This window comes from Nostoc spongiaeforme FACHB-130, from assembly GCF_014698475.1.
GTDB lineage: Bacteria > Cyanobacteriota > Cyanobacteriia > Cyanobacteriales > Nostocaceae > Nostoc_B > Nostoc_B spongiaeforme.
The window spans coordinates 1-57,671 of sequence record NZ_JACJTB010000026.1 but is presented as its reverse complement, the minus strand read 5'-3'; the positions used below and the strand labels follow the sequence as shown (position 1 = coordinate 57,671).

Genomic DNA, 57,671 nt, shown 5'->3' with positions numbered 1-57,671 from the left:
AAAATTTTAGCGGCTGATATTTAAAAGCACAAAATTAATTTGAAAAATATGCCAATAGTCATAATTTAAATATGTCTATGGTCATAAATAAATCATGAATTATTTTGGGTTAATATTTTTAGTTTGGGGCTGGGGTGATATTGAAGATGGGCGTGGTGTCAGATGATTGCGTAAAAACAATAAAGGAATACTCAGTAAACCTAAAATCATCACCACTGCGGTGAGTATCCACACAGGTAAACGATTGGGTTGATAATCTCCCCGTTCAATTTGCCAGAAAACCTGATTATATCGCCACGCGGCTAGAGCGATCGCACTTACTCCCACAATTACTAAAGCAACTCCTAAATTCTCCGAGTTAAATAAAGGATGAACCACGGGTTCTTGTTGGGTAATTGCTGTATTTAATTGGCGTAAAAATAGACCAAACCTGGCAATAGCAAAACCAAAACCAATTAAAGCAATAGAAGTTCTCAACCAAGCTAAAAAAGTTCGTTCATTGGCTTGATGTTCTCTCTGGCGGTCTATTTTATTCATGAGTAATTTTACGATGTGTTCATTACTTATGGTAGTTTTATTCACTACAAAATGAGTTATAATAACAATTATTTTTAGGTAAGTTAACTGTATTTTCTATTTAATGAGCATAAGTACAGATTTGGTTATTTAGGTAACTGTGATGATGAGTATTCCACTTGTAGACCAGCCCAAGAAAGAACAACTAGTAACTCTGAAAGATGTTTCATGGGAGCAATTCAAGGGAATTGAAACACAGCTAAAGGACAATCATCATGTTCGACTGTCTTATTTGTCAGGAATATTAGAAATTATGTCGCCAGTTGGAGAAGAACATGAGTTCGTAAAAAGTACTCTGAGTTTATTACTAGAAGCTTATATGAGAGAGAAAAACATCCGGTTTTATAAGCGGGGTGGCTATACTTTAGAAGAACCGGGATATGCTTCTGGTACACCAGATGAATCTTACAGCATTGGTGTTAAAAGAGAAGTTCCTGACATTGTGATTGAAGTTGTTGTTACCAGTGGCAGTATTAATAGAAAAGATTTATACAAACCGAAGAATATACCAGAAGTTTGGTTCTGGAAATCTCATCAAATCCAAATATTTTCTCTAACCGAAAGTGGTGAGTATGTAGAAGTCAACCGGAGTCGGTTTTTCCCAGATTTAGATCCAGTAATTTTGCTGCGGTATATCGCCAGTTCTGACCAGTATGATGCGGTACAGGAATTTATTCAAGCTATCCGTGAATGATATTGTCTCACACTCTCCGCGCCTCTGCGTGAGACAATATCATAAAATTATATGATGTAGCTGCGATCGCCCCGACCAACGCCACCAGATTGCCAAAGTTGGTTTTGCAGTAAAATCACGATGAATAGCGTAACGCAACCAACAAAATTTTAAACAAACTCCTGGTTCATAAGTTAACAGCCAAGTTTGTTCATACCTGACTAAATCACCTATCCAAGCAGGTGCTAAATTTTCATTTTGCGCCACCTTCATCATAAAGTTAGCAAAAGCGATCGCATCATCCCGATGTTTTTTAATTCCCGTGGGTAAATAAGTCTCTGCATATCGCCAAAACAAGGTATTAAAATTTTTGCCCAACACCTTAGCAGTTCTGGGTAACAGTTCCCGTATTTCGCCTAACCGCTTCCACTTGAGAGAATTGGCAAATATATTGACTTCCTGTGATGAAACTTCCGCTAACTTTTGTACTTCATCATCACTCAAACCAAACTCCACACCCACCGCTTGCGGGTTGGCAAAAAAACGCCCTCGAAATTCAGTATTGGTGTAAAGCTGGGCTAAAACTTGCTGGGTTTGTGCTAACCCCATCTTTGATAACTCCTAATAAGCTGTCAACTCTCAAACTCTCTTACCTTCGTGTCCTTTGCGTCCTTTGCGGTTCGTTTTTTCTATTCCCCACACCCACCCCAGCAACTTGGTATGAGAATCTTTCGTGCTGTCTGCAATTCTTGGACTATTTCTGTAAACGGAGGTAAATTTTCATCCCGTTCTAACACTATCCCTTTAACAGGAATGCGGGCTACAACTTCCGCCATTATTTGCCAAACTTCCGGCGGTGTGGACTGGGAATGACTATCAATTAATACACCATCGTGCCAATGTCCGCCGACGAAATGCAACTGCACAACACGTTCCCACGGTAAATCATTGAGAAAATCTTGGACATCATAACCATAATTCACTGCATTGGTATGTAAATTCGTCACATCCAACAGCAACCCACAGTCAGCACGTTCTACCACTTCCGCCAAAAACTGCGCTTCGGTCATCTCTGCACCAGGAAGTTTTACCATATAAGTAATATTTTCCAGAATTAACGGCACATCAACAAAGCGTCGCACCTCGGCAATATTGCGACAGAGTATATCTACCGCCTCTTTGGTGTAAGGTAAGGGTGACAAATGCCCAATATCCACACCGCCAGCTTTGGTAAAACAAATATGCTCACTCCACCAAGGCGGGTTAACTTGTTGAATTAAGGTTGCAAGTTTGCGTAAATAATCTGTATCTAAACCTTCCGCACTACCCAGCGACAAATTAATGGCGTGGGGAACTATTGGGAAATGTGCAGCCAGTATTTCTAATTCTTGTTGTTTTTGTACTGGTGCATCAAGATAATGTTCTGCCACAATTTCCAGAAAGTCTACTTGTGGACGGTTAAGAAACAAATCACTTTTGAATGGTTCTCGAAAACCCAACCCGACACCCAAACTAGGAAGTTGAGATAGCATCATTTTTTAGTCTCCACCGCCACATCCACCACAACCACCGCCGCAGGAACCACTACAACCCCCACTACAGCCACCGCCACCACAGCCACCAGAACTACTATTTTGCCTATTGGCGGTATTTATCACAGGTACAAAAATATTTTGAAATCTGTCGTAACGACTTCCGGCGAGTAATTCAAAACCATAAAGTGCGACAGCCAATTTGTATTCTAATTCCGATGGAATGCCAATTTCTACTTTTTGTTTTAACTGGGCGAAGGTTGCTTCAGGGATATCAGCTTGAATTTTTTGTTTTAATTGTCCAAATGTAGCTTCGAGTTGTTTGAGGTAATTTTTCCCCAGCGTGCTAAGACGAGATATTTGAGAGAGACTATGGAGAAAATAAACCGAAAATATTCCCACAATGATGAGATAAGCGACATTATGGGAGTCATCTAATAATGCTACTACCAATTTAAAGCCACCTAACATCAGAATGATAGAAATCCCGATAAAGCTAACTAACTCTTTTCGGACTTGCATTTGTTCAGAAGTTAGTAGTTGTTTACTTTGTAATTGTTGTTGATAAACTGTGCAGTGTGGCTGTAATTGTCTGGCTAATAACCACCCAGATATTCTTGGTGTTGTTGATGTCGCAAACCAATCAAATGCCTCACGTTGTATGGTTGTTAGCAGAGATATATCAGGATGATTTTCTGCTTGTTGGATAGAGTCTTCTGTGATTTGTAAATAACCGCGCTGTGACAAGTCCATCATTGCTACCTTTGCTACTCCCATTTCTTCAGAACGCAAGTAAGCAATTTCGTAAGGATCTGGTTCAGCAGGAATGAGGGGTAAAGGTTGATTTCTTGTAGGATCTTGCATAAACCAGCGACCAACTAACGCTGTAATTATGACAATAGCACCATAAAACCTCAGAAAATCAACGTTATTCATGTCTGTGATGATTTTTGCGATCGCCAACACTACACACATTACCAGTGAGATAATCAGTAACTTGAGTATGAGCGATTTTATAACTGTGCTGGGTACAGGTTTAGTTAACATTCTCTCTACCCACCACAACCGCCACCGCAACCACCACCACAAGAACTCCCGCAAGAACTCCCGCAAGAACTCCCGCTACTACAAGAACTACCGCAGGAACTCCCACTACTACATGAACTACTAGACGAACTACTGCGGCTACTTGTTGTAGAATAAGCTGGTGGAAAGAACGCTTTATAGTAAGCATCGTAGGTAGTTCCAGCCAAAGACTCAACACCAAACAGTGCTAATACCAGTAAGTTGTTGTTGACAATAGAAGTTTCGCGCAGTTTGTTGAAGGTGGTTTGCAGTTGTTGCAGATACCTTTTTCCCAAATGGCTGAGAAACTTGTGCTGACTCACATACCACAGCAGATAAATAATGGACGACACACCCATAATTATCAAAAAACCAACGTTATAGCGTCCCTTACCCAAAGCTATCAGCAGCTTATAGCCACCCAAGCCAAAAATTAGCATCGCGCCAACTAAGCCGATTTTAATATTCCATTCTTGCCACTTCGCACTATACAACAATTGTTCATCATGCAACTTTTCTTGATAAGTATTGCAGAATGACTGTACACACTGAGTCGCTAACCACAAAGATGTTTTAGCCGTAGCAGGTTCAGACAACTTCTCAAAAACTTGCCGTTCGACTGGTTGTAAATTTGATATGTCAGGATGATCAGATGCTTTACTAATAGTCTGCCCACTGACTTGCAAATAACCCTGCTGAATCAAGTTGAATAATATTAAATGAGCAACTCCGGTTGCTTGAGAACGCAAGTAAGCGATTTTGTAAGGATCTGGTTCAGCCGGAATTAGCGGTAAAGGCTGATTTTTTGTTGGATCTTGGACTAAACGTTCACATAATAACAAAGTTGCGATGATAACAACACCATACAATAGCAGAAAGTTCGGCCCATACATATCTGCAACGAAGTTGTGCAGTAATGTATCCATTACTTTTACTCCTTGTTAGGAAATGCCTAAAGTTAGGAACAATTAATTGTCAAAATCTTGGTAGCGGTTGTTTAATTCATCTCGCTTTTTCAACTCTGGAATGTATTATATCACACTCAGTTTTAGCCACCACCACCGCAGCCACCGCAGCCGCCACCACCGCCACCACCGCCACCACCACCACAACCACCACCGCCACAACCACCACCGCCACCGCTACTTCCTCCGTTATCATGGCTGGTGACTAATGGCGCGAAAATTTTTGCAAAATCTGTGTAGGAAGTTCCATGTAAGATTTCTACACCAAAAATGGCTACAGGCAACAACATATTCAAATCTGTTTCATTTCTGTCATCGGATATGGTGCGAATGATTTTGTTTTTAAGTTGTATAAAACTTTGCTGAAGTTGTTTTATATACCTTTCTCCCAGTTGAGTTCGTCTGGATGGACAAGAGAGCAGTATAAAAATAATCCAATAAATTAGACCTATAATAATGAGAAAGAAAACATTGTTATATCCTTTAAGCAATGCTATTGAAAGCTTATAACCACCCAATCCCAAAATAATACAACTTCCCAAAACACTGATTTTCTTTGCTAAGTCTCTGGCGGTTTTGGGTAGTAAAAGTTGCTCATTTAGTAGCGATTCTTCGTAAGTTTCACACCAGTATTTGTGGATAATTGTGTTTGAAATTGTGTAACTGAGTGTTTGACTAGCTAATTTTGGAAACACAAAATAGTCAAATACTTGGCGCTCTATGAGTGATAAATTACCTGGATAAGAATATGTAGTTGATTGCTCTATGGTATCTTGATTAATTTGTAAATAACCATCCTGAAGCAAATTCAATATTACCAAGCGTATGACCTCACTTTCTCCACCACGTAAATATGCAATTTTATAAGGATCAGGATTGGTAGGAATTGATGGTAAAGGTAATTGTGCTGTTGCGTCAAACTTTAAATTATAGTAACTTGCCAATAAAGTTACACTAATAATGCCAGCATAAAACACCAAAAAGTGCGGCCCATACATATTCGCAATGGGGTTACTCAATAGGTTAGGAACGGTCACTATCAGCAACATCGCTATAATTGCCAGTAATAACTTATCCATTGCTAAAATTCAACTCCTGATACTTTCAGAATTGAGTCTATTCAGCAACCGCTACAATTCCCGATAACATTTTTACGGAAAACTTAGAAAAATTTAATTTTTACTCGCCACTTTTAATTCTCAATTTTGTTCCACATCTTTTACAAAAAGCCGCATCTAAATCATGAAAAGCTAAACCACAACCGGAACATACTGTTTCTATCTGATTAGCATTTTTTACCAACCGCTTAATTAAATCTCCCACTTGCCACGGAATTAAGGTGACACCTGTTAAAATCATCAATACTGTCAACAACCTTCCCGCTTCGGAAATTGGTGTGACATCCCCAAACCCGACAGTCGTCATCGTGACAACAGAAAAATAAAACGCATCCAAAAATGTAGTGTAAACTTGGGGGTTTACTGGATGTTCAACTTGATAAATTAACCCCGAATAAATAAAAATAATTGCAAATAATGTAAACAATATCCGCACGAAGATTAAACTATCTTCACTGCTGACACTGGCAAACAAAAACTTTTGATCAATAAACCTAATTAATCTTAAAATCCGAAACCATCTCAGGAGGCGAATAAAGCTGATATCTACTGCGCCTAAGAAAAATGGCAATATCGCCATTAAATCTAAAATGGCATAAAAACTAAAAACATACTTCAGCTTGTTTTCAGCACTCCAGAGGCGAATTATATACTCTACTGCAAAAATTACCAAGATAGCAGTATCAATAAAATCAAGCTGCAATCTAACATTATAAGGAATATTATAAGTTTGGGCAACAAAAATTCCTGACGAAATTAGTACTAAAGCCGCAATTGTCAGATTGATAAATTTTCCAGTAGGTGTTTCCAAGTCTGTTAAGTAAAATTCAGTTTTTTCTCTACTTATTAACATATTTTTTCGACCTTTAAAACTTTTACTGAAATTTCATCTATCTGGAATATGATTGAGCATGATTTTTCATTATTAATAACCACAATGAACCAAGAATATTTTATGCGTTTAGCTCTGGAAGCTGCCAAAAAAGGTGATTGGCCTTATGGTGCGGTAATTGTCAAGGATGACGAAGTTGTTGAAGTAGCATATAATACTGTGCAAACAGATAGTGACCCATCTGCACATGCAGAAATAAATGTAATTCGCAAATTAACAACTAAACTCAAAAATCCTTCTTTAGAAGGTTACAGCATATATACGACTTGCGAACCTTGTCCGATGTGTGCAACAGCTTGTGTGTGGACAGGTATCTCAGAAATTATCTATGGTGTTTCCATTCAAGATTTAGTCTCGATTCATCAGTCACAGATTCATATTTTCTGCGAAGAAATCATAGCTAAGTCTTTTAGAAATATCAAGGTGACAAAAGGTGTTTTAAAAGATGAATGTTTGGCTTTGTTTATAGAGAATTAATTATTGTATATAGAGGCTAGGGGCTAGAGGCTAGATGAAAAACGCTGTAAACGCAGGTAAATTTTTAAATCAGCAGACTAGAAAAAACTATATAGCGTTTCTTCTTCTAGTGAAGTACAAACAAGAATAATTAACCGCAGATGGACGCAGATGGACGCAGATAAATTTTTAACTTAGCAGACTAGGAAAGGCTATAGTATCAGGTGCTAAAAGTTAATCAGACTCATTTAAATAAGCTAAAAAGGTATTAGCGATGATAGCAGCCTGGGTGCGATCGCGCAAACTCAACCGATTTAAAATATTTGTGACGTGATTTTTCACCGTCCCTTCAGAAATATATAATTCTTGGGCAATTTCGCGGTTACTCGCACCTGTCGCAATTAACTTTAAAACCTCTTTTTCTCTGGGTGTGAGTTCAGTTAAACTCGGTGGTACAGGTTCTGATGGTGTTGGAATACCATGTGGAAACTGATTTAATAGTTTCTGCACAATTCCTGGCCCCAATTGAGTATAACCTTTGTGAACGGCGCGAATTGCCACAGCTAATTCTTCTGAGGGTGTATCTTTGAGTAAATAACCCATTGCACCGTATTGTAATGCAGCTGAAACATATTCATCATTATCAAAAGTTGTCAGCACTAAAATTTTGATATTCTCATAATATTGATGAATTTCTTTAGTAGCTGCCACGCCATCCATAATGGGCATTCTAATATCCATTAATACCACATCTGGTTGTAATTTTGCTGCTAATTCCACAGCAATTTTACCATTTTCGGCTTCGCCAATAATTTCTAAATCCGCTTCCAATTTTAGTAATTCTTTTAGTCCTTGGCGGATTAAGTTTTGGTCATCTACTAATAATACTTTAATCATGACATTAAACTCAATAAAGGAATATCAACGGTAATTTGACAGCCAAAATTGGGACTAGTATGAATATTAAATTCCCCCCCTAACGCTAAAGTGCGATCGCGCATACTTTGTAAGCCAAAACCAGTAGTATTTTGCTGAATATCAAATCCTCTGCCATTATCTTGCACCATCAACCGTAAACTATTTTTATTACTAGTGAGGGCGATGATTACTTCTGTTGCTTGTGCATGTTTAGAAATATTGGTCAATGATTCTTGAATAATCCGATACAAGGCAATATTAATCTCTGTTGGCGGAGGATAATCTAAATTAATAAAACAACGTGGACTAATACCATTAGCGCGATGAAAATCTTCTAACAGTCCAGATATTGCCTGTTCTAAAGTTTTTTCTTGCAAGGGATTAGCCCGCATAGTCGAAACTGACTGGCGCACATCTTTTAAAGCTTTAGAACCTAATTCTTTGGCTCTAGCTAAAAATGTTTGAGCTTTTTCTGGGTTGGCATTCCACAATTTTAAAGCGGTTTCTAATTGTAAATTTAAAGCAGTTAAAGAATGCCCCAAAGAATCATGAATTTCCCGCGCGATGCGTGTACGTTCTTCTAGGGTGGCTTGATTCTCAATTCGCAAAGCATATTGGCGGAGTTTATCATTAGCGATCGCTAGTTTTTCTCGACTCTGCCGTTCAGCTAAAACTGTATTCATTAATAATAAAACGAAAACCAAGCTTAACCCAAATAATAATGCTGTATTGAATGTAATAAACCGAAACCGCTCTTGGGCTTGTGGCGGTAAAGCCTTGGGTAAGCGGGAATTTAAGGTAATTAAAAATAAGCCAAAAGATAAACCCGTCACAACTAAACGCCCTGATAGTTGAAAAATTAAACAACTACGGGTTACTAAAATCAGATAGATGAATGGAAACAATCGCGCCACTCGCCCACCAAACATCCCCGTAATAAATAGTAATAAAATCTCAATCGCTGTATAAATTATTTTACTGATCGGTTTACCTGTGGGGATTCTTAAACCCATAACCCCAAAAATAATCAAACAGCCAATGGTCAGTTCAGGAAATTGATTGGCGTGATTAGCAAAACGCGGCGAAGATTCAGGAAAAGTAGATGATGAAATGGCAAGAGTGAGCAATATCCATTCTAAATACAGTAAAAATCGAAAGGGATGATTGTGAATTTGAATAGTTTGATTCATAGCAATATGAGATTTAGAGCGTTACTAGAAAATGGCGAGATTATACTTAATCCCGCCTTTTGTTGTCACTTGAATTTACTAGTTATTGTTACTCAAATAGCAGAAAAATAAAGCATGACTAAAGTCATGGGTGTAAACATGACTTTCGCCTCATGTGATGAATAAGAGTAAATTCCTATGATGATGGCATCCTCAAACGGAACAGAAAACAAGGTACAAAATGAAACTCAAATCATTATCATTCATTGCTGGTGCGATCGCTCTAACTCTGACAACAACTTCCTTAGCTGTCAAAGCTCAAGCCTTCTCTCATTCTCCTCTGTTAGTAGCCCAAGCAGAAGGACAAGGCCGCTGGCAAGGTAAAAAAGGCCCTTGGGCAGAATTAGGTCTAACTGACGCGCAAAAGAGCCAAATTGAGCAAATTCAACGCAACACCCGCACTCAAATTGAAAACGTTTTCACCCCAGAACAAAAAGCAAAAATCAAAGCAGCAATGGAAGCACGCCGCGCTGAAAGACAAGCAAATCCAGGACAGCGTGTCGGCCGTCGAGGTGGTAAGGACTTTGCTGATTTGAATTTAACCGAAGCGCAAAAAACCCAAATTCGGCAAATACGTGAATCTTCTAAACAACAAATTGAAGCCGTTTTAACTCCCGAACAAAAAACCAAACTTCAGCAATTACGCCAAAACGGTAAAGAACGTCGTCAACAACGCCGTCAACCTAATACCTAATTCTGGCAATTCAGCATTTAAATTTAGAGTCACAACAATAACTAGAGAGCCAAAATCGTTTCTCTCATACCATCTACCGAGACAAGCACGACTAGTTATTTAGCCAGGGTGGGCATTATTCACCCACCCCTATCAATTTTTAATTTTAGAATTATGCAAACTGATCTTGCTTCCTCCAAATCTACGCCTCCCATCCAACAATTTTTAGACAAACTCGATCGCATTACAGAAGCACGCGGCAAAAATGTGCCACAAATTGTTTATCTAGAAAAGTTGCGATCGCTAACTGCTGACAGTTTTGGTCAAGCTTGGGTTGATTTCCTCGATGCACACAACCTCAAACCTTTCACTACAGGTATGCGCCGCAAACAACTTCATGATGGCGTTCACGTCCTCACTGGTTATGGTGCAGACCCCATAGGCGAAGCAGAAGTACAAGCATTTTTATTAGGCGCAAAATTCGGCGTATTTAATGTTCTATTAGGCTTAGGACTATTAAGAGTTATTTATAAAAATCTGGATTCTCGTCAAGAATTTACTTGGCAAAGATTATGGCAAGCATATCAGCGCGGTCGTCACTCCAACTTTGACCCAGATACTTGGCAACCTGAGTTAGTTTGGCACTTACCACTAACTGAAGTACAAGTAATATTTTCTGTTAGCAAATAAATTTTTAACTTTTGATTTTTGACTTTTGACTTACTCAGGCTTCCTTGCAGAAGATGGCGAGAGGAGAGACGTTTCATCTCCTTTCGCATTCCTTAATTTCCTTCCCGACTAATAACAAAATTGACAACCCCTTTAGGATAAAGTTAGGAGTTAATCAAACTTCTAGCTTTTTTTATATGACCAAAGAATTCGCTATTGGTAGCAAAGTCAAAGTCGTGGCGCTACCACCCTACGTCAAAACCGCCGACCCGATGCCTATGTTACGTCCCCCAGACGTGATAACTCTTGGTGAAGAAGGTATAGTCCTTGACCGCCGTCCGGGAGGTTATTGGGGTATTCGCTTTACCAGAGGTGCTTTTCTTCTCGATAGCCAATACATCGAAAGCACAGATACCCCCAGCGAATCTGAGTTAAGTGATAATAGCAACCAAGAATTGTAAACTTATGTAAAGTTGTAATTATAGTTTGCACCATGATTTCTCGGCGCAATTTTTTGAGTCTATTATTTGCCAGCTGCTTTACTCTCATTTGTTGGTTCAACTTTTCACCTGCGGCTAACGCGCTGGGTGGTAAACTACCAGCATTAAATCAACCTGCACCAGAGTTTACATTGCCGACAAATACAGGCGACGGCAAAATCTCTCTGACTGATTTGCGTGGTCAGTGGGTAGTACTGTACTTTTATCCCAAAGACTTTACCTCTGGTTGCACCATCGAAGCGCGGCGTTTTCAGCAAGACTTACCCAAATATCTGGCAAAAAATACGCAAATAATTGGCGTGAGTGCTGATGATGTCGATTCTCATGCTGAATTTTGCGATTCTGAGGGATTAAAATTTCCGCTTTTGGCTGATACAACTGGCGCAGTTAGTAAAGCCTACGGTTCTTGGATTGGTTTTGTCTCGATGCGCCACAGCTTTATTATTGACCCAGAAGGTATCTTGCGCGAGACTTTTGTCAAAGTTAATCCCTCGGTTCACAGTCAAGAAGTGTTGGCAAGATTAGAACAATTACAATCTTCAGCTTCTTAGAAGATGTGTTTCCCATAATTCACATCTTCCACGGGGGCGACTGAAGTCACTGCTACACAGACAAAACCCTTGATTTTATACGCGGTTCAACAGACATAACCTGATACCAAGTTGTAGAGACGTTGTATATAACGTCTCTACTGAGGGTGGGAGTAGGAAGACTATATTTTGAAAGCAACTTAGTACGAGTGTGTTTAGCTGCGATTCTGCATCCAGCTATTTTTAAGCAAAGGAAGAAAAGCCAAGATTTGGTGGTATATCTTGAATGCGTCCTGGGCCGATCGCTCGTAGTGCTTCTTTGAGTAAAATATCGCCAGTATACAAAGCACGTCCCACAATTGCACCTGTGACACCTAGTGCTTCTAAAGCTAATAAACTCAACAAATCAGTCACCGAACTCACACCACCAGAAGCAATTACCGGGATGGAAATCGCATTGGCGAGTTCGCGTAATGCTTCAATATTGGGGCCACTAAGAGTACCGTCACGGTGAATATCGGTGTAGATAATGGCGGCTGCACCTAATTCTTGCATTCGCACTGCGAGTTGAGTGGCTAAAACTTCCGAGGTTTCTAACCAACCACGGGTAGCTACTTTCCCATTCCGTGCATCAATACCGATGATAATTTGTTGGGGAAATTCTTGGCAGAGTTCTTGGACTAGCTGTGGTTGTTCGACGGCGACAGTTCCCAGAATTGCCCATTGTACACCCAAGTTAAACACTTGCTGCACACTAGAGCGATCGCGCAATCCCCCACCGATTTCAATGGGTACTGATATGGCTTGAGCGATCGCTTCAATCGCTTTCAAATTTACTACTTTACCTGCTTTTGCGCCATCTAAATCAACCAAGTGCAAGCGAGTTGCACCTTGATCTACCCATTGTTTAGCCACATCCACAGGATTTTCACTAAAAACTTGGGATTTTTCATAATCTCCCTGATACAGTCGCACACAACGACCTTCAAGTAAATCAATTGCTGGTATTACATCCATTTATCTTATCCTTGTTAAAAGTGCTGAGTGCTGAGTGCTGAGTGCTGAGTGCTGAGTAAAAATAATAGCCGCTAGTTCTTAGACGCTAACCTCTCTTTCACAGCTTGGCGAAAACCAATCACCAGCAAGATGTTAGATAGGGTTAAAAAGACTTCCGCACCGCCATGTAGCCAATCGACATTTGCCAAAGCTTCGCCATAATGCACTTTGGCGTAGATACCTGCGGGGATGGTAACACCGACAAATACAAGTGTGCCGTAAAATCCATACAATGCTAACCTGGGTACTTGTTGACTGCGGCTAAGAAACCACAAGAAACCCAAATAGGGAAACAAGGAAAGGGCAAACAGGGTTTCTTTTGAGATCATGGTTTTGATTTAATAGATGAGACTGCAACATTATCTGTGACATTTTTGGCAGACTTGCTGGAACGCCAAATCCATACCGCAGCTGCCCACAGTGTAAAATTACCAACTAAAGTCATGGTAGCTTGCAAAGTTACCAGCCATTCTAGAGATTCTGCATTGTCAAAATAATGCCAAGTGCAAGCACACATAGCACTCACCAAAGCTGGTAACATGGCTAGGGACAATCCCCACCAACTACGATTACCAGTGAGTTCGCCGTAAGTCCAGATTAACCAAATCGCGGCAATCCACTCAATAACGCTAGAAATGTGAATAATCCAAGTGGGAATTGATAGGGCGTGCATAAATAAGTCAAAAGTCAAAAGGAGCCAGTGCGTTGGGCGGCTCTGCCGACTTGAAGCAACTGGCGTTCAAAAGTCAAGAGTCAAAAGTTAATCTTCCTCTGATTCTTTCTTCTGTTCTTCAATCTTCCCACAAGGAAATTCCTATTTGATTGACAAGATGGCTGACATACTATGAACTGTTGAGAAAAAGTTGATAATCTAAAATCCAAATTCTGAAGATGGGAACTATGCGGGCGTTATTGTCTGGTTATTATGGCAAAGGTAACGGTGGTGATGAAGCTTTACTGGCGACGCTTTTACAAATGTTGCCATCTCATGTTACGCCTGTGGTGCTTTCTGGCAATCCCGAAGAAACGCGCGATCGCTACAATGTAGAAACTTACAACCGCATGGCTATGCTACCTGTACTGCAAGCTTTACGTTCCTGCGATGCTTTTATTTGGGGCGGTGGTAGTTTAATTCAAGATGTCACCAGCACCATTAGCCCTCTGTATTATGGGGGATTGATGACATTGGCGCAAACAATGAATTTGAAAACCATTGCTTGGGCGCAAGGTATTGGCCCTTTATTGCGTCCGCAAACGCGCTGGTTAGCCAGACGCAATTTTGCTGGTTGTACCAAAGTTAGTGTCCGCGATCGCGCCAGTGCGGCTTTATTATCAGATTGGCAAATTCCCCACATCATCGCACCTGATCCTGTTTGGGCGCTACAAGGAAAACCAGTCCCCGAACTTCAAGATTTACCTACGCCGAGAGTTGCTGTAACATTGCGATCGCACCCCCAACTCACTCCAACCCGCCTAGCTAACCTCACCAAAGCATTAGTAGATTTTCAAAAAGCCACCCAAGTATTTATTTTATTGCTGCCATTTCAAAAAAGTGAAGATTTAGGCATAGCCCAAGCCATTCAACCCCACCTTGCTGATGTTAGCCAAATATTGTGTCTGGAAGATCCACAACTTTTAAAAGGTGTATATCGTGGTGTGGAAATGGCAATTGGAATGCGGTTACACAGTTTAATTATGGCTGCGGCTGAAGGTTGTCGCTGTTTTGCCCTCAGTTATGATCCCAAAGTCAATCGTTTGATGGAAGATTTAGCCATACCTGGCTGGGATTTAGAAAATTTACCAGATGACGCAAGTATAATTAGTAAAACTTGGCTGGAATATTACGCCAATGGTGAACCACTTTTGCCCGAAAAAATCCAATCTTTAGTCGATAGAGCCTTAATGCACCGCGAATTATTGAGTGAAGCCTTGAGTTAAATTTTTGGATATTTGTTAAGGTAAAACCCAGATAAAAATTATTACAAATAAAATAGGGTTCAGCAAGGCGATCGCAGCTAAATCTATAATAGAACAATGCTATCAACTTCTCCTAATTTATTAAGACTATCCCAAGGACAACTCAACTTATTAGAACGTTGTCCTCGTCAGTTTCAGCATACATATTTAGAACAACTCAATTCTCCCGCAGATCCAGAACACGAGGAAAGACAAACTTTAGGTAGTCGGTTTCACTTGCTCATGCAGCAGCGAGAAATCGGTTTACCAATTGATAGTTTATTACAAGCCGATTCCCAACTACAAAAGTGGATGTCTGCATTTGCTAGTGCCGCACCAGACATTGTAACACCTACAATTAATAATCAAACCTTCCGCGAAAGTGAACACTACCGTACCTTACAAGTTCAAGATTATTTACTAACTGTTATCTACGATTTATTAATTGCCGATAACCAGCAAGCGCAAATTTTAGATTGGAAAACCTATCCCAAACCACCAGATAAACGCAAATTAGCTCAAAACTGGCAAACACGCCTTTATATGTACGTCTTAGCCGAAACCAGCGAATACTTGCCAGAAAATATCTCAATGACTTACTGGTTTGTTCAGTCTGAAGGTAGACCACAAAATATAAAATACACCTACGATAATAAGCAACATCAGCAAACAGCAAAAGAACTCAATCAGCTATTAAATAATCTAACTACTTGGCTAAAACTTTATCAAAAAAGTCAGCCATTCCCACAAGTTATCGAGACTAGTAAAGCCTGTAATTACTGCCAATTTGCCGTTCGTTGCCAACGTACACAATCAGTTGAAGACACAGTAACATATCCATTACTAAATATTGATAATATTCAAGAAGTCACACTTTAAATTTATGTTGTATTTTAGCGCCTTTGCGCGAAACGTATAATTCTTATTATCTAACGTATGACTACATTTGAAGAAAGCGACGCAATTTATGTCCGGGAACTAGGAATTGATGATATCGCCCCTGTATATCATTTAGGTGAAGAATTATTCACCAGCGATTTATATCCATACCTCTACCGCACTTGGGATGAATGGGAAGTAATTGGACTTTATAATACAGACCCAGAATATTGCTTAGTTGCTGAAACTAGTGGAGAACTAGCTGGATTTATTTTAGGAACAATTATAACTAAAGCATCTTGGACTTATGGTTATATTTTGTGGCTGGGAGTTAACCCAAAATATCAGCGTCAGGGAGTAGCAGACAAGCTAGTTGATAAAGTCGTTGCTCGCATGATTGAAGATGGCGCAAGATTCATGTTAGTAGATACTGACCCCACCAATGTAGCCGCAGTGAAATTTTTTAATCGCAAAGGTTTTGGCAACATTCGTCAACATATTTTCTTGTCGATGAATTTAAGTAAACACCCACATTATGGTAGGCTAATTGACTACGAGCATCAAAAAGCCGAAAGAGCAGGTTACAGGCGATCGCGTCCCACAATTCGCCCCCGAAAATCTGACGGCGTTGCGAATGAATTAGTCCTCAATCCTTTAGTAAACGAATCCCCAATTATTGAAGACCAAAAATAGAAGTCTAGAAAATGACCAATGACCAATGAAGTGGATTTTAGCACCTACTGAACAACCTCCAGATTGGTTTATTGCAGCAGTAAAGCAGTACACACCTACATCGAGTGGATTATATGCAGCACAATTATTGTGGCAAAGAGGCATTCAAGATTCTCAACAACTAGCAGCTTTTGTTAACTATCAAACTTATCAACCTGCTAGTCCTTTTGAATTTGGGGAAGAAATGCACCTAGCAGTAGCTAGATTACAACAAGCACGTAAGCTTGGTGAAAAAGTGGCGATTTGGGGAGATTTTGATGCTGATGGTATTACTTCCACTGCGGTCTTATGGGATGGCTTGGGGCAATTTTTTCAGCAACATACACAGTTAACTTATTACATTCCCAATCGTCTCAGAGAATCTCACGGACTGAATAATTCAGGAATTGAGAATTTAGCAAAACAAAATTTTAAATTAATAGTTACTTGTGATACGGGTAGCACAAATATTGATGAGATTATATATGCTAAAAAGTTAGGTATAGATGTCATTGTTACAGACCATCACACCTTACCCGCCCAACGTCCACCAGTTACAGCAATTATTAACCCCCGTTATTTACCAAGCGAACATCCGTTATTTCATCTTTCTGGGGTAGCAGTTGCTTACAAGTTGGTAGAAGCCTTTTATCAAACTCTGCCCAATGTCCCGCAAGATGCACTAGAAAACTTATTAGATTTAGTCGCAGTCGGGTTAATTGCTGACTTGGTACAACTCAAAGGAGATTGTCGGTACTTAGCACAGTTGGGAATCCAACGTTTACAAGCAGACTTTAAACAACCACCAACAGCGCGACGCAGACCAGGGGTAGGGCGATTATTAGAATTGTGCCAAAAAAGTGGCGATCGCCCCACAGATATTTCCTTTGGTTTAGGGCCGCGCATCAACGCAGTTAGCCGCATTCAAGGCGATGCGAGTTTTTGCGTAGAATTACTGACTAGCCGCGATGCCAAACACTGCAATCAATTGGCGGAAGAAACAGAACTTGCCAACACTCGCCGCAAGTCATTACAAAAAGATGTCCAAACCCAAGTAGCCCAAAAACTCACCCAATTAGATTTATCAACAACCAGCGTCATCGTCCTCGAAGATCCCCAATGGCCAGCCGGTGTCTTAGGCTTAGTCGCCGGACAAGTAGCCCAAGAAACAGGCCGCCCCACAATTTTGTTAAGCACAGAAGGGAATGAGGAATTGATGACAAACAAGGAGGATTACATCCCCACTCCCCACTCCCTACTCCCTACTCCCACCCTAGCAAGAGGTTCAGCCCGTTCCATTAATTCTGTCGATTTATATCAACTAGTCAAAGACCAAGCACATTTATTACATCGCTTTGGTGGACATCCCTACGCTGCGGGTTTGAGTTTACCAGTCGAGAATATTCCTTTATTTACCCAAGCAATTAATCAGCAGTTGCGGCAATCTTTGGGTAGTACAGAATTGATGCCTACAGTTCAGGCAGATTTAAAAGTTACCGTAGCAGACTTGGGTAAAGAATTATTCTTAGAACTAAAATTGCTAGAACCTTGCGGGATGGGAAACCCAGTTCCAAAACTCCTCATCCAGAACTGCTGGTTTGAAAACGCTTGGCATCGCAATCAGCAAGACTGGCAAGGAAAAAAAGTACAGTACATTAAAACTGATTTTGATATTCGGGATGACTCTACTAAAAATCCTTTTCCTGGCGTGTGGTGGGGGCATTATAAAGATGAATTACCTGTAGGCAAATCTGATTGCATCGTCGAATTAGATTACAACAGTTTCAAAAAACGCTATGAAATCAGATTAATCGCCGTCCGCCCTAGCAATGACTCAGAACTCAGTCAACAATATTCAACACAAATCCTTGACTGGCGCAATCTACCCACTCCCAACTCCCAACTCCCAACTCCCAACTCCCCACTTATCTTGGAACAATGCCCTACTAGCTGGGATGAAATACGCATTTGGTGGCAACGCTCTCTTTACAATCATCAACAATTAGCCCTGGCTTGGTCTAAACCTCATCTACAACCACCGCAAGAAATTTGGCAGACTCTAGTTGGCATAGCTAAATATCTGAGTCGTACACAGCAGCTAGTTACCCGCACACAACTACTAACAAAATTAGGCATAGGCGATCGCAGCTTACTACTAGGCATCAAAGCTTTGAAACATTGCGGATTTATAGCTACCAGACAAGACCGTTATTTACAAATCAGCCAAAATTCTCAAACAATTTCACCCAATCTAGCAGATACAGCCGTTACTCAATTTCTGTACGCAGTCAGTGAAGAACAATTTCAGCAACAGTACTTTTCTGAAGTCCCTTTATCTACAATTGTGGCGCTTGTTAATCGACCTCTAATATGAAAGAGCTAAGTGCAGAGTCATTACAGTACTCGCTTTTTCACACTTGCCTATGAAATGCAGTTCATCAGTAAATCATAGATAATGCCTAATTACACTCATAGAAATTTTAAATTTTAAAAATACACACTAGCTTTTATGTTCATCATACTAACAGTGCATATATCCTCAATAAATAACTTGATGTATAGGAAATTTACCTGATATCTGAACATTTGCTGAGTTGAAAGAGTCTTGATTTGACAAAACTTCTGATGGTTTTTGATAGTCCAATAAGGCTCTACCAAGGTCTCCATCTAATTTGCCAACCTTAACAAAACTTTATCTATGCTTCTCAAAGGTGGATTTATGCAAGTTTTTTCATAATCAAAGCTTTACATAAATTTCGGTAGATTTAGCAAGCCGACAACCAAAAATTACAAGTTAGAAATAATGTAGCAATCTTGCGTTTATCCAGTTTGAGAAGATAAATTTCCATGACAACAAAACTATTTCAAACTCTAGCAGCAGCGACCACCTTGGCAGGTATCGTAGCCACCGCAGGCGCAGCAAACGCAGCTTCTCTTTCTTACACTACTCAATACCAATACAAGCCTACAGATGGTACACCAGTGTCAGCTGATGGTTTCTACAAGACAGATATTGAAGATATCATCAGTGTTAACAAGTTCAACTCAAAACTAGGTACTCTCAAAAGTGTAACTATTGATTTTGTCGGTAATTTGAAGGGAGATGCAGCTTTTGAAAACAGAAGCAGCAGAGCAGCCACTGTTTTAGTAGACCTTGCAGGTGAGTTGAGCTTGGAACTCCCAGCAGGCGTAGAGCGATTTAATGTCACTCCAACCCAGTCTTATACTTACCAAGTAGCTAGATTTGATGGAATTAGTGATTTCGGTGGTGCTTCAGGCAGGACAGTTAGTGGACTGAGTGCTACTCTAGCACAAACACAAACAATCGCCAGTAGCGACGAATTTTTCCAATATTTCCTCGGTACAGGAACAGCAGACTTTACTTTCAAGGCATTCGCCGACTCTAGAGTTACAGGTTCAGGCAACTTCGACTCTCGAATTAACACTTATGCCTCCGCAGGTTTAACTGTCACATACGACTATGACCCCAAAGCCGTACCCGAACCATCTGCTGCAATTGGTCTTGGCTTAGTAGCAGGAATTGGTTTAATGTCCCAACGCAGAAAAAATTGGCTCAAAGCGTCTAACTAATTGGTAGAAATAGGTGAGTCTTCTTACCTGATTCAATTGATTAATATCAATTAATCACCAAAAAGCACATTGCATTAATTACACAGTTGTGCATCTGTTAGACCGTTTTCATGTCGATCATTACTGTCAGAATCATCTTTTATTTAACTGTGGAAAACCTAGACCGAAAGTCTGGGTTTTTTATTTTGGTTGATAAGTTGTTGTGTGTTTAAGGAATTTAGATGTGTTTTAGCTTAATTATTTTGACTGAATCAGATTGTGCCAATGCCTGTTACCCTCATACTGGGAGTTCAGAGATTAAAAATTTATGTATATGGCATCACCTAAAAATCAAGCTCTACCTACACAAGACATTAAGTTACTAGTTTTAGATATCGATGGTACGATCGCAGGTAAATCCAATTCTTTAAGCAAACCTGTTAAGCAAGCGATCGCCGCAGCTCAAGCCAAAGGTATTCATGTTGCAATTGCTACTGGGCGGATGTATCGTTCTGCTTTACGTTTTCATCAAGAAATTCGCTCTAACCTGCCATTAGCAGCTTATCAGGGAGCTTGGATTCAAGATCCAACTAACCAAAAAATCCACTATCACTTACCTGTAGCCAGAGAAATCGCATACCAATTACTAGACTATTTTGAACAACCCCAGTGGCGATCGCTGCTTTCTATTCACTTTTACATTAATGATCAACTTTATGTCCGGGAGTTAACTAGAGAAACTAAAATTTACGCACAACGTTCAGGAATTATCCCCATTGCTGTGGGTGATTTACGCAAAATTTTAATTGAATATGAACCAACAAAAATTTTAGCTTTGTGTGATGACACAGAAGCAATTAGCCAATTATTAGGAAATTTGCGTCGCCAATATACACCCGCAGAACTTTACCTCACAACTTCTGTAGCTACTTTTTTTGAAGCCACAAATCCTGCTGTTAATAAAGGTGCGGCTGTACGTTATTTTGCTGAAGAACTTCTCGGTTTGCAAAGAAATAACGTTATGGCTATTGGTGATAACTTTAATGATGTAGAAATGTTGGAATACGCTGGTATTGGTGTAGCGATGGGCGATGCACCCACGGAAGTAAAAGCGATCGCTCAGTGGATAGCCCCCAGTGTAGAGAAAAATGGAGTTGCGATCGCCATCCAAAAATTTTTACTTTCTTAAAGCAGACTGTTTAAACTTTTTTACATTATGAAATCAGAAAGAGCGCCGACGACTGGCCGTGTTTCGTCTCGGCGCTCTTGCTGGTTCGCTCCTCACACAACTGCAAGTATAGTCGAACTACTTTTATGAGTCAATAGCTATGATAAAAACCGTTATATTTTCCTCAGAAACAATACTGATGAATAGCCCGCTCATTTCTAGCAAAATTGCGTAGCTGTTTTGATAAACTGCAACTTTCTAACTTCCATAAATTCTAGGAATCCCGTTTGATTTCCGAATCTAGTTGGATAGATAGCGAATGGGTAGAAGCGGGTTTACTCAATGAATCTGTGGGTACACTAAATTCTTCATCAACTCGCCCTTACAGGAGTAGGAAAGAAGCCTGATCCAGTATATTGATTTGTTTCATAAATCCAATTATTCAACCTCCTGCCTTTCAACTTCTGCCTTCTTTGCTGTCGCTTCCATACAAAACGATGAGTTCATAACTCCCACAAAGCAGCAACTCCTAGTTTTTCTACTAGTAAATATCTCAGCAAATGCTGGGTCACTATGACCAAACCCAAACGAGATTGAGCCAATTCCGGTGAATTAATTTTTACATCGCCCCAAATACGACACTGACACCAAAGTTTTTCCCAAGCCTGACTCAACTTCCAAGCGGTTTTTTGCCAGTGAATTGCATCACCAATCTCAGAACATACTAAGTCGTCCACCACCTCCACTAACTCAGCCAGTAAATCCCTCTCTGTGGAGTCATGCAGCCAAAGTTGGTTCTCATGATTCAACCAAGGTATGGGTTCTTGAGATACTGGTTGCCATAATGTTGTACTTGTATCTGGTAAAGGTTCCCGCAGTTTAATTAATTTCTCACGATGACCTAGCAAGATTAATGAGCAACATCTTGCATAAGCGTATTGAATAGCAAATATCTGGGATGGGTTGTGATTGTTAAATTTGGGAGTTGTGTTTTCTGTTCCCATCTTTCCTGGTTGTTCGCTGCACCCCATAACCCAGCTTTGTAGCCAACTTGCCAAATATGTTGGTTTTAATTCAAAATAAATCCAACCAGGTGGAACAATTGTAACCATAAAAACGTCGCCACTGGTCGCTAAGAATCTAGGGACAAGAGTATTAGCTATGTCCATAGCAGTGCAATTATGAGATTTTGCTAACTGCTGCGCCACTCCTGAGATATACAAGATTTTTTTATTATCTCTATCTTTGTATAGATGATTTTTTTTTATTTCTTTAAACTGTATTTTTTCGGCACTAGTAAAATCACTGAGTGTTTCCAGAGACCAAGCATTTAATAACTGCTTAATTGATGGCTGATTGCTTGTTATTAACCAATAATCCACTTAATCTGATAAGAACAGCTTTTGATTATTTCTCCAACAGTGGCTTGCCATCTTCCTTGAGATATAAGTTTTATCTATATAAAGAAAAATGAGAAGACCATAAAATTTAATAAATATTCTATGAATAGTAAGTAAACTTTACTACCATCATTGTACAGTAAGAAGTATAACAAAAGAGTAGGCGCTAAATTGCTCTCTACTCTTTGGATGGCTGGCGCTGTTAGGCGTTAAGCCTACCCGTCAACACAAAGACACTCCTTGCACCTTGTTTTATGACGTCTTTGTCTTCAGCCGAACGCTCTTTGTTACCTATGCAATCTCCATCCTCCTTTTCTGAGGCATCACGCCCCTTTTTGACTTGGCAACGTATTCTTGATTGGGCTCAAGAACACTATCGTTGCCGCACCTTTAGCAAAGATGAGCGCATTCCAGCTAGACCTGGTTTGCTGTATTTGGTGCAAAGAGGTGCGATCCGTATGGTAGGTACCGCTCAAGTGAGTGCTACTGCCAGTCAGTTAACATCTCGACGCATTAACAGAACTCCAGAAGAAGCCTTCTTGGGTTTTGTGGGAGCAGGACAACCATTTGAAATTGTGGCTCAGTCACCATTCACCCTCCAGGCATATGCCCATGTTGACCAAACTGCGGTGCTGTGGATGTACTGGCATGATTTAGACAACTGGCCTCACTTCCGGCGCGAGGTTATGGATGCCTTTAGGTATCAGCATCAGCGTAAGTTGTTGTGGTTGAGTGCTTTGGGTCAGCGGCGCACAATTGACCGCCTCTTAGGATTCCTTACATTGTTAATTGAGGAATATGGTGAACCCGCAATGAGCGAAACTGATCCCGATGTGATTCGGGGCTATTGTTTGCCTTTCCCCCTTACTCATGCCCAAATTGGTAGTGCGATCGGCTCTACTCGTGTAACTGTGACCCGCTTAATGGGCAAATTGCGTCAAAGAGGTTTAATCCTCACTCAAGGAGATAATCTCATTTGCTTGCCAGCAGAGTCAATTAATAGAGCAAGCTAAGACGCTATAAGAGTTCCTGTAACGGCATCTATCAGAACTTGACCCCGATCAGTCATCAGTGAGTTGGCGCAGCAACACCTCCTTACTGTTGTGTTTGACCAATCTGTTTGACCACCACAAACAGATTGTGCGTAATCGGGTATTTTCTGGATAAAAAGGCCTTTGTGTGAAGTTTTTTCTTGTACAAGATACTCACAAGGGAAAAATAATAGTTCTTGGTAGAGAACTTGTTGATGATTTTGTTTGCCTGGCAACAACAGGAACTAAGTTAAACAATGAAGATAATTCTTGTTTAAGGCAAAAGTGTAGTAGATTCCAGTCATAAAGATCAGCTAAATTTCGATCAAGTTTGGATGATCTCAAAAACCCACAATTAGAGTCGAAAGTATTGATTACCCAAGACTTTTTCAGTGCCATTGTCTGTCTTGTTGTTATCAGTGGTGCAGTGGAAATACGGTTAATTAATTCCCAGAATTGGAGCCTAATCCTAGGCTCCAATTGTCATTTTTACTTGTATAGATAGCCAGTCTTGATTAGCGAAGTCTGACAAATCCAGCTTTAGCAATTAATTCTTGACCTTGATCTGTCAGCAACAAGTTAGCGTAAGCTTCACCTGCTTGCTGATCCCTTTGTCCATTTTGTTTAACAATGACAAATAAGCGTCGGGTGATGGGATATTCGCCAGTTTGAAATGCTTCGGTATTCAGTTGATTACGCTGTTGTGGACATTTATCTAAGGGAATATAAGGTTTTTTGTAAGGTTCAATAAATTTGTCTGGCTGTTTACCTAGGGGTAAGGTTTTGATGCTACACTGTCCGACTACCTCTGGTGCGGAAGCATAGTAAATTGCACCAGGATTTTTGGCTACTTCTTTTAAGGCTTTAGTGGTAGTGTCGATAAATTGGACGTTGCTACTAAATTTCTCGCCAGCTAGGACGTTTTCATCAAAAAATTCAATGGTGCCACTATCTTCTGGACGGCGAGAATATGGTGTTATGGGTAATTTTGGCCCACCTAACTGTTCCCAATTATTAACTTTACCTGTGTAGATGTCTTTTAGCTGGGTGAGGGTTAAGCCAGGAAGGTTGAGATTCGGGTGAACTGCGATCGCAATTCCGTCAATTGCTACTGGAACTGCTTTGAGTGTAAATCCCAATTTTTTCGCCTCTTCATTTTCTTCTGGTTTCAACGCACGGGAAGACTGAGAAAATGCTAATTGATTACCCAGCAGCATCTTAATTCCTGTTCCTGAACCGGGTGCAGCTTCTATCGGCTCGGTGTAACGTAGTTGAAATTTCGGCCAGACAATGGCCACGGCTGAATCTACCTGCTGGCGAATCGGAGCCCAAGTAGTGCTACCCCCATAACTAAATAACCCCGTCGGGACATCAGGTATTTGCGAGAAGGTATCAGTATTTGGTGTTTCTACCCTTGTTCTATTGAGATAATTGGCTTTGATGCCATAGCTATGAGAAAACCACCACAACAAACCACCTACTAGTCCCAAGGTGATTGCTAGTGTTAGAACCAAAACTTTAGTTTCGTTAGTTCTATGTTGTTGTGTCATAGTTGGTGGTGTAGTTTTCTTACCCTGAAAGTAATTTCTCATTTTATGGGTAACTCTAGGTTAAAGTTTGATTAAACTCTAATTTCCCAGTTGCAATTTTATTGGTACGAAATATTCTACACAGTACGGAGATTAGATTCCTGAAATTATTGGCAACACAAGAAATTTAGTATTTTACTATGTTCCATTTAAAACATCATAGACAGTAATTTATATATAAGTTGAAATAGTGTGGTTACAGCAATAGCTATTAAGCTGCCAGTAATTCCTAATATTACAATTTGTTGAATATTCATTCCTGCTTGCAAGGCAGGAACAAAAAGAACGATCGCAAAGGATATTACTGCCACAATCAATAAATTTTTGGTTTTAATCCAGCGTCGAGTTTGAGCAAAAATCATCCCACTCAAAATCAAAATGGCAATAGTGAAAGCGATCATGGGTGATATCAGACTAGATAGAGCAATCGCTATTAATGCGCCTTCAAAACCGCTTACAGCAGCCCCTGATAATAACTCTGTGGTCGAAAAAGTTGCAGGTGGCTGTATAACTGGCGGTTGAGTTGGTGTGTTTGTGAGTGTAGTTGGAGGTATGAACTGCGGAAAAAGTTCTTTTAGTACTTCCTCGGCGGATTGAAAGCGTTGACTGACAGCAGGCAACAGCATTTTATCTAAAACACTGGCGAGGTGGGGGTCAATATCCACATGCGATCGCCAAGTCCACTGATTAATTAGTGGGTCGAATAACTGGGGGGCTGGTTGACCGGTGAGTAAAGTCACAGCAGTCACAGCCAAGGCATATAAATCTGTACAGGGAAATACTTGATTTCCTGTCATTTGTTCTGGGGGGGCAAATCCGGCCGAATAAATTCCCGTTGATGATGCGACTGTCCCTGATGCCACATTGGTAACTTGCTTGACTGCACCAAAATCTAAGAGAAATAATTTCCCATCTTGGCGGCGCATAATATTTGATGGCTTGATATCTCGATGAATAATATTTTTATCATGGACAAAATTGAGGATTTTGAGAATTTCCTGCAACATATATAAAATTTCTGCTTCCGAAAATTTCCCCTTTTGGGTTAATTCTTCCTCAAGATTCAGACCATCAATATATTCTTGAACTAAGTAAAAAAACTGTTCTTCTTGATTGGGTTGGGTAAAACTAGGAACAGTAATTTGGAAAAAAGCGTAGAGTTCTGGGATTTGTTCGTGTTCTCGGCCAATTTCGGCTAAGACATCTGCTTCTCTTTCAAACAATTGTTGAGCGATTCGCAGTTGATTAGCACTAATGTCTCCCGCAGGCTGGAACTGTTTGACTACACAGGCGCGAATTCCTGGAATGCGGCGATCGCGTGCGAGAAAGGCAGAGGCAAATCCTCCCCGACCCAGTAATTTGGTAGACATATATCTCCCATCAAGGATGAGTGGCATACCGCAGGTAGCGCAATATTTTTGCTGCGCTGTTTTTAAGGTTGACACATCATCTAGGTCGGCAAAATAATTTTTTGGGCGGGGGCAGCGTGGACGAGTGCAGTAAGCTTCCATGTTAGTTTTTAGTCAATAGTCCACAGTGAATAGTCAATAGCCTGTAGCCCTTAACTAATGACTATTGACTATTGACAAGTATCAGCCCTCGTCAGAGGAACTGGGTGTTGCTACATCGAATGTATTTACTACTAGTTTTTTGTGTGACAATTTTATCAGGTCTTGGTTCCATCCTGGAGTAGCAAACTGGGGTAAGATTTCCTGGCTGAATGCCTCTGCGGCTTTGGATCTATACCGATTGGGATTAAAAATCAGCCAGAGTGTGCGTTTGACGGTCACACCTTCAATGGAGGCACAGTGCAGTACACCCATTTGGAGTTCTTTGGCGATCGCGGATGTTGAGACGAAAGCAGCCCCTAAGCCTGACTGCACAGCATTTTTGATGGCTTCGATGGAATTGAGTTCCATTTCGATTTTGAAACGTCTGGTATCAATTTCGCAGCGTGCTAGTACTTGATCGATGACCTTGCGAATAGTGGACTGGGAATCTAAAGCGATGAATTGTAATTTATATAAGTCGTCTTTTTGAATGGTTTCAAGTTTAGCAAAGGGATGGAACACTGGCAGAATCAGTGCTAATTCATCTTCGGCGTAAGGAATAATTTCCAAAGATTCGGCTAATTCACCCGGAATTTCCCCGCCGATAATGGCCAAATCAACTTGGCCGTTGGCGACACTCCAAGCAGTCCGGCGAGTCGAGTGGACGTGCAGTTGCACTGCCACATCAGGATATTTTTGGCGAAACATCCCAATCATCCGGGGTAATAAATAAGTACCTGTGGTTTGAGATGCACCGACAATTAAAGTCCCACCTTGGAGATTTTGCAGATCCTCAATGGCGCGACAGGTTTCTTGGCACAGACTGAGGATTTTTTCGCCGTAACTTAAAAGTAAATGTCCGGCTTCAGTTAATTGGGCGCGACGGCCGCCACGGTCAAATAAAGGGACATCTAGTTGCCGTTCCAGGTTCTGCACTTGCAAACTCACGGCAGGTTGGGAGACATACAGGCTATCAGCAGCACGCTTGAAGCTCCCTTCTTGTGCGATCGCTTTCAGGATACGTAACTGATCTAAAGTGAAAGGAAGGTCAGACATAAGGTTCAACCCACAAACTTTGAAAGGAGCAGCTTTGGCAATACATCGGATTTGATCACCAAAAAGTAAAAAATGATTTATTCCATCTGCAAATCGGAAGACTTGGCTCGAAAAAAACAGTACTACTGCATCTTCGCGCAAGTCCCCTGTTGAATACTTTGTGTTATTGGTTGTACTGTATTAACTTTTGTTTAAATAACTTCACCCATGTCTACGATGCCTAATCCTTTGTTTACTCCCAGTCATTTTGTCATGTTGGGGTTACAATTTGCTTTTGCGATCGCCCACAGTGGCGGGGCTGCTCTACGTCCATTGGCTGAGAAGCACATAGGAGCAAGGCTTTATCGCATTTTGTTTGCATTAGTTAGTTTACCGTTGGCTGTCATCCTAATTACTTACTTTTTTAACCATCGTTATGACGGCTGGCAACTCTGGCAGGTGCAAGGAGTCCCAGGAATACAAGCTGTAGTTTGGGTGTTGTCAGCAATTTCGTTTGTGTTTTTGTATCCTGCCACCTTCAATCTACTAGAAATTGCTGCTATTCAAAAGCCCCAAGTTCATCTGTATGAAACTGGGATTATCCGTATTACCCGTCATCCCCAGATGGTAGGGCAAATTATTTGGTGTGTCGCCCATACGCTGTGGTTAGGGACAAGCTTTACTTTGGTCACATCTTTGGGATTAGTCTTACATCACTTATTTGGAGTTTGGCATGGCGATCGCCGCTTATCCCAACGCTACGGCGAAGCTTTTGAACTTGTCAAACAAAGAACTTCCATCATCCCTTTCCAAGCTATTCTTGATGGTCGTCAGTCTCTGAAATGGCAAGAATTTATCCGCCCTGCTTATTTAGGAGTAGCAATTTTTGTTGGTCTACTGTGGTGGTTACATCCACTGTTGATTGTAGCAACTAGTAAAATAGAATTGTGATTTTTGCTGATCCCAACTATCAACAAAAAATTGCGTAAATGCCAATTTCGGCTTATCAATTGCTGCCAAATCAATGTAGGATCAAATCAAATAGTTGTCAGTGGGGGGAAGCTGAACCAGTTTGATCTTCATATAGTGGTAAGTCGCTGGTCATAAGTCTTGGTTGAGATTTTCATGGCACAGTCTTCTCAACACCCTCGATGAAAGCGGCAATCAGGAGTTAAAAAAATCTAAAGGCCACCGTGAAAGTCGTGCTGGCTTTTTTATCAGAGTTAAAATCAAAGCGGCATTAATTTTTTAATCATCTTAAATCCTGAATGCTGACTCATAGATTAGGTGCTGACTAAGTTGCCAATTCTTCCTGCTGATAGCTAGTTTGATATTAAAACCCTATAATTTTCGAGGCATCATGGTGTTGTCGGTTAGTGAGCGGACATTTACTCAAGAAGTTTTAGAATCTCCAGTACCTGTTTTAGTTAATTTTGAAGCACCTTGGTGCGGCCTATGCCGTATCATCCACCCTTTGTTATTGCAATTTAAATCTCAATGCGGGGAGCAAATTAAATTGGTGGGAGTGAATGCAGATGAAAACTTCAAACTATCCAATACTTATCGTCTCAAGTCACTACCCACTTTACTTTTAGTAGAAAACGGCATTATCCGACATCGCCTAGAAGGTTTTCGTGGCAGAGACGATTTACGTCTGGCTCTAGAAGAAATCAAGCTCACCTATACCAACTCTTCTAAAACATACAACCACTCCCAAACAGCCGATTTAGAATGTCGGACTGCATAATATAAATTATTTGTCAATGGTCAATAGTTGATGATCATTAGTAAAAGATGCTATTGACTTCAGCCAAATCTAAAACCATGCTTAATTACCCCGCCCAATTACCCTTGGGTGGGGTATTTTATCATCAGGGGTGTGTGTCACAATTATTAACAGTTCCGACCAGGACAGTTGCCTGCGGAAGACAGTCACCGCAAAACTGTCCTAAGCTAGTCAAGAATTCTCAAATTATGCGTCAGTGATGGAAGCAATCTATGAATATGCCTGGCTGATTCCGGTGTTCCCTCTTTTAGGGGCTATGCTGGTCGGTTTGGGATTAATTTCGATCAATCAGGTGACGAACCGCCTGCGGCAACTCAATGCTGCGTTGATTATCTCCTTGATGGGAGCAGCGATGGGCTTGTCGTTTGCCTTGCTGTGGAGTCAAATTCAAGGACACCCGACTTATCTGCGGACTTTGGAATGGGCAGCAGCAGGGAATTTTCACCTGAGCATGGGCTACACAATTGACCACCTGACAGCCCTTATGCTGGTAATTGTGACAACCGTAGCCTTTTTAGTCATGGTCTATACCGATGGCTATATGGCACATGATCCAGGATATGTAAGGTTTTACGCTTATCTGAGCTTATTCGGCTCCTCAATGTTGGGTCTGGTGGTCAGTCCCAACTTAGTGCAAATTTATATCTTCTGGGAACTGGTAGGGATGTGTTCCTACTTGCTGGTCGGCTTTTGGTACGATCGCAAGTCAGCAGCCGATGCCTGTCAAAAAGCATTTGTCACCAACCGCGTTGGTGACTTTGGCTTATTATTGGGGATTTTAGGTCTGTTTTGGGCAACCGGTAGCTTTGATTTTCATATCATGGGCGATCGCCTCGCGCAACTGGTGCAATCGGGAACAATCAGCAATTTCCTCGCTGTACTGTTTGCGATTTTGGTTTTCCTCGGCCCTGTTGCTAAATCAGCCCAGTTCCCCCTCCATGTCTGGCTACCAGATGCGATGGAAGGCCCGACACCGATTTCTGCCTTAATCCACGCCGCCACAATGGTAGCAGCAGGTGTATTTCTGGTAGCCCGGATGTACCCTGTGTTTGAACATGTCCCCGCCGCGATGAACGTAATTGCCTTTACTGGGGCATTTACAGCATTTTTAGGGGCGACAATTGCGATTACACAAAACGACATCAAAAAAGGCTTGGCCTACTCCACCATTTCCCAATTAGGTTACATGGTGATGGCGATGGGCGTAGGTGCTTACAGTGCTGGCTTATTCCACCTGATGACTCACGCTTACTTCAAAGCGATGCTGTTCTTGGGTTCCGGTTCTGTAATTCACGGGATGGAAGGAGTCGTTGGCCATGACCCCGCTTTAGCCCAAGATATGCGACTCATGGGCAAACTGCGGAAATATATGCCCATTACAGCCATTACCTTTTTGATTGGCTGCTTGGCAATTTCTGGTATGCCTCCGTTTGCAGGTTTTTGGTCAAAAGATGAAATTCTCGGTAAGGCTTTTGCTGCTAATCCATTTTTGTGGATCATTGGCTGGCTAACTGCGGGAATCACTGCTTTTTATATGTTCAGAATGTATTTCATGACATTTGAAGGCAAATTCCGGGGTACTGACGAGAAAATCAAAGCCAAACTTAAGAAAGCCGCTACAATCATCCTCGAATTAGAAGCTGAAGAACCAGCCCCGAATTTTGGCCCTGGGGCGATGAAACATGGTGAACTAGCTGCAACAGGAGACCATCATGGTTCTCATGGTCATCAAAGCGACTCACCCCATGAATCACCGTGGACGATGACCTTGCCATTATTAGTGCTGGCTGTACCTTCGATTTTGATTGGTTTGGTGGGAACTCCCTTTGCTAATTATTTCGAGGAATTTATTTACTCACCCAACGAAACTCTCGCAGAAGTTTTAGAAAAAGCCGCCGAATTTGAGCCGACGGAATTTTATATTATGGCGGGGGCTTCTGTGGGAATTTCCTTGATTGGGATTACCTTGGCTTCCTTGATGTACTTACAACGGAAAATTGACCCTGCTGCGATCGCTGCTAAAATTAAGCCTTTGTACGAGCTATCCCTCAACAAGTGGTACTTTGATGACATTTACCATCGTGTCTTTGTCCTCGGCTTGCGTCGCCTAGCTAGACAAGTCATGGAAGTTGACTTCCGCGTTGTTGATGGTGCTGTTAACCTCACAGGCTTTTTCACCCTAGTCAGTGGCGAAGGGCTGAAATATTTAGAAAATGGTCGCGTTCAATTCTATGCCTTGATTGTGTTTGGTGCAGTTTTGGGCTTAGTGATCGTTTTTGGGATTACCTGATTTTTTAGGGTGGGCGACTGTCCGCCCTCAACAGCACCTAGCCCCGACGAATGGAATTCGCACGCCAGTTGCTTCAAGTCGGCAAAGCCGCCCAACGCACTGGCTCGGCTATAAAAACAAAGTCCGCCTGCGCGGACTAACCTAACATCAAGGGTTTTATCTTTGTGTAAGATGAAACGCGACTCCAGTCGCTTGGTGCAAGATGTGAATTATTTTTTTATCATTGAGAGTCTAAAATTTAGGCTCTTTTTTTAGTCAGGAATTATGCACAGGTCAATTTAAGAATAACTGAGCAGCATCAGAGATTTTGAGCAATACTCCGGTTAGACTAGGCGATCGCAGGCAAAATCAAATTTCGAGAGAGGATATTTTTCTTACACAGTGATGGTATATCTTTTTATTTGGCATTCCCTGAGTAAATTGGTATGTGTATGTATCCAAAATATTTAACCTCCAAATCCCTACACCCAGTTTTCATAGACAATCTTTGTGTGTAAGTCTTAATAATCAAGACTTAGATATTGACAGCAAAGCCGAAATAACAGGTAGGCTTACAGGCTGATAGCTGGATTTTTGAATGATATTTTAGCGAGGCTTACGGCGGTCTAGGTCTACGCACTTAATCAAAGAAGATTGATTAAAGCCTGAAACAACGGATTTACGTCAATACACAAGATACTTGCTTTATACAGTATACAAGTCCGAATAATATGCTTTTTTATTAAAAATATATTAAATTTTTGATGTATTTTCCAGACATGGCTTTAGTATGCGTGGGGTAATCTTACTGTCATAGAGAGTATAAAAAATGAAACTCTTTACATCTCTGAAAAATCTTGTTGCTTACTCACTGGTATTGCTAGTTACAGTTTGCGGTTTGTTGTTAACACCACCTAACGCTCTTGCTGTTTCTGTAGACTTTGGAGCTACACAGTATCTTGCCTTTGATGCTGGTACACAAACTCAAGATGTTGATTCTGCGATCGCGTCTTACAGAAGTTTAAAGGGCAAAGTTTCTAAAAATGAAACCCTGACAACCGATGAAATCAAAGGAGCTTTAGGGGTTATTAACGCAAAAATTAATGCCGCAGTACAAGAAAAGAAAGATGTTTTAGTCGCTGATCCAAGCGCATCAACTGAAAGTTTTGATTCATCAATTGCCTCTTACAGAAGCTTGAAGGGCAAAGTGTCCAAAGGTGAAAATCTAACAATCGATGAAACCAAAGATGTATTAAAAGCTATTAATTCTAAAATTAATGCTTTAGTGCAAGAAAAGAAAGCGTAGTTAACAACTAAATAATTGATTTAGTCTATCGGGTGAGTTAGGATCGTCAAAATTTGCTTAACTCAATGTCAGCAATACCCGCTCTTAACTCACCTGATATGATGCTTTTAGTGCTACGCTACGGATAGTCTTAATGCGAACTAAATATAATTATTTTTTTATTTTTTAAGTTTAACGAGCTAAGAAAACTAGAACTGCAAAATCATACAAATTATTACAGATAAGCTAATATTTGGTGATATATCAGATTGGATAATGATTTATTTCATCAAGCTAAACTTTGATAGCTTGGAATCCTCAATAGTCTTCGCTACACAAGCACATAGCCCTCAGACTGAAGTCTAGTGCTATAGGAACTAAACCCACCTACGGGGGTTTTAAGATAAGCAACTGACTACCCTACACCTAATCCCTACAAATAATTTTGGTGTGTAAGTCATGTGATATTAATCAACAGTCTTCACCACGCAAGTAAATTACCCAGACTTATTTGGGCAATATTAATACTAAGAACATCACAATTTACTTGTTTTCCCTCTTTTAACTGGGCTGGAGATTAATCACTATGTTGCTTGAATCTGAGTATCAAGAGCTACCGACTTGTTGTCAGCAGCGAGATCATCTCATAGCAGATTTAGAGAATACACGAAAATCACTTCAAGATACTCAGCAGAAATTATTTGCGTTGGTTGAATACCATCCATTAGGAATCATTCAGTGGAATATAGATTTTGAGGTTTTAGACTGGAATCCTGCGGCTGAACGTATTTTTGGTTACAGTAAACCAGAGGTACTCAACCTTCATATTCGGGAAATTCTCTTACCTAGTATTCCTAGAGAAGATGTAAATCAGTTAATGACTGCATTACTCAAGCAACATGGGGGAAATTACTGTACCAATGAGGATTTCACTAAAGATGGCAAAATGATTACTTGCGAGTGGCATCATACTGCTGTATTTGATTGTCAAGGAAATGTGACTGGTGTTTTATCCATTGTTGAGGATATTACAAGTCGTAAAAATACTTATGTTACTGCCCAGCAACCAGCAGAAATCACTCTCAAAAAATCCCTGAAAGAATTAGCAGATATCAAATTCGCTTTAGACCAATCATCGATTGTTGCTGTAACTAATAACAAAGGCATGATTGAATATGTGAATGATAAGTTTTGTCAAATTTCCCAATATCAACCAGCAGAACTAATTGGTAAAACCCACAGAATTATCAACTCTGGCTATCACTCCCAAGAGTTTTTTCAAGAGATGTGGTTAACTATTAGCCAAGGCAGTGTATGGAAAGGAGAAGTTAAAAATTTAGCGAAGGATGGGACATATTATTGGGTAGATACAACAATTGTACCTGTTTTAGATGAGCAAGGTAAACCCCAGCAATATGTAGCCATTCGTAATGATATTACTGCGCGTAAACAAGCAGAAATCACGCTCAAAAAATCGCTCAAAGAATTAGCAGATATCAAATTTGCTTTAGACCAATCATCGATTGTTGCCGTAACTAACAATAAAGGGATGATTGAATATGTGAATGATAAGTTTTGTCAAATCTCCCAATATCAACCAGCAGAACTAATTGGTAAAACCCATAGAATTATCAATTCTGGCTATCATTCCCAAGAGTTTTTTCAAGAGATGTGGTTAACTATTAGTCAGGGAAGGGTATGGAAAGGCGAAGTGAAAAATTTGGCGAAGGATGGCACATATTATTGGGTAGATACGACAATTGTGCCTTTATTAGATGAGCAAGGCAAACCTCAACAATATGTAGCCATTCGTAATGATATTACTGCGCGTAAACAAGCAGAAGCAGAACTTAATGAAAAAGCCAAGGAATTAGAACAAGCGTTACAGGAGTTGCAACATACACAATTGCAACTGATTCAAACTGAAAAAATGTCTTCTTTGGGTCAACTAGTTGCGGGAGTTGCTCATGAAATTAATAATCCAGTGAGTTTTATTTTTGGCAATCTCAAACATGCCTATCAATATACTCAAAATTTGCTCAACATACTGAAACTTTACCAATCTCATTATCCAGAACCAGACTTAGAAATTAAAGAAGAAGCTGAAAATTGTGATTTAGAATTTTTAGTCGAAGATTTACCGAAACTTTATTCTTCAATGACAGTTGGAGCAAATCGCATCAGCGAGATTGTCGCTTCTCTCCGCAGCTTTTCTCGTCTGGATGAATCTGATTTGAAAATTGCGAATATACATCAGGGTCTGGATAGTACTTTAATGATTTTAGAGCATCGTCTGGTATCTAAAACAGATAGACCCAAGATTTTAGTCATTAAGGAATATGGCAATTTACCTTTAGTTGAATGTTATGCGGGGCAACTCAACCAAGTATTTATGAATATTTTACTTAATGCGATTGATGCGTTAGAAGAAAATTTCCAGCAGCTAACACCAACTATTTACATTCGTACAGCTATGCCAAATTCCACACAAGTCAAAATCAGCATCATCGATAATGGTGCGGGGATGTCGGATGAAGTTAGACAAAAAATATTTGATCCCTTTTTTACAAGTAAACCTGTAGGTAAAGGAACAGGGATGGGTTTGTCTATTAGTTACCAAATTATTACTAACAGACATCAAGGGTCTTTAAAATGTATTTCCTCTCCGGGAAAGGGTGCTGAATTTATCATTACAATTCCCATTCACTTAGAGTTAGAGAGTTGAATTTGCCAACAGTCTTAATTACGAATTGTGAATTACGAATTACGAATTTTTCTGAGATGGTGCGATCGCAGTCCTAAAATTTTAGATAAACTGCTGGCTGAAAGCGGGTATTCTCACCGATACTGAGTCACCGCTAAAGTTAAAAAATACTACCACAACCACAAATGGGGATTGTCCACTTAATTAAATCAACCTAACAAGGAATGCCAAATCCCCAAAAAGCTGCTACTTAATAGCTAGGGCTTCCTTGATAAACATGATTTTGATTGTAGACAAATTGTGATGAATACAGCTAATTTCCCGTGGCTGACGACAATTATCCTCTTGCCGATTGCGGCATCACTCTTGATTCCGATTATCCCGGATAAAGATGGTAAAACAGTGCGTTGGTATTCCCTGATTGTCGGGCTGATAGACTTCGCGCTGATTGTCTACGCCTTTTATACCGGGTACGACTTCTCTAACCCAGATTTGCAGCTAGTTGAAAGTTATGCCTGGGTACCACAGCTAGATTTGAAGTGGTCAGTAGGGGCAGATGGCTTATCTATGCCCCTAATTATTTTGACTGGATTCATTACTACCCTGGCGATATTAGCAGCTTGGCCTGTCACCCTCAAACCCAGGCTATTTTACTTTTTAATCCTGGCGATGTATGGCGGACAAATTGCCGTCTTTGCTGTTCAGGATATGCTGCTGTTTTTCTTGGTGTGGGAACTAGAATTGATTCCGGTTTACCTGCTGTTGGCAATTTGGGGCGGTAAAAAGCGGCAATACGCAGCGACCAAGTTTATTTTGTACACTGCTGGCGGTTCGCTGTTTATTTTGGTCGGTGCGTTGACGATGGCCTTTTATGGCGATACAGTCACCTTTGATATGCACTCCCTCGGCCTCAAAGATTACGCCCTCAATTTCCAACTGTTACTCTATGGTGGCTTTTTGATTGCCTACGCCGTCAAATTACCCATCATTCCTCTACACACCTGGCTACCAGATGCCCACGGTGAAGCTACAGCACCTGTACACATGTTACTGGCTGGTATTCTCTTGAAAATGGGCGGTTATGCCTTAATTCGGATGAATGCCCAAATGCTGCCCGATGCCCATGCGTATTTTGCCCCAGTTCTCATAATTTTAGGGGTAGTGAACATTATCTACGCTGCCCTGACATCCTTTGCCCAGCGTAACCTCAAGCGCAAAATTGCCTACTCCTCAATTTCCCACATGGGCTTTGTGACTATCGGTATCGCCTCCTTCACCGATTTGGGCTTGAGTGGCGCAGTATTACAAATGGTGTCTCACGGCTTAATTGGGGCGAGTTTGTTCTTTTTAGTTGGCGCAACCTACGATCGCACACACACCCTAATGCTGGATGAAATGGGCGGTGTTGGTAAGCGGATGCAGAAAATTTTTGCTATGTTCACTACCTGTTCAATGGCTTCTTTAGCATTGCCAGGAATGAGCGGTTTCGTAGCAGAATTAATGATATTTGTGGGCTTTGCCACTAGCGATGCTTATAGCTCTACCTTCAAAGTTATCGTAGTCTTTTTGATGGCAGTGGGTGTAATTTTAACCCCAATTTATTTACTATCAATGTTGCGGGAAATTTTCTACGGCAAAGAAAACGAAGAATTGGTTTCGCACCAGAAACTTATCGATGCCGAACCCCGCGAAGTCTTTATCATTGCTTGTTTGCTAGTACCAATTATTGGTATCGGTTTCTATCCTAAATTGCTGACTCAAATTTACGACGCTACAACCGTACAATTGACAGCAAGATTGCGCGATTCTGTACCAACTTTGGCACAGGAAAAAGAGGAAGCACCAAAGCTTTCATTGAATGCGCCAACAATTGGTAATTAGTCAGCGATTGATAAATACAATTATTTTTTAGGCGGGTTTTATACTCGCCTTTTTTGTATTTATTGAAGCGATGGTATAATTTAACGAGTGCCTATGTTGAAGAATTATGTTAATTTACTGTGTAGTTTAAATCTCTAAAATAGTCTTATCTTTAGCCACTGCTAAGAAGATTTCTTCACCATGATAAATAATGTTAACTTGTCCACCGAAGACATCATCAATAGCTAAGAAATTTTTGCTTTCTATTTCTTCAAATTCACTACTAGATATTGTTCTGCAAATATATCCAACATCAAAATAATTAGTTGTATCTATCTGTTCAACACCTGTCAGTCTAATAAACAAATAAAGCAAATTATTTATTATATTAGTAGTACGTTTTTTAATTTCTTCAGGCAACCATACAGAATCCCATTCAATAGCTAAGGTTACAGCTTGTTCGTATCCTACAGCATAAAATATGCCTATCCAATGAGAATCATGCAGTGTATATTTCTTATGGAACTGGCTAAAGCTTATTTTTTTCCTTCTTCCCAAGGTAAGGAATTACTAATAAGCTGTTGATATAACCAACTAGGGTAATCAAATTTTTGTTTCATTAATTTGTATTTTTAAACTAATTATTAGACTCGATAAAGCTTTTAATAATACCTAAAATTTTACCCACATCGCTTAAGAAATATTCATTTAAATCAATTTCTACTACTTGACCAGTGAGGCGCATAAATTTCCAGTTAGTTCCTGTTGTTACGCTACCATAGACACTTTCAATTACATTACCTTTCTGCTGATTAAATAATTGTGCGGCTACCATTTCAGCGATGCACTGACCTAATCCAGATTGGATGTTATCATTTTTGGCTTCTACTAAGGCAACCACAGGTGCTTTAATAATTATTTGTTCTGGGGATTTACTAATAAGAAAATCACAAAAACCACTTAAACCTTTTTCGGGACTAACGTTAAATTCACGTCCAGAAAACAAGCTGATTTGATTTTGGAATTGTTCTTTTAGTTCTACTAATATTGGTGTCAAAATTAATTCTGAGCGAGATTTTTCAGTGGCGATCGCTAAAGCTAATGGTATATATTTTTTAAGTGCTTGTGCTAAAAAATCGCTATATTCTATGGCAGGTATGTCAGCAAATATACCCACAGATTCCCTGATGGTAATGCCAAAAGTGGTTTCGACAGTTTCTATAGTAAATTGACTGTATGACACTTGACAAAAATTATCTCATCTAAATTTAGATGTTACTCAGTTTGATTATAACTAAAGCAGCAATCCTGTCTGAGTTATGGAAAAATATTCTTTTTAACGAACCGCAAAGGACGCAAAGGACACAAAGAAGGAGAGGAAGGAAAAGAAAGGGAATTTCATAAATGATTTAGGATTGCTATATTAATTTAGATATTCAAACTTTGCGATATCTACATATATCAAAATTCCATTATTTTCTAAAATCTTTCTAGAAATCGCATCTACTCAGACCACTCATGTTAAACTACAACCCGTTACACTGTTTACCATCTTCCGAAGAGCTACCAGACTCAGAGGATACACCTGTGGATAATGAACTACAAGATTTAATTCCCAGCTTGCTAAAATCGACACTAGCGTTTGCATGGTCTGAGCGTTGGGATTGGTTTTTTGGCGTGAAGATGGGAATTTATTACGACCCGAAGAAAGCTGCGATCGCGCCTGATGCTTTTCTCAGTGTGGGGGTTAAACGCTTTATTGATGGTGATTTACGCCTGAGTTATGTGATGTGGGAAGAAAAACAACCACCAGTTTTAGCACTAGAGGTCGTTTCTCAAATCAGTCATGGTGAATACAGTACCAGAAAAGAATTTTACGCTAAAGAATTAGGTGTTTTATACTACGTTATCTACAAACCTCTGCGAAAGAAAAAACCACCTCTGGAAGTTTATCAATTAAAAGATGGCGAATATTTCTTAATACCAGGAAACCCAATTTGGCTACCAGAAATTGGTTTAGGAATTGGCAGAGAACGGGGAATATATCAAGGTATTGCAAGAGAATGGTTATATTGGTATAACGAGCAAGGACAAAAATTACTCACCCCAGAAGAACGTATTCACGAAATAGAAGAACAATTAAATTTTGAGCGTCAGCTACGTATCCAAACAGAACAAAAAATGCAATTGCTGGCTGAACAATTAAGAGCTTTAGGTGTAGAACCTGAAAGTTTAGCCTGAAGATTTTTATTACATCTCTCGTCATTACCAGCCACGTTCCTCAAGGACAGAATTGAGAAACGTGGTTTGTGATATTTGGATCTGTTTTTTGTGCAAGATTGTTAACCAACTAACTGACTAGGGAATTATAAAACTAGTTGCTTGTTGACAATTTAGTTACATAAGTATCTTCATGGAATATGGATGTTAAATTAGGGTTCGGCTCTATCCCAAAACCTCAGTATGTATTTGTGAGTAAAGAAAGTGATCATTGTTGGTATATGCTCTCTGATGATGGTAAACAAATACCTATTTATGACAGAGCGTTAACTGGCGTGATTACGGAAATAGAAGTTAACAAAATAATAGAAACTTCTCAGGGAAAAAGTGAAAAAATAGATTTACATATTTTGGCAGATAAGCCTTATATTATTCGCTCAGGAAGTGAGTCTTATTTCTCTAAGGGTTTATTGCTCTCACTTGATGCCTTAAGCTATGAACAATTGCTTCAGCCATTAACTATTGCGGTGAGTCCAGGCGAAAAGTCCATAGTATTTTGTACAATTTATCATCCAGTAACTTATCGTTCTGTGGGGGTAAGTTGGGATGGACATAAGGAAATAGACTGGCAAGCATTAGGAAAACAAGTGAGTCTGAAAATTAATGGTACAAAAACTGTAACTTCAGACACAAGAGAAATACTGGATAATGGAATTACATCAGAAATTCGTGCTGATTTTATTGCTAAAACCGACGCATATTTATCACAGTTAAATTGGACTCCCCAGCAAGGTAGAGAGTATTTACAGCAAAAATATGGCAAAAAATCACGTCACCATCTCTCAGAGACAGAACTTGTAGACTTTGTGGACTACCTCCAGTTACAACTGGCTCTGAGCTATTAAAGTATTGAATATATTCAAAATGCGATCGCCTAATTTTCCGAATTTTCTCAACTGGTGGAGGGCGATCGCTCTTTTATACTATATGAACAACACAGACAAGGGAAACAGGGTAGACAAGGAAGACAAAATCTCGAAAATGCTAATTTTGCTAAATCTTGTTATAACAGTTTTACTGTTTGGTACTCACAACCGCAAACAGCCAGAATAAAATGCTGTAGCCATCAGTTATCAAGTTGGTTAAGTTTGTATGCACTCGGAATTGCCAATTATTACTAGCGATCGCTTATTATTACGCATTGCTATCAAAGAAGATATTCCCCAAATTTTAAGATATTTCCTAGACAATAAATCTTATCTAACTCCCTTTTATCCTCAATGGGGGGATGGCTTTTTTACAGAAGAGTATTGGCAATATCAATTAGAAAATACATTTTTAGAATTTATTCATGACCAATCTTTAAAATTATTTATATTTTCTCGCAAAAATCCTAAGAATATCATTGGCACAATTAATTTCAATAATTTTATTAGGGGAGCCGCCCATTTTTGTTATGTAGGTTATAGCCTAGCAGAACATGAGCAAGGCAAAGGCTACATGACAGAAGGATTAAAAGCAGCAATTCAATATGTATTTGATGATTTAAATTTTCATCGCATTATGGCAAATTATATGCCACATAACCAACGTAGCGGTAATGTCCTCAAACGTTTAGGATTTGTGGTTGAAGGTTATGCCAGAGATTATTTATTAATTAATGGTAAGTGGCAAGACCATATTCTCACCAGTCTGACTAATCCTAATTGGCAACCAGAGAAATACTAATATTATGTTTGATAAAAGATAACAATACCCAGCAAAAGCGGGTTATTTTTGTGTATCTGTGATTTCTTATTACCAAGATTGGATATTTTTAGAACTTACGCATTGACAAAAAAGGCTATATGTGTAGAAAACTAATGGGCAAAATTTAAAATGCGATCGCGAATCAGTAGGGGCAATGAAATAGCAAATAATACTTTTGGTGGGAGGGACATTAAGTGGAGACGATATGGTAGTAGATAAACTTCATAGGTTTAATAGTGAATCTAAAAAAATTGGTTAAGTAAAAGTATTTCGCCAACAGTATCGGTATCTCGGCGGCTACCCACATTGGGCTGCTGCCCCTAACTGCTGGCTTCACTGTGTCAGTGTTTTAAAAACCATAGAAAAATATCTATACATACAAAAACTTTTTTCTTGCTCACTCAGTAAGTATTACTACCCAGAGTGGCGTACAGTTAAGAATATCCAAATGATTTAACTATTACGATTTAGTTTTTCAGAGCTGGAAGTCACTCGGCAATCTGTTGTTGAGGCTTTTTTGAGTACGCGATCGCAGATGTTAGATTCCATTCTCCAGCCGACTTTTATTTATAACCCATCCTTTCTATGAAAAGGGTCGGTTCTAGTTCGTTTAATCTACCGTTCATTTACCTCCTTTTGCCCTGAGATTTATCGCCCATGGTATTGACAAAATACATTAAGTAACAAATGAAACTGCCCTGCTGTGTTGTCAGGGTGAAGTGCCTCGCTCTTACTCTCTTTAACTCTTTAGAGTTTACTTAGTTCATTTATTTCACTACTCCTCGTCAGAGGAGTCACAAGGAGGTATTCGTGGATTTTGTATCCTTATTTTTCATAGACTTTGTTAAGCAGTTGCAGTCCCCAACGCTTGCGTTTCTGATTGGCGGTATGATTATTGCCGCCCTTGGTAGCGAATTGGTAATTCCAGAGGCGATTTGTTCGATCATCGTCTTCATGCTGCTCACCAAAATCGGTCTGACCGGTGGAATTGCGATCCGCAATTCCAACCTGGCGGCTATGATCTTTCCCATGATTTTTGCTGTAATAACAGGGATTACGATTGTATTCATCGCGCGCTATACGTTAGCCAAGCTGCCGAAGGTCAAAACCGTGGATGCGATCGCGACCGGGGGGTTGTTTGGAGCCGTGAGTGGTTCTACAATGGCTGCCGCACTGACAGTACTGGACGAACAAAACATGGCATACGAGGCATGGGCTGGCGCACTTTATCCCTTCATGGATATCCCCGCGCTCGTAACTGCGATTGTGGTGGCTAACATTTACATCAACAAGAAGAAGCGTAAAGAAGCAGCCTACTCTATTGGGCATGAGTCTTTCAGTGAGCAGCTTGTGACGGCTGGCAATTATCCCGATCAAAAAGATTATCCCAGTAGCCGACAAGAGTATCTCAGCCAGCAGAAGGGCGATACGGATAATCGCGTCAAGATATGGCCGATAATCGAGGAAAGCCTCCGGGGCCCTGCCCTATCGGCAATGTTGTTAGGCCTCGCTCTGGGACTGTTCACCCAGCCGGAAAGTGTCTATAAAAGCTTCTACGATCCCGCCTTTCGCGGCTTGCTTTCGATCTTGATGCTGGTCATGGGTATGGAAGCTTGGTCAAGGGTTGGCGAACTGCGTAAGGTAGCCCAGTGGTACGTCGTGTATAGTGTGATAGCACCGTTTGTACATGGGTTAATTGCCTTCGGTCTTGGTATGATTGCCCACCAAGTCGCGGGATTCAGCATGGGCGGTGTAGTGGTTCTGGCTGTGATCGCTGCCTCTAGTTCTGACATCTCAGGGCCGCCCACCTTGCGAGCCGGTATCCCATCAGCCAATCCATCCGCATATATAGGCGCGTCCACAGCCATCGGTACGCCAGTTGCGATCGGCTTGTGTATACCGTTCTTCCTCGGACTTGCCCAGGCACTCGGCGGCTAATCCGAGACGGAACGCGGTCTGTCAGCACTCCCTTGACCCGGCAGACCAAGTAGACCAATGTAAATAATTTCAGGAGGTAAGCAACATGGCCAAGCGTGCCAACAAGCTCGTCATCGTCACGGAAAAGGTGCTGATGAAAAAGGTCGCCAAGATCATTGATGAATGCGGGGCGACTGGTTATACGGTAGTAGATACTGGCGGTAAAGGCAGTCGCAACGTGCGATCTACGGGTAAACCCAACACTGCCGATACCGATTCCAATGTCAAGTTCGAGGTACTCACCGAAACCAGGGAGATGGCAGAGAAGATTGCGGATCAGGTCGCAATCAGTTTTTTCACCGATTATGCGGGCATTATCTATATCTGTGAAGCAGAGGTACTATACGGGAGACATTTCTGTGGGCCAGACGGCTGTTGAGTCGAGATGATGCGCCACGAAAGGAACAAGCAAGCCATTAGTGCGAGTTTCTGTGGGTCAGACGGCTATTGTATCAAGACGACGCAGACCCCAAAGGCCGAGGTTATGACCTCGGCTTTTGAGTGAGCATGTTTGGTGTCCACAGAACTTTGACCCTGGCGCAAAAGTCATTCCCCCCGCAGTTTTATAACTTCCTCAAACCCTTAACCTTCATTCCTTTAAACTCATGATTTTGTCCAACATTCTGCCTCTTTTCAGTGGGGAGATAGCTAGTCTCATAGCCCCGATACCATTCCTGGCGACTGTTGTTGCTGAGGATTCACCCATTATTCTGTCTGGCGTATTGCTGACGCTAGTGGTGATTTATCTGGCCAGCAAGTTCGGTGCAGAGGTCGCTAGACGCTTGGATTTTCCGCCCGTCCTGGGGGAACTGGTTGCCGGTGTGATTGTCGGCGTTTCGGCGTTGCACCTGGTGATCTTTCCTGAAGGGGGGCTGTCTGCCTCTGACTCGGTGATTATGACGGCGCTGCAAGGATTGAATCAATTGGCACCGGATGCACTAACTCGAATCTTTGAGTCGCAAAGTGAAGTGATTTCAGTTCTAGCCGAAATCGGCGTGATTATTTTGCTGTTTGAAATTGGACTAGAATCCGATCTGCGGCAACTGAAGGAAGTGGGAATTCAAGCCACGGTTGTCGCCTGTGTCGGAGTCGCGGCACCTTTTGCGGCGGGAACGGCAGGGTTAATGATAGTCTTTCATGTCGCAGCAATTCCAGCGATTTTTGCGGGGGCCGCGTTAACGGCAACGAGTATCGGCATTACCTCTAAAGTCTTGTCAGAGTTAGGTCAACTCAAATCCAAAGAAGGGCAAATCATTGTTGGCGCGGCGGTGATTGATGATGTCCTCGGCATTATTGTCTTGGCTGTAGTCGCCAGTTTAGCCAAAACCGGTGAGATTGATGTTGCTAATGTCATTTACTTGATTGTCAGTGCTACGGCATTCTTGATTGGATCAATTTTATTGGGGGGTGTCTTTAACAAAAGTTTTGTGGCGATTGTGGATAAGCTCAAAACCCGTGGGAATATCGTGATTCCAGCATTTATCTTCGCTTTCTTTATGGCATTTTTAGGGAACGCCATTCACCTCGAAGCGATTTTGGGTGCCTTTGCTGCGGGTTTGGTGCTAGATGAAACAGATCCTCGGAACGAGTTGGATGAATTAATCAAACCGATCGCTGATTTACTGGTACCCATCTTTTTTGTTACGGTGGGAGCGCGTGCTGACCTTGGTGTTTTGAACCCTGCGGTACCGGAGAATCGAGCAGGACTATTGATTGCAACATTTTTGATCGCAGTGGCGATTATCGGCAAGCTGATCACAGGTTGGGCAGTGTTTGGACAACCCGGCATCAATCGAGTGGCGATCGGGGTTGGGATGATTCCACGAGGTGAGGTGGGTCTAGTGTTTGCTGGCATCGGTTCAGCTAGCGGCATTTTGGATAAGCCCCTGGAGGTGTCGATTATTATCATGGTAATTTTGACAACTTTCTTGGCTCCACCTTTTTTACGGGTTGCCTTTGGTTCATCCACGAATCCCATCCCAGAATCGACCACGCCTGTAGAAACCGCAAGTGAGTAACAGTTTTACGAGATGACGACTGTTTACTCAATGGATGATTGTGGCACGAGATTCTGATAGAGCTTTGGGGATTATGACTTCACCCGCAAACCAAAGTAGGTCAGCACAAGTTCAGTATCGCCGCTATTAATGACTTCGTGAACTTCCCCAGGTTCTATAGCAATACAGTTTCCGGGCAGTAGAGGATATTCTTGGTGATCTACGCGAATTACCCCAGAACCTGCTTCAACAAAAAATACTTCACACATATCTTGATGTACGTGTGCTGCGGCTGTCTGTCCGGGGGCAAAGCTGGCTTGAGAAAAGTTGGTGAGGTGAGGTAAATCACCAAAGCGCAACATCACCTTTTTTTTAATTTCTGGGTTGTGAGAAACAGATTCTTCGGGCAAGTTGTTGAGGGATGTGGTAATCATTGGGGTCTCAGGTCGTTAGATAGTTCTACGATACCCCTAGACCCATCAATTCTGACCCGTTGACCATCTTGCAACAACCAAGTTGCACCTCTGACATCCATCACCGCCGGGATACCATATTCACGGGCGACAATTGCGCCATGAGATAATCTACCGCCAACTTCTGCAATCAGTCCGCCAGCCCGCACTAATAAAGGAGCCCAACCAGAATCGGTGTAAGGGACAACTAAAATGGTATCGCGGTCAATTTGGGGCAAATCTTGTAAGTTTCGCACTACTTTGACTCGACCTTCGGCTTGTCCGTGGCTGGCGGGAATACCTTGTAATAGTTGGTCAGAGTAGATAGGAGAAGGTGCTAGGGGATGGGGTGGTGTATGGCCGTAAATCAAAATCGGGACTTGGGGAATTTTGCTATCTTCGAGAAATTGCGATCGCCGATATTCGATAATTTCTGGTAAGCGTTCTCGCAACGGGGTATCAGTTTCGGCAATTAGCTGTCTAATTTCTGTTATTTCTAGGAAAAAGATATCGCCCGCCTCTTTGAATAACCCAGATTTTAACCAAGTTTTTTCAATGGCGACAAATCGCCAGCGCAATTCTGCCAACAGTCGGGAATAAACCTCTGTCACCCTGCCTTTAATATCCACACGTTCTTGGACAAAGCCACGCTTACGTTTACCAGATAAAGCCCGATTAATTGGGTCAATATCGCCTGTTTCTGGTTGATTGCCTTGAATTAGTTGCACAAATAACTGCTGCACTGGGCGGGGGTCTTCTTTCCAGGTGGGAACAGCAATGTTAGTCCCGACATCACTTAAATAACCGTAATCTTCCAGCAGTTCATTAAATTCGTAAAGAACTTTTTGACCTTCTGGTGTTTGTTCTAACTGTTCAAATACTTGGTCTGGTTCAAATTCTGTTAATATTCTTCTCGCATCGGCGGCTAAAGCACTGAGCGATCGCAAGGCGGCAACTTCTGGTGTCACACTATTATCAATCTGCCCATCTTTCACCCGAAAGATGCCTTGTCTAATGGCGGCACTCAAAGGCGCTAAAATGCTGTAATAAGTGCCACGCCGCAGTAATTCTAAGTTAAAATCAATTCTCTCTAAGATTTGCCCTGGCTCCATCTCCTCAATTGATTCATGGGCTAATTGCGATAACCCAGGAATAAACAACTGGCGGTAGTCGTGCTTAAAGTCTTTGTCTAAATTCCATTCCTGTTTCAATAACTGCATTAATCCGGGGAGATTCTGCATTGTGGACTGCAAAGGCGGTTTACTCATTTTTGCGCCTCTGGTGAGAAATTCCAAACTTTCTGGCGGTAAACCCATCCGCAGAAAAATATCTCCTAGGAGGGAGGCATTAAAATAAGCCCTAGAGTAATGCAATGTGGCAGTTTCGGTAAAATCTAACCCAGAAGCGCGATCGCCCAACACAATTGTGAAAATATCTCCCCACACGCCACAAGTTAACGGGCGATTAATTGACCAAGTTAAAGGATGAATCACCCCCGGAATCACTTCGGCGGCGATTTTCCTTGTCCAGATTGGTAATAAGGTAGTTATTGGTCTGGCTTGTAACACCCACAAAGTTTGCCCGTCATAACACCACTCAATATCTTGGGGTATGCCGTGGTAACGTTTTTCGATGCGGTGGGCGAGGTAAGCCACTTGTTTGAGGATGGCTTGGGGGACTTGTCCTGTCCCTTCGATGTGAATTGAAGAAATATTATCTGTTTCGACAACAAAGGCGCGATATTGTTCAGGTGTGACTTGTCCAGAGACGACTTGAATCGGACTACCGGGTAAGGCTTCGATTAAAATCGCATCACCTTGCTGGGTAATCGGATCACGAGTAAAGGCTACTCCCGAATAGACGCTTTGGACTTGCTGCTGTACCAACACAGTCATTGCTGTTTCTGGTAAACCGCGATCAATGCGGTATTGTAACGCACTGGGATGATTGTAAGAATCTCGCACTTGGGCGATCGCAGTTTGCAATTGTTCTTTACTGGTGACACTCACTACCGTTTCATACTGTCCGGCGGCGGAGGCTTGTTCGGAATCTTCCCCAACGGCTGAAGAACGGACAATTAACGGTGATAAATCAGAAGGTTTGAGGATGGCGATTAATTTTTCGGGATCTGCACCGGGGACAATTACCCAACCCTTGGGGACAGGATAACCCCAACGCTTAATCTGAGAGAGGGTAGCGGCTTTTTGTCCGACTATTGCCCCATCTAGTTCATTATCTAAAGTCAAAATTGGGCGATCGCTTTGCAAGGTTGCTAAGGTTGCTTGGGTATTGGTCTGGGCTGATTCTACTGGTAAATCTAAATCATCTGGCATTTGCCGATAAATCCACCCCAGCAACACAGCTAAAGCGATCGCGGCCAAAATTCTGAATAAATCATCAGAATGCAAGATGATTACCAGTAAGGGAAACAGCACTAATACTCCATATTTCACGGGTTGTTTAGCACGAAATACTAAAAATGTGGTGATTGCTAAAAAACTAACAAATACTGTCACCAATGGATCATGAATTAAAAATCCCCAAGCAGCATTTGTTGTTCCCGCACCTTTACCTAGCCAAAATCTCCCTAAAACTAAAGCAATTATGGCGACAATTTCCCAAGGTGAACCATCTGGGAAAAAAATCCGAGTCAGAAAAACGGCGGCGATTCCCTTTAAGGCTTCTGAAACTACCGCCAAAAGCCCTACCCATGTGCCGCCATGATAAAAAGCGGCTGAGACGCTGATGTTTTTTGTGCCTATCCGTGATAATTGCCTACCTGTTAACCCGTTGGTAATCCAGGCTATTAGAGGTAAGCCTCCTAATAAGGGGCAGGCAATTAAAATAACTAAGGCACCCCAAAGTTCAAGCATTGTTGATGTTTGATTTTAGATTTATATTGCATCTAAAATCTAAAATCGCAAAATCTAAAATTTTTTGGAAGTTTTTTCTCGATTTTTCGGACACTTTATTACTATGTCTCAAATGGACACTGGGCAGTAGCGCAAACCTAAGTTTTGCTGACATTCTGCCCATATCCAAATGAACACTAATTGTTCAGCACTGGTCACTTAATTTAAGGCATAAGCAGCTTGCAACGCCCAAATAATTAGGCCAGCAATCGAACCCAAGAGCAAAACTGTAGAAATAGTTACTACTTTGGGGGAGTCTGCACCCTCAAATTTCATAATTCCTCTATTTAAGTCGGACATCGCGTTTAATCCTCCTTCGTTAGAGTTCTAATTTGTCCGTTTTGATTGTAGTCCTTCTCTTAGCAAAACAAGTTAAGCTTCTGCTTTTATTTTGTTTAAGCTTTGCAACGAATACATCCCTAAATTTACTTACGTCGCAGGTGGTAGTAGTTCAGTTTATACAAATCAGGCAGAATTTAAGGAGGCAGGAGGCAAGAGAAAAACAGCCTTTGCTTTTGTCTCCTGTTTCTACTTGAGAAGTACTGGGTAAGAAGTGATCAGATGAGTTTTTAAATACAAATATTTTTCAGTAAATTTACGAATTGATGTATTTATCTTTTTTGAAATAAACACTGAAAAAATAGAGTATAGTTAATTACTTTAAGCAAGCAAATATAAATTATTTATAGGTGAGGATTCAGCAGTGAAAGTAGTAATATTCGTGATTTTGGTAGTGATAGTGCTACTGGTAATCATCGAGATTGGGTTGCGATCGCTTTTTGGTTTTGGTAATCCCTTGATTTACATTGGCGACCCCCAGATAGGTTACTTGTTAGCACCAAATCAAAGCACGCGCCGCTTTGGGAATCGTATTGAAATTAATGAATTTTCAATGCGTAGCAGTCCTATCGCCAAAATCCCTCCATCGCAAACTTTGCGCGTCCTGTTGTTAGGAGATTCCATTGCTAATGGTGGCTGGTGGACTGATCAAAAAAATACCATCTCCAGCTTAATCATGAATTCCCTCAAATCAGCGATTGCTGACAAATATCAACAGGTGGAAGTTTTGAATGCTTCGGCTAACTCTTGGGGGCCAAGAAACGAGTTAGCTTATTTACAGCGATTTGGCAATTTTTCAGCCCAGGTAATAGTTTTATTAATTAATACTGATGATTTGTTTGCCTATTCTCCCACAGCTTTACCAGTAGGACGCGATCGCAACTATCCAGCGACGAAACCGCCTTTAGGATTAGTAGAAGTATGGCAACGTTATGCAACTAAACAACAGCCAATTCCCGAATTGCAAGCACTCCAAGCCGAACCAGGCGATCGCGTCAGTGTGAATCTAGAAGCCATCAAACAAATTCAACTTATCACCAGTCAACACCACAGCAAATTTCTCTTAGCCATGACTCCCTTGCGGCGAGAACTCGGTAAACCCGGCCCCTTAGATTACGAAATTACTGCACGTAAAAGATTGAGTGAGTTTACCCAAACCCAGCAAATTCCCTATATAGATTTTCTGCCACTATTTAATCAAACAGACAACCCACAAGCTTTATATCATGACACCATTCACATGAATTTGCAGGGTAATCAATTTGTGAGTGGAGTGATTGAGCGATCGCTTTTAGAAGTTTTGAGACGAGAAAGTGAATTAGGACTGACGCAGTGAGACGAAAAATCAAGGGTTTAGCAAAGGGTGTAGGTGTTCAAAACCCTTACATCCCTACAATCGTCTCCACTAAATATAAAAAGCGCCAGTTAAAGCGGAATTAAAACTGGCGCGATCGTGTTATCGGTTTGTTAGCGTGTTATAAACAAAGTGAATTAAACAGAAAACAAAGCTAGATTTCTGGAGAAATGACTTGCTTTCCGTTATCAGTCTACCTAAAACAAATTAGCTTAGAAAAACCGTAGTTTTCCTAACATTTTCCTTTAGGTACAAATTATTGCTAGGATAGCATAAGCATCAGAAAACATGAGAAACATTCTTAGTATTTCTTAATGTATTGTCTAGACAGTAATTTAATTTACTAAATAGATTTATATAGCAACACCAATTGTTTGACAAACATCTCTCCCTTGTCTCCCTAGTACAACAAGGCAAAAGTAAAAAGGCAAAAGTAAAAAGAAAGAATAACAATACCACAAGCCTTTTAGAGGATGTCTGAGAAGTATTAAATATTTCGTCAGATCCCCCCTAGCCCCCCTTAAAAAGGGGGGAATAATCTCAAAGTCCCCCTTTTTAAGGGGGATTTAGGGGGATCTACAAGTCTCAAATACAACATCAAAAAGTTTTCAGACATCCTCTTAGCAATTCTAGATAGTCTGTTTATTTACGCCGACCTGTACTAGTACTTTTAGTTCATATCGATAAATAAGATAAATTGATCGGGCTTCCCTCCTGCCTCCTGCCTTTTAAAAAAATAACCTCCGGGGTCAATTAACCACTGGAGGAGATGAGCAAAGACATTTTGTGGACTAGTCTAGATATAAATTTAGCTCTATTAATTAATCAATGCACTCCATCTTAAGAACAATTAAAGGTTAAGTTGATCAGTGATTTTGATAACAATTTTATTAACTGCTTATTTGACTGATTCTGTCAGAAATCACACTATAAATAGCAAATATTCGCAAATATGGCTGTAGTTGTTTTTACGATTAATTTTAAATAATTAGAAATGCCATCATTCTAAATATATATTTGCCAGAATTTTTGAGCATATTTCCCCGATAAATCAGAGGTTTGGTATTTTTGATATGTGTGGATATCAATATACAAAGCTAGAGGTGATTGTGGGATTTTGCCATTCAGTTGTACAATAAGTTATAGATGCGATCGCTCTTCGCTATTCACCTTACAGCAAACTGCCTTTGAGCAATTGTTAGCATCCTGTGGTAAGTTGAGATGCAGAGGGAATAGATAAAGAGCCTTATATTTATAGACAAAGGGAATATCTCGTAAAACTCGCTCTGATCAGAGTTAACAACTCTAGAGAGTTTACCTTTGGAATCTGCAAAATTAACACAATTTCTGTGTATCAAGCTCATCCAACTAAGTATCAATTTATTAGTCATTTTGCTGCTTAAACTCATCAATATTCATGACTAATGACATCACATAAACTCTGCAAGCCAATGTGCGACTTAGATAGATAACAGCTTCAGCACAAATAATGCCACATCCTTTGTTGCTAGGTAAATTAACTAGCACAAATCCTATCTTGCTAATTTCTCAACAATCTTCACAAATTTAAAATTTCCGAGGAGTCAATGACTTTCACTAATTTTACCAAAGCCAACAACGTATATAAACACCTGGAACCAGAATCGCCCTCATCACCAAAGATGGTCTTGAAAAATCCTGCCAAAAGTGAAAATTATCACAATCGAGAACCGAGAACCAGCGCCTCAACAATTAACGGATTAAACCGTGGGCGAGTTGCTATTTTTATCGATGGTGTCAATCTATTTCACGCAGCTTTGCAACTAGGAATTGAAATTGACTATCTCAAATTACTTTGTCGTTTAACCTCTGGTTCACGGCTGTTGCGGGCTTTCTTTTACACAATAGTGGATGTTAATCGGCCTACTCCCGCACGTCCACGAGCGAATGACAAACAACAAGGCTTTTTGTTTTGGATGCGGCGCAATGGTTATCGAGTAGTGACTAAAGAAGCACAACCGACAGACAATTCTAAAAAACCTAATTTGAATGTAGAAATTGCTGTCGATATGATCACTTTAGCCCCCTATTACGATACAGCTATTTTAGTCAGTGGCGATGGTGCTTTAGCTTATGCTGTGGAAGCCGTCACTAGTAAAGGTGGTCGAGTTGAAGTTGTGAGTTTACGACCCATGACTAGTGATAGCTTGATTGATGTGGCTGACTACTTCCTTGACCTGGATAGCATTAAACAGGAAATTCAAAAAGACTCCCATTTAGGTTACAACTATCGATCGCTTTCTAATTCTCACCTGTAAAATCTGTTACTCATCACCCATCACAGGTTTTTAGAGTACAATGCAAGCCAGGAAATAACTCTGCGTATTCCGTTGAATTTTTAATAGCGATGGATATTTTAATTGTTGAGGATGAAACTGAAATTGCTCAGTTAATCCAACTGGCTTTAGAAAAAGAAGGATTTTCTTGTCGTGTTAGCCGTGATGGTGTGAACGCCTTACGGATGTTTCAGGAACAACCACCTGATTTAATTATTCTCGACTTAATGATTCCTGGTTTGGATGGCTTGGAAGTTTGCGCCAGAATTCGCCAAAAACCCGGTACAAAAGACCCTTATATTTTGATGTTGACAGCCAAAGGCGAAGAAATCGATCGCGTCATTGGTTTATCTACTGGTGCTGATGACTACATGGTTAAACCCTTCAGCCCCAGAGAATTAGTCGCCAGAGTCCGGGCGTTATTGCGGCGGAGTCTGCGTCAAGGCGGACAACATCAAGTTACACGGACGCAAAACTTTATTGTAGATATTGAACAACGCACAGCTTCTCGCCAGTTAAATTCTCAAGAAGCAGAAATTCTCGACTTAACAAACTTAGAATTTAATTTATTAACCACCTTTGTCAGCAACCCTGGACGAGTTTGGAACCGCACTCAACTGATTGATAAACTTTGGGGCGATGATTTTTTCGGTGACGAGCGAGTCGTGGACACCCATGTAGCGCGGTTACGCAAAAAAATTGAGCCTGACCCCGCTAACCCCTCGTTTATTAAAACTGTTGTTGGGGTAGGTTATAAATTTGAAGACTCTCCTGTAATGTGAGCGTGATGAATTATGAGTTGGCGTTGGACAAAATCCTTGCCTTTGGCATCACGTTTATTTTTTTCCCACTTGGTAGTCATGATTGTGGGATTAATTAGTCTTGTGATCATCAGCAAAGTTTCTTCACCCCGTTTTTTTGTACTGCACTTAGAGAGATTAGAAAGTAAAGGTTTGAAACTAATTCATATCCGGACTGAATTGGTGCAAGGCTTTGAAACAGCTTGGCGCAGCAGCACTATTTGGTCAGTGATAGTTGGTACCACAGCCGCAGGCGGATTGAGTTATTGGGTATCCAAACGGATTATGCTGCGGTTGACGGAGATGGAACAAATTACGCAAAAGTTTGCGGCTGGGGAATTGCAAGCGCGACTACCTCTGTCTGATATTCCTGAACTAAACCGCTTGGGTACTAGTTTTAACCGTATGGCTGCAAGTTTAGAGGGTGTAGAAGCACGGCGGCGGGAACTCATTGGTGATATGACTCATGAACTACGGACACCGCTAACAGTTGTGCGTGGTTATTTAGAAGAATTGGCAGATGGTGTAATAGAACCTTCGCCGGAAATTTATCGCCGTTTAGTCAAAGAAACTAGACGCTTAGAAAGATTAGTCAATGATTTACAAGAACTTTCTAAGGCAGAAGCTGGTTATTTACCCATTAAAATACAACCAATAAATCTGCGCCCTTTGTTGGAGTCTTTAGTAGAAAGATTCAGCGAACAATTGTTAGAAGATGGGCCTGTGCTGCATTTGGATTTTCCCGCACAATTACCAATGGTATTGGCGGATGTCGATCGCACTGAACAAGTGTTAGTCAACTTACTCGGCAATGCCATCCGCTACACTACCAAAGGTAAAATTACTCTGCAAGCTTGGCCAGAAGCCTCGAAACTTTGGATCGCTGTGATTGATACAGGTATTGGCATTTCCCCGGAAGATTTACCCCATGTATTTGAACGCTTTTGGCGAGCTGATCAATCACGCGATCGCCATTCGGGAGGAACTGGTATTGGGTTAACTATTTCTCGGCATTTAGTGGAATTACAAGGCGGAAAAATCCAGGTAGAAAGCGAATTAGGCACTGGTAGCAGATTTCGTTTTTGTTTACCTTTGGCTTAAGGGTTGTTTGTTACAAAGCTTTGAAATAACTAGCTTTATCCTCATACTAAGTTGCTTTCAGAAATAGTATTCCTACTCCCCACTCCCTACTCCCTACTCCCTACTCTCACTCCCAGGTTACTATCTTTGACTGAAACTTGGTATCAGCACTCAGCACTTTATTTGTACAAAGAATTGACACAAGCTAGTCGCATGACTGTCATACTCAATTGATAGCTTGAAGATGTGCAAAATAAAGTTTTAATTTATTTTTGAAATGACTACTCTTGTTCTGGCTTCTTGTTTAGTGAGTTTACTAACCATTTCTGGTTGGGCTGCGATCGCCTATTTATTTCCATCAAATCATTCCCAAGATCAATAGTTGGGATAATCAACTACCATCCTCTTCCCAACTCTCGCTACCTAACAAGTCAATAATTCTATCTCTGAGCAGAAATTCGTTTTTTTCTAGCTCAAGTTCAAACATACCCCATTCACGTTCAGGGATATACTTACACAAGGCGTAAATTGGTCGCTGACGGCTAATAAGTCCCTTTTTAACCAATTGACGTGCTTCTTCTTTAATCAGTTCAATGTCGTATTTAACAGCAGTATCCATAACTAGTTCCTTTGTTTATAATCAATGAATTAAATGCCAAGATAAGTAATACTTGATCTTTATCTTAAAATTATCAAAAGAAGTTGAGAAAATTGTGAAGAAATACATCAATAAAGCTAACTGAAGCTATGTAATTGATGAGATTAGTTTAAATTCATTAACATATCTAATTAATTTTGATTTTCATCAAGCCACACGTAAATATATTCTGAATATCCACACTTTGCCCAGAATGACATATTTACATAAACTTGTGATCAGCCTCTAGGTAGAGCAGATTTAGAAAAGTTTATGTAAATTGATTAAATTTATACAATGATGAGCTATTCTTCTTGCTCTAAGGCGAACTTTGCTTGTAGAAGATGTTGTTGAGCTTCTTCATTGAGGGTAGGGTATTTTAACTTGAGTGACTCTAATTTAGAACAGATAATATCAGCGACTACCATCCGCATAAACCATTTGCGATCGGCAGGAATGATATACCAAGGCGCGTATGTAGTACTAGTGTGATGAAAAACCTCTTCATAAGCTGCCATATAATCTGCCCAAAACGCCCTTTCTCTCACATCATTAATTGAAAATTTCCAATTTTTTTCAGGAGAATCAATTCTCGCTAAAAATCTTTTTTTCTGTTCTGCTTTCGAGACATTCAGAAAAAATTTGAGAATCACAATTCCATTATCTACTAAATATTTTTCAAAATTATTAATTTCTGCAAAACGCTGCTGCCAGATTTTGTTACCTTTTGGTAAGTGAGGAAGTTGCTGCTTTTGCAAAATTTCTGGATGAACACGCACTACTAATACTTCTTCATAATAAGAACGATTAAAGATGCCAATTCTACCTCTTTCCGGCAAAGCTTTCATTGATCGCCATAGGTAATCATGGTCTAATTCTTCACTGCTAGGAGATTTGAAACTAAAAACTTGACAACCTTGAGGATTAATTCCAGACATGACATGTTTAATTGTGCTGTCTTTACCAGCAGCATCCATCGCTTGAAAGATAATTAGCAAGGCATAGCTGTTTTGTGCATACAAAATATCTTGATACTTAGCTAATCGTTCAATATCTGAGCGTAACTTAAGTGTTGCATCATTGCGATCATGGTAATTAGCAGTATACGCAGAGTCATAATCTTTTTGCAGAGAAACCTTAGTACCTGGCGGCACAATAAAAGCATCATGATTCATATATAATTAACCTGCGTTCGGCCCTGCCGTTGCCGATAGGCTAGGCAGGCTTTGTTTGTATAGCTCCAGACTTCCAGTCTGAGGGGTTTATTTTAATTTATACCAACCTATTGAAAATTTCTTGGCTTTTTCAGCTTGACAGTTGGTCGCATTGTTTCTCGACCAATCATAAACATTCCTGCTATCCCAAAGCACACAAACCAAACATATTGATACCAATATTGGCGAATTTGTCCTACTGTACTCAGTTCGGGATGCAGCGTGTTCAAGTACAGCAGCAACACTAAAATCATCAATGCGCCAAAACCCACAAAGCACAAACCCACACGTAGGCGTACAGGTTGTAATTCCCAGTCACTAATTTCTTCGAGGTCAATTTTTGCCAATTCTTGCAAAGATGTTTCCGCAACAGTTGAGGCTTCTTGCATTCTGTTACTCAACTTTGGGGGCAGAATCGGTACTAACGTTGCTACAGTAGGGCGACGTAGTAAAGCCTCGGTATCTCGTAACAATTCTAGCGGTTTACGTGCCGTTAGTGATTGAGCAAATTCTGTGTTGCTTGGAGCAGTTGTAGTGGTAGCTTTGCCTTCAAAATCCATAGCAGGCTATAGAAGTAAGAGGATACAAATAGCCTAGCGAATCAGTTGGAGTCACGCAAATGCGTTTTTCTACCTGAGAGACTATTTATCAAGTAAATCGCTTCTAATTTCCGGAATAGCTATTTACACTGTTGTAATTAAAGTAGTAAAGATTTCACGAACAATCAGTGTAATATTATGTCACGTCAGCAACCACCTAAGAAAGGTAAGCCACGTCAAACAGAACCTGGTGCTATTCGGTTTAGTGGACAAATTGACAAAATCAATCAACAGAACTCGAACAAAATTGATAAACCAGAATAGTTTTGGTTCTTCCGGTATTTTTATGGTGAGTAATAAAGTTTAGTAAATTTTAGTAACTATATTTTAATGATGCTCAGGCTGAAAACATAGACTGTGTAAGTATTACAACAGTTTTAA

The 57,671-nt window shown here is 40.7% G+C and carries 56 protein-coding genes; 31 read left to right on the top strand and 25 right to left on the bottom strand.

The genetic code is table 11. The features are described from left to right. Positions 1-99: 99 nt before the first annotated feature. Positions 100-537 carry a YidH family protein gene (locus H6G74_RS18775; RefSeq protein ID WP_190969112.1) on the bottom strand — a complete coding sequence of 146 codons (438 nt, stop codon included), beginning with the start codon at positions 535-537 and terminating at the stop codon, positions 100-102. Positions 538-679: 142 nt separating this feature from the next. On the opposite strand from H6G74_RS18775, the gene H6G74_RS18770 reads away from it, so the two are divergent. Beyond that, positions 680-1,270 carry a Uma2 family endonuclease gene (locus tag H6G74_RS18770; RefSeq protein WP_242051281.1) on the top strand — a complete coding sequence of 197 codons (591 nt, stop codon included), beginning with the start codon at positions 680-682 and terminating at the stop codon, positions 1,268-1,270. Between the two features lie 39 nt (positions 1,271-1,309). Here the strand turns inward: H6G74_RS18770 and H6G74_RS18765 are convergent, their stop codons facing one another. The 6 genes from H6G74_RS18765 to H6G74_RS18740 form a co-directional block, all read right to left on the bottom strand. Further along, a complete protein-coding gene (locus H6G74_RS18765; protein ID WP_190969111.1) occupies positions 1,310-1,858 on the bottom strand; it encodes a hypothetical protein in 549 nt (182 codons plus the stop codon). 80 nt (positions 1,859-1,938) lie between these two features. Then, the gene (locus H6G74_RS18760) at positions 1,939-2,784 is read right to left on the bottom strand and encodes a DUF692 domain-containing protein (RefSeq protein WP_242051280.1); all 846 of its coding nucleotides are present in this window, start codon (positions 2,782-2,784) and stop codon (positions 1,939-1,941) included. 3 nt (positions 2,785-2,787) lie between these two features. Next, entirely contained in the window at positions 2,788-3,882 is a 1,095-nt protein-coding gene (locus tag H6G74_RS18755) for a TIGR04222 domain-containing membrane protein (protein WP_242051279.1), read from the bottom strand. Continuing rightward, a complete protein-coding gene (locus H6G74_RS18750; protein WP_190969110.1) occupies positions 3,834-4,772 on the bottom strand; it encodes a TIGR04222 domain-containing membrane protein in 939 nt (312 codons plus the stop codon). The genes H6G74_RS18755 and H6G74_RS18750 overlap by 49 nt, the downstream gene beginning before the upstream one ends. A gap of 122 nt (positions 4,773-4,894) precedes the next feature. Further along, complete coding sequence (locus H6G74_RS18745) at positions 4,895-5,890, bottom strand: TIGR04222 domain-containing membrane protein (RefSeq protein ID WP_190969109.1); 996 nt, start codon at positions 5,888-5,890, stop codon at positions 4,895-4,897. Positions 5,891-5,990: 100 nt separating this feature from the next. After that, on the bottom strand, positions 5,991-6,782 hold the full coding sequence (locus H6G74_RS18740; protein WP_190969108.1) for an ion transporter: 792 nt from the start codon (positions 6,780-6,782) through the stop codon (positions 5,991-5,993). A gap of 84 nt (positions 6,783-6,866) precedes the next feature. Here H6G74_RS18740 and H6G74_RS18735 point away from each other — a divergent pair, with 84 nt between their 5' ends. After that, the gene (locus H6G74_RS18735; protein WP_190969107.1) at positions 6,867-7,298 is read left to right on the top strand and encodes a nucleoside deaminase; all 432 of its coding nucleotides are present in this window, start codon (positions 6,867-6,869) and stop codon (positions 7,296-7,298) included. 213 nt (positions 7,299-7,511) lie between these two features. On the opposite strand, the gene H6G74_RS18730 is transcribed toward H6G74_RS18735, so the two are convergent. Beyond that, positions 7,512-8,174, bottom strand: a complete 663-nt coding sequence (locus tag H6G74_RS18730) for a response regulator (protein WP_190969106.1) — start codon at positions 8,172-8,174, stop codon at positions 7,512-7,514. Continuing rightward, positions 8,171-9,385: a sensor histidine kinase gene (locus tag H6G74_RS18725; RefSeq protein WP_190969105.1), complete on the bottom strand. Its 1,215-nt coding sequence runs from the start codon at positions 9,383-9,385 to the stop codon at positions 8,171-8,173. Before H6G74_RS18725 ends, H6G74_RS18730 begins: the two co-directional genes overlap by 4 nt. Positions 9,386-9,605: 220 nt before the next feature. On the opposite strand from H6G74_RS18725, the gene H6G74_RS18720 reads away from it, so the two are divergent. The 4 genes from H6G74_RS18720 to H6G74_RS18705 all read left to right on the top strand — a co-directional run bounded on the left by H6G74_RS18720 (position 9,606) and on the right by H6G74_RS18705 (position 11,817). After that, complete coding sequence (locus H6G74_RS18720) at positions 9,606-10,118, top strand: Spy/CpxP family protein refolding chaperone (protein ID WP_190969104.1); 513 nt, start codon at positions 9,606-9,608, stop codon at positions 10,116-10,118. Positions 10,119-10,271: 153 nt separating this feature from the next. Next, positions 10,272-10,787 (top strand): hypothetical protein, encoded by a 516-nt coding sequence (locus tag H6G74_RS18715; RefSeq protein ID WP_190969103.1) that lies wholly within the window; start codon positions 10,272-10,274, stop codon positions 10,785-10,787. A gap of 176 nt (positions 10,788-10,963) precedes the next feature. Then, a complete protein-coding gene (gene sipA / locus H6G74_RS18710) occupies positions 10,964-11,227 on the top strand; it encodes a regulatory protein SipA (protein WP_190969102.1) in 264 nt (87 codons plus the stop codon). A gap of 32 nt (positions 11,228-11,259) precedes the next feature. Beyond that, complete coding sequence (locus H6G74_RS18705; RefSeq protein WP_190969101.1) at positions 11,260-11,817, top strand: peroxiredoxin; 558 nt, start codon at positions 11,260-11,262, stop codon at positions 11,815-11,817. A gap of 222 nt (positions 11,818-12,039) precedes the next feature. Here H6G74_RS18705 and hisA read toward each other — a convergent pair whose 3' ends face one another. The 3 genes from hisA to H6G74_RS18690 form a co-directional block, all read right to left on the bottom strand. Then, entirely contained in the window at positions 12,040-12,813 is a 774-nt protein-coding gene (hisA, locus tag H6G74_RS18700; RefSeq protein ID WP_190969100.1) for a 1-(5-phosphoribosyl)-5-[(5-phosphoribosylamino)methylideneamino]imidazole-4-carboxamide isomerase, read from the bottom strand. Between the two features lie 71 nt (positions 12,814-12,884). Continuing rightward, the gene (locus H6G74_RS18695; protein WP_190969099.1) at positions 12,885-13,181 is read right to left on the bottom strand and encodes a DUF3593 domain-containing protein; all 297 of its coding nucleotides are present in this window, start codon (positions 13,179-13,181) and stop codon (positions 12,885-12,887) included. After that, positions 13,178-13,525: a DUF2499 domain-containing protein gene (locus tag H6G74_RS18690; protein WP_190588311.1), complete on the bottom strand. Its 348-nt coding sequence runs from the start codon at positions 13,523-13,525 to the stop codon at positions 13,178-13,180. The genes H6G74_RS18695 and H6G74_RS18690 overlap by 4 nt, the downstream gene beginning before the upstream one ends. 227 nt (positions 13,526-13,752) lie before the next feature. On the opposite strand from H6G74_RS18690, the gene csaB reads away from it, so the two are divergent. The 6 genes from csaB to H6G74_RS18660 all read left to right on the top strand — a co-directional run bounded on the left by csaB (position 13,753) and on the right by H6G74_RS18660 (position 21,157). Then, entirely contained in the window at positions 13,753-14,790 is a 1,038-nt protein-coding gene (gene csaB / locus H6G74_RS18685; protein WP_190969130.1) for a polysaccharide pyruvyl transferase CsaB, read from the top strand. 96 nt (positions 14,791-14,886) lie between these two features. Further along, positions 14,887-15,687: a PD-(D/E)XK nuclease family protein gene (locus tag H6G74_RS18680; protein WP_190969098.1), complete on the top strand. Its 801-nt coding sequence runs from the start codon at positions 14,887-14,889 to the stop codon at positions 15,685-15,687. 57 nt (positions 15,688-15,744) lie between these two features. Next, positions 15,745-16,380, top strand: coding sequence for a GNAT family N-acetyltransferase (locus H6G74_RS18675; protein ID WP_190969097.1), 636 nt, complete (start codon positions 15,745-15,747; stop codon positions 16,378-16,380). A 25-nt stretch (positions 16,381-16,405) separates the two neighbouring features. Further along, positions 16,406-18,772, top strand: coding sequence for a single-stranded-DNA-specific exonuclease RecJ (locus H6G74_RS18670; protein WP_190969096.1), 2,367 nt, complete (start codon positions 16,406-16,408; stop codon positions 18,770-18,772). A gap of 473 nt (positions 18,773-19,245) precedes the next feature. After that, positions 19,246-19,989, top strand: a complete 744-nt coding sequence (locus H6G74_RS18665; RefSeq protein ID WP_190969095.1) for a choice-of-anchor E domain-containing protein — start codon at positions 19,246-19,248, stop codon at positions 19,987-19,989. Between the two features lie 307 nt (positions 19,990-20,296). Further along, positions 20,297-21,157, top strand: a complete 861-nt coding sequence (locus H6G74_RS18660; protein WP_190969094.1) for a Cof-type HAD-IIB family hydrolase — start codon at positions 20,297-20,299, stop codon at positions 21,155-21,157. 482 nt (positions 21,158-21,639) lie between these two features. On the opposite strand, the gene H6G74_RS18655 is transcribed toward H6G74_RS18660, so the two are convergent. Then, entirely contained in the window at positions 21,640-22,248 is a 609-nt protein-coding gene (locus H6G74_RS18655; RefSeq protein ID WP_242051277.1) for a glutamate acetyltransferase, read from the bottom strand. Positions 22,249-22,790: 542 nt separating this feature from the next. Between H6G74_RS18655 and H6G74_RS18650 the strand changes: the two genes are divergently transcribed. After that, a complete protein-coding gene (locus H6G74_RS18650) occupies positions 22,791-23,549 on the top strand; it encodes a Crp/Fnr family transcriptional regulator (protein WP_017654928.1) in 759 nt (252 codons plus the stop codon). 533 nt (positions 23,550-24,082) lie between these two features. Here the strand turns inward: H6G74_RS18650 and H6G74_RS18645 are convergent. The 3 genes from H6G74_RS18645 to H6G74_RS18635 form a co-directional block, all read right to left on the bottom strand. Continuing rightward, a complete protein-coding gene (locus H6G74_RS18645) occupies positions 24,083-25,117 on the bottom strand; it encodes a PstS family phosphate ABC transporter substrate-binding protein (RefSeq protein ID WP_190969092.1) in 1,035 nt (344 codons plus the stop codon). 188 nt (positions 25,118-25,305) lie between these two features. Continuing rightward, complete coding sequence (locus H6G74_RS18640) at positions 25,306-26,667, bottom strand: serine/threonine-protein kinase (protein WP_190969091.1); 1,362 nt, start codon at positions 26,665-26,667, stop codon at positions 25,306-25,308. A gap of 81 nt (positions 26,668-26,748) precedes the next feature. Beyond that, entirely contained in the window at positions 26,749-27,762 is a 1,014-nt protein-coding gene (locus H6G74_RS18635; protein ID WP_190969090.1) for a LysR family transcriptional regulator, read from the bottom strand. 207 nt (positions 27,763-27,969) lie between these two features. On the opposite strand from H6G74_RS18635, the gene H6G74_RS18630 reads away from it, so the two are divergent. The 6 genes from H6G74_RS18630 (at position 27,970) to ndhD1 (ending at position 37,666) form a co-directional block, all read left to right on the top strand. Next, a complete protein-coding gene (locus tag H6G74_RS18630) occupies positions 27,970-28,692 on the top strand; it encodes an NnrU family protein (protein ID WP_390849969.1) in 723 nt (240 codons plus the stop codon). A gap of 409 nt (positions 28,693-29,101) precedes the next feature. Continuing rightward, positions 29,102-29,488 carry a thioredoxin family protein gene (locus tag H6G74_RS18625; protein WP_190969089.1) on the top strand — a complete coding sequence of 129 codons (387 nt, stop codon included), beginning with the start codon at positions 29,102-29,104 and terminating at the stop codon, positions 29,486-29,488. 238 nt (positions 29,489-29,726) lie between these two features. Next, on the top strand, positions 29,727-31,817 hold the full coding sequence (locus H6G74_RS18620) for an NAD(P)H-quinone oxidoreductase subunit 5 (protein WP_190969088.1): 2,091 nt from the start codon (positions 29,727-29,729) through the stop codon (positions 31,815-31,817). Positions 31,818-32,625: 808 nt separating this feature from the next. Continuing rightward, entirely contained in the window at positions 32,626-33,102 is a 477-nt protein-coding gene (locus H6G74_RS18615) for an NAD(P)H-quinone oxidoreductase subunit 4 (protein ID WP_190969087.1), read from the top strand. Positions 33,103-33,667: 565 nt separating this feature from the next. After that, positions 33,668-35,806, top strand: coding sequence for a PAS domain-containing sensor histidine kinase (locus H6G74_RS18610; protein ID WP_242051276.1), 2,139 nt, complete (start codon positions 33,668-33,670; stop codon positions 35,804-35,806). Between the two features lie 282 nt (positions 35,807-36,088). Continuing rightward, positions 36,089-37,666, top strand: a complete 1,578-nt coding sequence (gene ndhD1 / locus H6G74_RS18605) for a photosynthetic/respiratory NAD(P)H-quinone oxidoreductase subunit D1 (RefSeq protein WP_190969086.1) — start codon at positions 36,089-36,091, stop codon at positions 37,664-37,666. A gap of 126 nt (positions 37,667-37,792) precedes the next feature. On the opposite strand, the gene H6G74_RS18600 is transcribed toward ndhD1, so the two are convergent. Further along, the gene (locus H6G74_RS18600; protein WP_190969085.1) at positions 37,793-38,203 is read right to left on the bottom strand and encodes a hypothetical protein; all 411 of its coding nucleotides are present in this window, start codon (positions 38,201-38,203) and stop codon (positions 37,793-37,795) included. Positions 38,204-38,282: 79 nt separating this feature from the next. Then, on the bottom strand, positions 38,283-38,888 hold the full coding sequence (locus H6G74_RS18595; protein ID WP_190969084.1) for a hypothetical protein: 606 nt from the start codon (positions 38,886-38,888) through the stop codon (positions 38,283-38,285). Positions 38,889-39,163: 275 nt separating this feature from the next. On the opposite strand from H6G74_RS18595, the gene H6G74_RS18590 reads away from it, so the two are divergent. The 7 genes from H6G74_RS18590 (at position 39,164) to H6G74_RS18560 (ending at position 45,609) form a co-directional block, all read left to right on the top strand. Continuing rightward, positions 39,164-39,886, top strand: a complete 723-nt coding sequence (locus tag H6G74_RS18590) for a Uma2 family endonuclease (protein ID WP_190969083.1) — start codon at positions 39,164-39,166, stop codon at positions 39,884-39,886. 179 nt (positions 39,887-40,065) lie between these two features. Continuing rightward, entirely contained in the window at positions 40,066-40,770 is a 705-nt protein-coding gene (locus tag H6G74_RS18585) for a hypothetical protein (protein WP_190969082.1), read from the top strand. A 4-nt stretch (positions 40,771-40,774) separates the two neighbouring features. Continuing rightward, complete coding sequence (locus H6G74_RS18580; protein ID WP_190969081.1) at positions 40,775-40,978, top strand: hypothetical protein; 204 nt, start codon at positions 40,775-40,777, stop codon at positions 40,976-40,978. A gap of 39 nt (positions 40,979-41,017) precedes the next feature. Further along, complete coding sequence (gene rimJ, locus H6G74_RS18575) at positions 41,018-41,593, top strand: ribosomal protein S5-alanine N-acetyltransferase (protein ID WP_190969080.1); 576 nt, start codon at positions 41,018-41,020, stop codon at positions 41,591-41,593. An 831-nt stretch (positions 41,594-42,424) separates the two neighbouring features. After that, the gene (locus tag H6G74_RS18570) at positions 42,425-43,552 is read left to right on the top strand and encodes a sodium-dependent bicarbonate transport family permease (RefSeq protein ID WP_190969079.1); all 1,128 of its coding nucleotides are present in this window, start codon (positions 42,425-42,427) and stop codon (positions 43,550-43,552) included. 85 nt (positions 43,553-43,637) lie between these two features. Continuing rightward, the gene (locus H6G74_RS18565) at positions 43,638-43,970 is read left to right on the top strand and encodes a P-II family nitrogen regulator (protein ID WP_190969078.1); all 333 of its coding nucleotides are present in this window, start codon (positions 43,638-43,640) and stop codon (positions 43,968-43,970) included. Between the two features lie 226 nt (positions 43,971-44,196). Beyond that, complete coding sequence (locus tag H6G74_RS18560; protein WP_190969077.1) at positions 44,197-45,609, top strand: cation:proton antiporter; 1,413 nt, start codon at positions 44,197-44,199, stop codon at positions 45,607-45,609. Positions 45,610-45,680: 71 nt separating this feature from the next. On the opposite strand, the gene H6G74_RS18555 is transcribed toward H6G74_RS18560, so the two are convergent. From H6G74_RS18555 to H6G74_RS18545, 3 genes are all read right to left on the bottom strand, one after another. Beyond that, the gene (locus H6G74_RS18555; protein ID WP_190969076.1) at positions 45,681-46,022 is read right to left on the bottom strand and encodes a cupin domain-containing protein; all 342 of its coding nucleotides are present in this window, start codon (positions 46,020-46,022) and stop codon (positions 45,681-45,683) included. Next, positions 46,019-48,913 (bottom strand): glycerol-3-phosphate acyltransferase, encoded by a 2,895-nt coding sequence (locus H6G74_RS18550; RefSeq protein WP_190969075.1) that lies wholly within the window; start codon positions 48,911-48,913, stop codon positions 46,019-46,021. The genes H6G74_RS18555 and H6G74_RS18550 overlap by 4 nt, the downstream gene beginning before the upstream one ends. Positions 48,914-49,111: 198 nt before the next feature. Continuing rightward, complete coding sequence (locus H6G74_RS18545; protein ID WP_062289360.1) at positions 49,112-49,252, bottom strand: hypothetical protein; 141 nt, start codon at positions 49,250-49,252, stop codon at positions 49,112-49,114. Positions 49,253-49,655: 403 nt separating this feature from the next. Here H6G74_RS18545 and H6G74_RS18540 point away from each other — a divergent pair, with 403 nt between their 5' ends. Continuing rightward, the gene (locus H6G74_RS18540) at positions 49,656-50,627 is read left to right on the top strand and encodes an SGNH/GDSL hydrolase family protein (protein ID WP_190969074.1); all 972 of its coding nucleotides are present in this window, start codon (positions 49,656-49,658) and stop codon (positions 50,625-50,627) included. Between the two features lie 1,401 nt (positions 50,628-52,028). Here H6G74_RS18540 and H6G74_RS18535 read toward each other — a convergent pair. Continuing rightward, positions 52,029-52,172 (bottom strand): hypothetical protein, encoded by a 144-nt coding sequence (locus H6G74_RS18535; RefSeq protein ID WP_190969073.1) that lies wholly within the window; start codon positions 52,170-52,172, stop codon positions 52,029-52,031. 59 nt (positions 52,173-52,231) lie between these two features. Here H6G74_RS18535 and H6G74_RS18530 point away from each other — a divergent pair, with 59 nt between their 5' ends. The 3 genes from H6G74_RS18530 (at position 52,232) to H6G74_RS18520 (ending at position 54,861) form a co-directional block, all read left to right on the top strand. Continuing rightward, entirely contained in the window at positions 52,232-52,942 is a 711-nt protein-coding gene (locus H6G74_RS18530) for a LabA-like NYN domain-containing protein (protein WP_190969072.1), read from the top strand. A gap of 89 nt (positions 52,943-53,031) precedes the next feature. Then, complete coding sequence (locus tag H6G74_RS18525) at positions 53,032-53,742, top strand: response regulator transcription factor (protein ID WP_190969071.1); 711 nt, start codon at positions 53,032-53,034, stop codon at positions 53,740-53,742. Positions 53,743-53,754: 12 nt separating this feature from the next. Beyond that, entirely contained in the window at positions 53,755-54,861 is a 1,107-nt protein-coding gene (locus H6G74_RS18520; RefSeq protein WP_190969070.1) for a sensor histidine kinase, read from the top strand. A gap of 370 nt (positions 54,862-55,231) precedes the next feature. Here the strand turns inward: H6G74_RS18520 and H6G74_RS18515 are convergent, their stop codons facing one another. The 3 genes from H6G74_RS18515 to H6G74_RS18505 all read right to left on the bottom strand — a co-directional run bounded on the left by H6G74_RS18515 (position 55,232) and on the right by H6G74_RS18505 (position 57,251). Then, on the bottom strand, positions 55,232-55,459 hold the full coding sequence (locus H6G74_RS18515) for a DUF4327 family protein (RefSeq protein ID WP_190969069.1): 228 nt from the start codon (positions 55,457-55,459) through the stop codon (positions 55,232-55,234). Positions 55,460-55,782: 323 nt separating this feature from the next. Beyond that, on the bottom strand, positions 55,783-56,652 hold the full coding sequence (locus tag H6G74_RS18510; RefSeq protein WP_190969068.1) for a polyphosphate kinase 2 family protein: 870 nt from the start codon (positions 56,650-56,652) through the stop codon (positions 55,783-55,785). Positions 56,653-56,759: 107 nt separating this feature from the next. Further along, positions 56,760-57,251: a hypothetical protein gene (locus tag H6G74_RS18505; RefSeq protein WP_190969067.1), complete on the bottom strand. Its 492-nt coding sequence runs from the start codon at positions 57,249-57,251 to the stop codon at positions 56,760-56,762. 177 nt (positions 57,252-57,428) lie between these two features. Between H6G74_RS18505 and H6G74_RS31570 the strand changes: the two genes are divergently transcribed. Further along, positions 57,429-57,554, top strand: a complete 126-nt coding sequence (locus H6G74_RS31570; RefSeq protein WP_277927165.1) for a hypothetical protein — start codon at positions 57,429-57,431, stop codon at positions 57,552-57,554. Positions 57,555-57,671: the final 117 nt, after the last annotated feature.

Bases quoted from the DNA above. Each gene is read 5' to 3' on its own strand.
- H6G74_RS18775 (WP_190969112.1), bottom strand. From the start codon at position 537: ATGAATAAAATAGACCGCCAGAGAGAACATCAAGCCAATGAACGAACT.
- H6G74_RS18770 (WP_242051281.1), top strand. From the start codon at position 680: ATGATGAGTATTCCACTTGTAGACCAGCCCAAGAAAGAACAACTAGTA.
- H6G74_RS18765 (WP_190969111.1), bottom strand. From the start codon at position 1,858: ATGGGGTTAGCACAAACCCAGCAAGTTTTAGCCCAGCTTTACACCAAT.
- H6G74_RS18760 (WP_242051280.1), bottom strand. From the start codon at position 2,784: ATGATGCTATCTCAACTTCCTAGTTTGGGTGTCGGGTTGGGTTTTCGA.
- H6G74_RS18750 (WP_190969110.1), bottom strand. From the start codon at position 4,772: ATGGATACATTACTGCACAACTTCGTTGCAGATATGTATGGGCCGAAC.
- H6G74_RS18745 (WP_190969109.1), bottom strand. From the start codon at position 5,890: ATGGATAAGTTATTACTGGCAATTATAGCGATGTTGCTGATAGTGACC.
- H6G74_RS18740 (WP_190969108.1), bottom strand. From the start codon at position 6,782: ATGTTAATAAGTAGAGAAAAAACTGAATTTTACTTAACAGACTTGGAA.
- H6G74_RS18735 (WP_190969107.1), top strand. From the start codon at position 6,867: ATGAACCAAGAATATTTTATGCGTTTAGCTCTGGAAGCTGCCAAAAAA.
- H6G74_RS18730 (WP_190969106.1), bottom strand. From the start codon at position 8,174: ATGATTAAAGTATTATTAGTAGATGACCAAAACTTAATCCGCCAAGGA.
- H6G74_RS18725 (WP_190969105.1), bottom strand. From the start codon at position 9,385: ATGAATCAAACTATTCAAATTCACAATCATCCCTTTCGATTTTTACTG.
- H6G74_RS18720 (WP_190969104.1), top strand. From the start codon at position 9,606: ATGAAACTCAAATCATTATCATTCATTGCTGGTGCGATCGCTCTAACT.
- H6G74_RS18715 (WP_190969103.1), top strand. From the start codon at position 10,272: ATGCAAACTGATCTTGCTTCCTCCAAATCTACGCCTCCCATCCAACAA.
- sipA (WP_190969102.1), top strand. From the start codon at position 10,964: ATGACCAAAGAATTCGCTATTGGTAGCAAAGTCAAAGTCGTGGCGCTA.
- H6G74_RS18705 (WP_190969101.1), top strand. From the start codon at position 11,260: ATGATTTCTCGGCGCAATTTTTTGAGTCTATTATTTGCCAGCTGCTTT.
- hisA (WP_190969100.1), bottom strand. From the start codon at position 12,813: ATGGATGTAATACCAGCAATTGATTTACTTGAAGGTCGTTGTGTGCGA.
- H6G74_RS18695 (WP_190969099.1), bottom strand. From the start codon at position 13,181: ATGATCTCAAAAGAAACCCTGTTTGCCCTTTCCTTGTTTCCCTATTTG.
- H6G74_RS18690 (WP_190588311.1), bottom strand. From the start codon at position 13,525: ATGCACGCCCTATCAATTCCCACTTGGATTATTCACATTTCTAGCGTT.
- csaB (WP_190969130.1), top strand. From the start codon at position 13,753: ATGCGGGCGTTATTGTCTGGTTATTATGGCAAAGGTAACGGTGGTGAT.
- H6G74_RS18680 (WP_190969098.1), top strand. From the start codon at position 14,887: ATGCTATCAACTTCTCCTAATTTATTAAGACTATCCCAAGGACAACTC.
- H6G74_RS18675 (WP_190969097.1), top strand. From the start codon at position 15,745: ATGACTACATTTGAAGAAAGCGACGCAATTTATGTCCGGGAACTAGGA.
- H6G74_RS18670 (WP_190969096.1), top strand. From the start codon at position 16,406: ATGAAGTGGATTTTAGCACCTACTGAACAACCTCCAGATTGGTTTATT.
- H6G74_RS18665 (WP_190969095.1), top strand. From the start codon at position 19,246: ATGACAACAAAACTATTTCAAACTCTAGCAGCAGCGACCACCTTGGCA.
- H6G74_RS18660 (WP_190969094.1), top strand. From the start codon at position 20,297: ATGTATATGGCATCACCTAAAAATCAAGCTCTACCTACACAAGACATT.
- H6G74_RS18655 (WP_242051277.1), bottom strand. From the start codon at position 22,248: ATGGTTACAATTGTTCCACCTGGTTGGATTTATTTTGAATTAAAACCA.
- H6G74_RS18650 (WP_017654928.1), top strand. From the start codon at position 22,791: ATGACGTCTTTGTCTTCAGCCGAACGCTCTTTGTTACCTATGCAATCT.
- H6G74_RS18645 (WP_190969092.1), bottom strand. From the start codon at position 25,117: ATGACACAACAACATAGAACTAACGAAACTAAAGTTTTGGTTCTAACA.
- H6G74_RS18640 (WP_190969091.1), bottom strand. From the start codon at position 26,667: ATGGAAGCTTACTGCACTCGTCCACGCTGCCCCCGCCCAAAAAATTAT.
- H6G74_RS18635 (WP_190969090.1), bottom strand. From the start codon at position 27,762: ATGTCTGACCTTCCTTTCACTTTAGATCAGTTACGTATCCTGAAAGCG.
- H6G74_RS18630 (WP_390849969.1), top strand. From the start codon at position 27,970: ATGTCTACGATGCCTAATCCTTTGTTTACTCCCAGTCATTTTGTCATG.
- H6G74_RS18625 (WP_190969089.1), top strand. From the start codon at position 29,102: ATGGTGTTGTCGGTTAGTGAGCGGACATTTACTCAAGAAGTTTTAGAA.
- H6G74_RS18620 (WP_190969088.1), top strand. From the start codon at position 29,727: ATGGAAGCAATCTATGAATATGCCTGGCTGATTCCGGTGTTCCCTCTT.
- H6G74_RS18615 (WP_190969087.1), top strand. From the start codon at position 32,626: ATGAAACTCTTTACATCTCTGAAAAATCTTGTTGCTTACTCACTGGTA.
- H6G74_RS18610 (WP_242051276.1), top strand. From the start codon at position 33,668: ATGTTGCTTGAATCTGAGTATCAAGAGCTACCGACTTGTTGTCAGCAG.
- ndhD1 (WP_190969086.1), top strand. From the start codon at position 36,089: ATGAATACAGCTAATTTCCCGTGGCTGACGACAATTATCCTCTTGCCG.
- H6G74_RS18590 (WP_190969083.1), top strand. From the start codon at position 39,164: ATGTTAAACTACAACCCGTTACACTGTTTACCATCTTCCGAAGAGCTA.
- H6G74_RS18585 (WP_190969082.1), top strand. From the start codon at position 40,066: ATGGATGTTAAATTAGGGTTCGGCTCTATCCCAAAACCTCAGTATGTA.
- rimJ (WP_190969080.1), top strand. From the start codon at position 41,018: ATGCACTCGGAATTGCCAATTATTACTAGCGATCGCTTATTATTACGC.
- H6G74_RS18565 (WP_190969078.1), top strand. From the start codon at position 43,638: ATGGCCAAGCGTGCCAACAAGCTCGTCATCGTCACGGAAAAGGTGCTG.
- H6G74_RS18560 (WP_190969077.1), top strand. From the start codon at position 44,197: ATGATTTTGTCCAACATTCTGCCTCTTTTCAGTGGGGAGATAGCTAGT.
- H6G74_RS18555 (WP_190969076.1), bottom strand. From the start codon at position 46,022: ATGATTACCACATCCCTCAACAACTTGCCCGAAGAATCTGTTTCTCAC.
- H6G74_RS18550 (WP_190969075.1), bottom strand. From the start codon at position 48,913: ATGCTTGAACTTTGGGGTGCCTTAGTTATTTTAATTGCCTGCCCCTTA.
- H6G74_RS18545 (WP_062289360.1), bottom strand. From the start codon at position 49,252: ATGTCCGACTTAAATAGAGGAATTATGAAATTTGAGGGTGCAGACTCC.
- H6G74_RS18530 (WP_190969072.1), top strand. From the start codon at position 52,232: ATGACTTTCACTAATTTTACCAAAGCCAACAACGTATATAAACACCTG.
- H6G74_RS18525 (WP_190969071.1), top strand. From the start codon at position 53,032: ATGGATATTTTAATTGTTGAGGATGAAACTGAAATTGCTCAGTTAATC.
- H6G74_RS18520 (WP_190969070.1), top strand. From the start codon at position 53,755: ATGAGTTGGCGTTGGACAAAATCCTTGCCTTTGGCATCACGTTTATTT.
- H6G74_RS18515 (WP_190969069.1), bottom strand. From the start codon at position 55,459: ATGGATACTGCTGTTAAATACGACATTGAACTGATTAAAGAAGAAGCA.
- H6G74_RS18510 (WP_190969068.1), bottom strand. From the start codon at position 56,652: ATGAATCATGATGCTTTTATTGTGCCGCCAGGTACTAAGGTTTCTCTG.
- H6G74_RS18505 (WP_190969067.1), bottom strand. From the start codon at position 57,251: ATGGATTTTGAAGGCAAAGCTACCACTACAACTGCTCCAAGCAACACA.
- H6G74_RS31570 (WP_277927165.1), top strand. From the start codon at position 57,429: ATGTCACGTCAGCAACCACCTAAGAAAGGTAAGCCACGTCAAACAGAA.